Origin of the sequence: Blautia parvula, from assembly GCF_020215665.1 — a bacterium.
GTDB lineage: Bacteria > Bacillota > Clostridia > Lachnospirales > Lachnospiraceae > Blautia > Blautia celeris.
In genome coordinates, this window is the sequence record NZ_CP084061.1 from 461,371 (window position 1) to 519,041 (window position 57,671).

A 57,671-nucleotide genomic window follows, 5' to 3' on the forward strand; every position below is an offset into this window, starting at 1 on the left:
CCAGCACCATTGCCGGCATCATTGCGGATGAATGTGCCATCGGTATGGTGAACCAGAAGACAACGGCTGTCCGTTTGATTCCGGTTATCGGAAAAGGTGTGGGAGAGACTGTGGAATTCGGAGGACTTCTGGGTTATGCACCGATCATGCCGGTCAATCCGTATTCCTGTGAAGCGTTTGTAAACAGAGGCGGAAGGATTCCGGCTCCTATCCACAGCTTTAAAAATTAGAGAAATAGTCAGGCCGTGTTCCGGTTGTGGAATGCGGTCTTTTTTTGTTTCTAAGCGGACGTCACCCGGTCCCTGGCATCTCTCACGCAAACACCCGCAACGCTCAGCCGAGCTAACCGTTAACTACAACTAAGAGCACTCGGGAGAGCCCTCGTGTCTAAGTTTCCGTAAACGGTGGATCTCGTCTTCGCTAAAGACGCGGGTAAATGTTTGCGTGAGAGATGCCAGGGACCGGGTGACTGTGTACTGGAGGAACTTGTAGAAAAAAGAACTTGTGCAAATAGGAAAAATAAGTAAAAAAATATATTGACAAAATGTGTTAGTGTGTGCTAACTTATAGTTAGTTAGAAAAAGCTAACTGTAAGGATGATGGAAAATTAAGGAGTGATGAAAATGCCTTTGACTATGGCTTCAGCAGGAGAAACAAAGCAGATCAAAAAAGTGGGCGGCAAAGAAGAAGTGAGACGCCATCTGGAGAATCTCGGCTTTGTGACAGGAACAGACGTAACGGTGGTTTCCCGGTTAGGCGGAAACGTGATCGTCAGTGTAAAGGATTCCAGAGTTGCCATCAGCAGTGAGATGGCCAACAGGATCCTGGTTTGATAGAAATAGATGTAAGCCGTACCTTATAACGGGCGTGGTGATGTAGAAAGAGGAGGATATGCAGACATGGAAACACTGCGGAATGTAAAATGCGGACAGAGCGTCAGGGTGGTTAAACTGCACGGGGAAGGCGCTGTAAAACGCCGGATCATGGATATGGGGATCACCAAGGGCACAGATGTCTATGTGAGAAAAGTAGCGCCCTTCGGCGATCCGGTAGAAGTGACGGTGAGAGGCTATGAACTTTCCCTGCGGAAAGCAGACGCAGAGATGATCGAGATTCAGTAGATAAGCTGCCCGCCAAAACGGCCGCAGCATTTTTTTAGGATTTATGGTTAGAGGCTTCTAACCGTATTTTTTGGAAATAGAGGAGGAAGAGAGAATGTCAGTAAAAATTGCGCTTGCCGGCAACCCAAACTGTGGCAAGACCACACTGTTCAATGCGTTGACAGGGTCCAATCAGTTTGTGGGAAACTGGCCCGGTGTTACAGTAGAGAAGAAGGAAGGAAAACTGAAGGGAAACAAGGATGTAGTCATCATGGACCTTCCGGGAATTTATTCCCTGTCCCCTTACACACTGGAGGAAGTGGTAGCCAGAAATTATCTGATCACAGAACGCCCTGACGCCATACTGAATATTGTGGATGGCACGAACCTGGAGAGAAACCTGTATTTGTCCACCCAGCTTATGGAGCTTGGCATCCCTGTCATTATGGCAGTGAACATGATGGATGTGGTGGCGAAAAACGGAGACATCATTCAGATCGGTGAACTGTCCGGACAGCTCGGCTGTGAAGTGGTAGAAATCTCTGCTCTGAAGGGAACCGGTATCCGGGAAGCCGCAGACAAGGCTGTGCGCATTGCCGAAAAGAAAAGCGCAGGCGCCCCGGTCCACAGATTCCAGAAGCGTGTGGAAGAAGCCCTGGATGAGATCGAGTCTTTGCTGGACGGCAATATCCCGGAAGAACAGAGACGTTTTTACGCGGTAAAGCTGTTTGAGAGAGATCATAAGATCGGCGAGACCATATCCGGCCTGCCGGACGTGGAAACCATCGTCGCTTCCGTGGAAAAAGATTTGGACGATGATTCCGAGAGCATTATCACCAATGAGAGATACACGTACATAGGAGCTGTTGTAAAAAAAGCGTATATCAAAAAGAGCAGGGGAAAAATGACCACCTCAGATAAGATTGACGGAATTGTCACAAACCGTTTCCTCGGCCTTCCCATCTTCTTTCTCGTCATGGCACTGGTGTATTATGTGTCCGTCTCCACTGTGGGCGGATGGGCCACAGACTGGGTGAACGACGGGGTATTCGCTGACGGGTGGAATTTCCTGGGATTCTCCTCCCTGCATGTTCCTGCCATACCCGAACTGCTGAATAACGGACTGGAAGCTGTTCACTGCGCGGCATGGCTTCAGAGCCTGATCGTGGACGGCATTGTTGCCGGTGTAGGCGCCGTACTGGGATTCGTGCCGCAGATGCTGGTGCTGTTTCTCTTCCTGGCATTCCTGGAGGGATGCGGATATATGGCACGTGTGGCTTTTATCATGGACCGTATTTTCCGTAAATTCGGTCTTTCCGGGAAATCCTTCATTCCCATGCTGATTGGCACAGGATGCGGGGTTCCGGGAATCATGGCATCAAGGACCATTGAAAATGACAGAGACCGGAAGATGACCATTATGACCACCACATTCATTCCGTGCAGCGCGAAACTGCCTATTATCGCGCTTATCGCAGGTGCTATCTTCGGCGGGGCCTGGTGGGTGGCGCCCAGTGCGTATATTGCAGGTGTTCTGGCTGTCATCTGCTCCGGCATCATTCTGAAAAAGACCAGAAAATTCTCCGGAGATCCGGCGCCTTTCGTTATGGAGCTTCCTACATACCATATGCCCACTGTGGGAAATGTCCTGCGCAGCATGTGGGAGAGAGGCTGGTCCTTCATTAAAAAAGCAGGCACGGTGATTCTTCTCTCTACTATCTTTATCTGGTTCACACAGGGATTTGGTTTCGAGAATGGTTCTTTCGGTATGGTGGAGGATATGGAGAACTCCCTGCTGGCAGGTATCGGAAGAGGCATCTCCTGGCTGTTCATCCCCCTTGGATGGGGAGACTGGAAAGCCGCAGTGGCAGCAGTTTCCGGACTGGTGGCAAAAGAGAATGTGGTCGGCACTTTTGGTATCCTCTATGGCTTTGCCGAGGTGGCAGAAGACGGTGCTGAGATATGGGGGACACTGGCAGGCAGCTTCACAGCAGCTGCAGCTTACTCTTTCCTGGTATTTAACCTTCTGTGCGCGCCCTGCTTTGCGGCGATGGGAGCGATCAAACGGGAGATGAACAATGGAGGCTGGTTCTGGTTTGCCATTGGATACCAGACACTGCTGGCTTACTGCTCCTCCCTGGTTGTTTACCAGATCGGACATCTGCTGGAGGGCGGAGCCTTCGGTATAGGTACTGCGGCGGCGATCCTGGTTGTGGTATTCTTCCTGTATATGCTGTTCAGACCGTATAAGGAAAAAGGAGATACATGGAACATAAAAATGAAAACAGGGAAGGCAGTGAAGGCATAAGTGCCTCCTGTCCCGCCCGGAAAGGTAAGATGAATATGAATGCTGGAACAATCCTGGTTCTGCTGGTCCTGCTCTGTATAGTGGGGCTGGTCGTGAGAAAAATCGTGAAAGACAAAAAGGCCGGCAAAACATGCGGAAGCTGCAGTGGAAACTGCAGCTGCTGCCATGGGGCAGCAGAGCAGAAAATAAAATAGAAGTGCGGATGCAGATTGCAGATCAAAGGATAACGGGAGACTTTTGTATATCATTTACAAAGGCTGTCCCGTTTTTCTGTGCGCGCACGGTGCTGTACAGATTGGAGGCAAACAGATCCTGTTCAAATCTTTTTGCAGACTGCGGGGCAAGAAGTTTTCCGTAATCCGCGGCCTTGGTGACAAGGGGCATATCCGCATTTGCCTTAATCTCTTTTAAGAGTCCTCCGGCGTTCTTACGGAACCCCAGAATCCGTGCGTAGGAGGCTTTCGGGGGACAGCCCTTTTCTGCCTTTATGCCCAGAAGCACATGGAGAAGCGCGCGGTTTATGCGGGTGTAAGTCAGCTCACGCGTCTTAAGAAGTGCGGAAAACTGAGAATAACTGTGAAATTCGTTTAGGTGCGCGTGTATGCGCCTTGCAAGCTCCGGGGACATATCGGAATATGCGGCCAGCTCTTTCGGGGAAAGCCGCATAAGCTGATAGCAGAGCAGCAGGGAAAAATCATCCTCCCACACAGGAGCCTCCGCGGACAGGCGCCTGGCTGTAAGAAGGGCGGAGGACTCCGGCATGGCCCCTGCAAGGAGTTTGGACCAGTGGACGGATTCTGTCCTTTTTTCCGTATCGTTATCCCGTATAAGCTTCCGCACTGCAGTGGCGCTGGAATAGGAATCGGTGAGAGCGTCGTCGTGATACCCGGCCCCGGCACGTTTCAGGGCAGTCGGCTGTATGCTGCTGCCGGCCCTTTTGAGAGCCTTGATATACTCCAGGCCCAGAATATTGTTGGGGAAATCCAAAAGCTCCGGCAGAAGTCCCGGATGGTTCAGGGCACCCACTGCTTCCCTGCGCGCTGCGGGAAAAGAGTACCCCTTTTTTAAGAGGGAGCGAAGCTGCTCCCGGTAGGCATCACTTTCCTGTAAAAGCACTTCGGCGCAGGAAAGGAGCGCCTGCGTATCCCCGGTTTCACTGCCAAAAGAGAGCGCATTTACACATCCAAGCTGCTCCAGAATCGAGACAGCACCCCAGGCAAAAGATTCCGCGCTGGCACATGCATTTGCGGCGGGAAGCTCCAGCACCAGATCAGCGCCCCCAAGAAGCGCCGCCTCTGTGCGCAGATACTTGTCAAACAGGGCGGGAGCGCCCCTTTGGACAAAGTCTCCGCTCATGACCACAACAAGATAGTCCGCATCTGTAAGTTCTCTGGCTTTTTCCAAGTGATAGGCATGGCCTTTATGAAAAGGATTGTATTCAGCTACTATGCCGGTGATTCTGCTCATATGATTTTTCGTTTCCCTTCTGGTGATTGCTGCATTGGTCCGTTCAGGTCTGCGTCTTTTTGACCGTGCGATGCCTATAATATAACAAAATCATCCGCTGCAGACAACTGTTTACATGCATATTATGAAAAAATGTTTTGAAAAGAATACAAAATTTCTCCGTAAATTTCCCAGGTACCCTTGTACCATTTTTTGAAAAGATGTATAATGATACCAAACGTGGTCATTTTGGCCGCGAAGATGTATGATAACGGAGGAAAAAACATGAACGTATTAGTAGTAAACTGCGGAAGTTCATCCCTGAAATTCCAGTTAATCAATTCTGACACAGAAGAAGTGGCCGCAAAAGGCTTATGCGAACGTATCGGTATCGACGGAAGACTGGTTTACCAGCCCACAGGCGGTGAGAAAGAGACAACAGAAGCAGCAATGCCAACACATACAGAGGCCATCAAAATGGTTTTGGACGCTTTGGTCAATCCGAAAACAGGCGTATTAAAGAGTCTGGATGAAGTGGAAGCCATCGGACACCGTGTCCTGCACGGCGGCGCCAAAATCTCTGACTCCTGTATTATCAATGACGAGGTGATCTCTGTTATTGAAGAGTGCTGTGACCTTGGACCTCTGCACAACCCTGCAAACTTAATGGGTATCCGTGCATGTATGGAGCTGATGCCGGGCAAACCAAACGTAGCTGTATTCGACACCGCTTTCCATCAGACTATGCCGGAAAAAGCATACATGTATGCGATTCCGTACAAATATTATGACAAATACAAAGTCCGCAAATACGGTTTCCACGGAACCTCTCATCGTTTCGTATCCAAAGAGACCATTAAATTCCTGGGACTTGACCCGGACAACTCCAAAGTGATCGTAGCTCATTTAGGAAACGGTTCCTCCATCAGCGCTGTTGTGAACGGCAAATGTGTGGATACCAGCATGGGCCTGACTCCTCTGGAAGGTCTTGTTATGGGTACACGTTCCGGAGACCTGGACCCGGCTGTTTTAGAGTTCATCTGCGGAAAAGAAAACATTGATGTAAAAGAGATGGTACGCATCCTGAACAAAGAATCCGGTCTGTTAGGTCTGTCAAAAGGCCTGTCCAGCGACTTCCGTGACTTAAACGAAGCCAGAGAGCAGGGCAACCCGGATGCCAAGAGAGCTGTTGACTGCCTGTGCTACCGCATTGTAAAATACATCGGTTCCTACGTTGCAGCCATGAACGGCGTGGACGCCATCGCTTTCACCGGCGGTATCGGCGAGAACGCTATTCCGGTTCGTGAGACAGTTGTGAAGAGCCTTTCCTACCTGGGAATCACTCTGGACGAGGAAGCAAACCAGAAACGCGGTGAGAACATGATTATCTCCACAGCAGATTCCAAAGTGAAAGTTGCCGTAGTTCCCACCAACGAAGAGCTTGCAATCTGTCAGGAAACAGCAGAATTAGTTAAGAATCAGAAATAATAGTTGACAAATAGAAAATCCCTATGTATAATTTACTAGGTGTGATTAGGAGACTATTATGCTAATTGATTTATCAGAAATTTTATCCCTGGAAGGAAAGACACAGGTCATAGAAGCACCTGTTTCCATGGATTCCTTTCAATCGAAACTGGGCAGCTTTCCTGTGAAGGACAAAGAGCCAGTGATTCTTACAATTACGAATACCGGCAAAAAGGTTCTGCACCTGGAAGCAAGAGGCAGTGTGACTCTGTCCATTCCCTGTGACCGCTGTTTAAAAGAGGTCCCGGTGGACTTTCCCTTTGCACTGGAAAGAGATATGGATATGAAGGTTTCGGAGGAAGACAGGATAAAAGACTTAGATGAAATTAATTATGTCACAGGTTGTAGCCTGGATGTTGAGCAGTTAGTGCATAATGAGATTTTAATCCGTTGGCCTTTACGGGTCCTGTGTCAAGAGGACTGCAAGGGAATCTGCAGCCATTGCGGCAAAGATTTAAATGACGGCCCCTGTTCCTGTGAGCAGGAAAGCCTCGATCCGAGAATGGCAGCAATCCGTGATATATTTAGCAAATTTAAGGAGGTGTAACTATGTCCATCTGTCCAAAAAATAAAACTTCAAAAGCAAGAAGAGATAAAAGAAGAGCAAACTGGAAAATGAGCGCTCCGAACTTAGTAAAATGCAGCAAATGTGGAGCTTTAATGATGCCACACAGAGTGTGCAAAGCTTGCGGAAGTTACAACAAAAAAGAAATCATCAAAATGGGTGAAGAATAATTCATGCATGAGAAAGGCCTTCTGGACAACCAGGAGGCCTTTTTTGTAATATTTTTGTAATAAATTTATAAAAAACCTTGCGATTTATGTAAAAACAAGTTAATATAGAACTGGTATGACGTAGATTAGATGAAAACATTACATTTCTATTAAAGGAGGAAGATGGATGAATAAATGGTTAAAGAAAGGGATTCTGCTTCTTGCAGTCGGATGCCTTACTTTTGCCGTGACAGGCTGCAGCGGGGAAAAGGTGATGGACAAGGTGCTGGAGAAGACAGACCCCAAGCCGGACAATACAGAGAAGAGCAGTGAAGAGGAAGACGAGAACAAAACCCAGGAGCCGGAGGTTGAGGTTGCCAAACCGGAGCTGACCACAAACTTAAGCGGTTCCGTTACCTATAAGACAGGAGACAAGGCCGAGGCCCTGAAAGTGGAGGCCAAGACATCGGACAAGGGCGTTATCACATACCAGTGGTATCAGAGCCAGACCAACACCAACGGAGGCGGCACCCCTGTGGAGGGCGAGACAAAGAACACCTTTACACCGCCCACCGGTGAAGCCAAGACCATGTATTACTATGTGGTAGCGACCAGCACCATCGGTTCCTCCACAAACGGGATCACCAGCGACACGGCAGAGGTCATAGTCTCAGACGACGCAGAGAGCAAGAACGCCGAGAAGAAGAAATCCGAGGAAAAAAAGAAAGAGAAGAAGGAGAAAAAGACCTCCGGAACCTGGAAAGAATCGGATAAAGGCTGGTGGTATGATTACGGGGACGGCACATTTCCCAAGAGCCAGTGGCTGGAAATCGACGGCAAATGGTATGCCTTTGATGACCATGGGTATATGAGGAAAGGCTGGTACCAGGAAGGCAGCACCTGGTATTATCTGAAGGATGACGGTTCCATGGCAGTGGATACGGATGTGGAAGGCTATCATCTGGGCAGCGACGGAAAGATGCAGTAAAAGACAGGTATATAAAAATGGCAGGCGGCTGCTGTAAAAGATGTTTCTTTTACAGCAGCCCTCTTGCGGTTTTAAAGGATGTCTGGTAAAATTATCTGCAGAATACAGGAGGCAGAATATGGAGAATATGACAATTGTGGCAGTGGATGCCATGGGAGGCGACAATGCACCGGCAGAGATTGTCAAAGGTGCAGTGGACGCTGTGAAAGAAAAAGCAAACCTGAAGGTGCTTCTGGTAGGTCTGGAAGAGGCCGTAAAAAAAGAACTGGAGGCCTGCGGCAATCCGGGGGAGAGGATTGAGATCGTCCCCGCATCCCAGGTGATCGAGACAGGAGAACCGCCGGTTGCCGCGATCCGGGGCAAAAAGGATTCCTCTATCGTAATGGGGATGAAGCTGGTGAAGAAAGGGGAAGCAGACGCTTTCGTATCCGCAGGAAGCTCCGGAGCCATCCTGGTGGGAGGGACAACCATTGTGGGCAGGATCAAAGGTGTGGAGCGAGCGCCTCTGGCCCCGCTGATTCCCACAAGAGACGGTGTGTCTCTCTTAATAGACTGCGGTGCAAACGTGGATGCCCGCTCTTCCCATCTGATACAGTTTGCCCGTATGGGTTCCATCTATATGGAGCATGTCATGGGCGTCAAAAAGCCCCGTGTGGGAATTGTGAACATAGGCGTTGAGGAAGAAAAGGGAAATGCCCTGGTGAAAGAAACATATCCGCTGCTGAAAGCGTGTGAAGACATTAACTTTGTAGGCAGCATTGAAGCCAGAGAAATCCCGAACGGTGCGGCGGATGTGATCGTGACAGAAGCCTTTGTGGGAAATGTCATTCTGAAGCTTTATGAGGGCGTGGGGGCCACTCTGATCTCCAAGGTGAAACAGGGCATGATGACAAGCCTGCGCAGCAAAATAGGCGCGCTTTTGGTAAAGCCGGCCCTCAAATCCACATTAAAAAGCTTTGACGCCAGCGAGTACGGCGGAGCACCGCTTTTGGGACTCAAGGGACTTGTGGTAAAATGCCACGGAAGTTCCAAGTCTGCGGAGGTAAAAAACTCCATCATCCAGTGTATTTCGTTCAAAGAGCAGAATATCAGCGAACGGATCCGGGAGAATATCATTTCGTCAGATAAAAAGGAAGAAGCGTAAGGAGGAAAAGAGATGGAACTGGAAAAATTACAGAAGATTATAGCAGAGGTTTTAAATGTGGATACACAGGAGGTTTCCATGGACACCACATTTGTTGAAGACCTGGGAGCCGACTCTCTGGACATTTTTCAAATCATCATGGGTATCGAGGAGGAATTTGATATCGAGATCCCCACAGAACAGGTGGAGAAGATCGTATCCGTAGGCGATGCGGTGGAAGAGATTAAAAACCTGATTGGTTAATGACATATCGGATGCCCCAAATCCGGCTGCCGGATTCAATCTGAATCTTCCGGGGGTTTGGCGGCATCCTCTTTTGCTTATCAAAACAGAAAATGCGGGACATGTCCCGGAAAGGAAAAATATGAAAAACTTGAAAAAACTCATGGAACTGGAGGCAAAGACAGGATATAAATTCCAGAATTTCGATCTGCTCATTAATGCCATGACCCACAGCTCCTACGCCAATGAGCATCGAATTTCCTATGTGGGAAACAACGAGCGCCTGGAATTTTTAGGAGACGCCGTGCTGGAATTGACCTCCAGTGAATTTTTGTTTGAAAAATATTCCCAGATGCCTGAGGGAGAACTGACAAAGAAGCGTGCCAGCATGGTCTGCGAGCCAACTCTGGCGCTCTGTGCAAGAGAGCTGTCACTGGGTGAGTATCTGCTTTTAGGTAAAGGCGAGGAGGCCACAGGAGGCCGCAGGAGAGATTCCATTGTGTCAGATGCCATGGAAGCGCTGATCGGCGCCATTTACCTGGATGGCGGTTTTGCTAATGCAAAAGAGTTCGTTCAGAGGTTTATCCTGAATGATATTGAGAATAAACAGCTCTTTTATGATAGCAAGACTACACTTCAGGAGATCGTACAGGGCAGGTATGAGGAGGATGTGCGGTATGTGCTCCTTAGGGAAGAAGGACCTGACCACAACAAATCCTTCTATATGCAGGCACTTCTGGGAGAAAAGGTGCTGGGTGAGGGCTGCGGCCACACCAAGAAGGCAGCCGAACAGCAGGCAGCCTACTGCGCCATCAAAAAACTGAAAAATGACAAAGGTGATTTATGTATCTAAAGAGTATTGAAGTGCAGGGGTTTAAATCCTTTGCCAATAAGATAACATTTGAATTTCATAACGGCATTACCGGCATTGTGGGGCCAAACGGCAGCGGCAAGAGCAATGTAGGCGATGCGGTCCGCTGGGTACTTGGTGAGCAGAGCGCCAAACAGCTCCGAGGGGGCAATATGCAGGATGTTATCTTCTCCGGCACGGAGACGAGAAAACCCCTGGGATTTGCCTACGTTGCCATTACCCTTGACAACAGCGACCACCAGCTCCCCATTGACTATGAGGAGGTCACCATAGCCAGGAGGCTGTACCGTTCCGGTGAGAGTGAGTATCTCATGAACGGCACCTCCTGCCGGTTAAAGGATGTCAATGAGCTGTTCTACGATACCGGTATCGGCAAAGAGGGCTATTCCATTATCGGACAGGGCCAGATCGACAAGATCTTAAGCGGTAAGCCGGAGGAGAGAAGAGAGCTCTTCGACGAGGCGGCCGGAATCGTGAAATTCAAGCGGAGAAAGGCTTCCGCCCTTAAAAAGCTGGAGGAGGAGCAGCAGAACCTGACCCGTGTCAGTGATATCCTCTCAGAGCTGACAAGACAGCTTGCGCCTTTGGAGCGCCAGTCCGAGACAGCCAGGGTGTATTTAAAGAAAAGGGAGGAATTAAAGGGCCTGGACACCCAGATGTTCCTCTCCGAGATGGAGCGGATCAAAGAGCAGCTTCGCGAGGTGGAGGGCAAGTATACCATTGCCCAAAATGACCTGGAGGAGACCACCAAAAGCTTTGAGACCACCAAGACCGAGTACGAGCAGCTTGAAAAGGAGCTGGAGGAACTGGAGGAGAAGATTCAGCAGTTCCGGGAAGAATCCACCGGGAAGGCCCTTCTCAAGCAGCAGCTGGAAGGTCAGATCAATGTTTTAAACGAGCAGATCCACGCGGCAAGACAGAGTGATGAGCAGTACCGGGAGCGGGTAAAGCACCTGGAAGGCGAGATCGCCAGACGCCGGGAAGATACGGAGAAATACACCCGGGAAAAAAGTGAGCTGGATGCCGGGCTTGCAAAAGCAGAGGCAGCCCAGGAAGCGGCAAAAAAAGAATTCCGGGATCTGGCTATTGAGATCCACAAACTGGAAGGGAAGATTGAGGAGGATAAGAATGAGATCATAGAAATCCTCAATATGCGGGCCTCTACCAAGGGAAAGATGCAGCGTTATGATGCCATGATGGAGCAGATATCCCTGAGAAAGACAGAGCTAAACCAGAAACTCCTGCGCCTGAAAAGCGAGGCAAGCCAGCAAAGAGAGGCAAAAGAGCGCTACGAGAAGGAACAGCAGGAGATAGAGGAGAACATAGAAAAGCTCACCAGACAGAGTAATGACAGCGAGGATGAGATCAAGCGCTGCCAGGCACAGATCTCCAAAGCCAGCCGGGAGCTGGACATCGGACAGACCGCCTATCACAGGGAGGCATCCCGCCTGGAATCCCTGCAGAATATCACAGAGCGCTATGACGGCTACGGCAACAGTATCCGCCGGGTCATGGAGCAGAAAAAAAATGTTCCGGGCATCCGGGGTGTTGTGGCGGATCTGATCAAAGTCCAGAAAAATTATGAGACTGCCATTGAGACCGCTCTCGGCGGCAGCATCCAGAACATAGTCACAGACAATGAGGGCACAGCCAAGGAACTGATCACCTTTTTAAAGCGCAACAAGTACGGCCGGGCAACCTTCCTTCCCCTCACCAGTATGAAAAACAAAAAGCCGTTTGCCAATGCAGCGGCATTAAAAGAGCCGGGTGTTATCGGAGTGGCCAGTGAGCTGGTGACTGTGGACAAGGAGTACGAGGGGCTGACGAACTATCTGCTGGGCAGGACCCTGGTGGTGGACCACATTGACCACGGTATTGCCATTGCCAGGAAATACCAGTATACCATCCGTATGGTAACCATTGAGGGTGAGTCTTTAAACCCCGGCGGTTCCCTGACCGGCGGTGCCTTTAAGAATAACAGCAATCTGCTGGGGCGCCGAAGAGAGATCGATGAGCTGCAGAACAGTGTGGAGCTGCTCAAAAAAGATCTGGAAAAGAAGCAGGCCGAGCTGGACGGATTCCGGGAAAAGAGAAACCATTTCCGTGATGAGGTGGCACGCCTTTCGGAACTTCTGCAGGAGCAGTATCTGCGCGACAACACCGTGCGCATGAATCTGCAGTCTATGTCAGCCAAAAAGCAGGAGATCGCAGACGGATATGAAAGCCTGAAAAAAGAGAATGCAGAGCTTGAAAAACAGGTGGCCGAGATATCCGAGAACAGCGATTCTATCCGTCTGGAGCTGGAGACCAGCGCGGCTCAGGAAAAAGCCCTGGAGGATGCCATCACCAGGAACCAGGAGACTCTGGATGAGAAGAAGAAGCTGGAATCAGAACGTTCCAGAAGTCTGGAACAGGCCCATCTGGAGACTGCCAACCTGACATCAAAACGGGGATTCCTGGAGGAGAACCTGTCAAGGCTGAAAGAGGAGAATGACAATTTACAGTCCCAGATGGAAGCTCTGCAGGGCAGCCTTAAAAACGGTAAGGCCGATATGGAGAAAAAAGTCAGGGACATTGAAGAAATTCGGCAGACTATCAGACAGGCAGAGAAGGAAGCGGTGGAGGACGAGGCAAAAATGCAGGAGTACCTTCAGCGCAAAGAGGAGATGAACCGCACCCACAAGTCCTTCTTTGACAAGCGGGATGAGCTGTCCGCCAGAATGAACCTTCTGGACAAGGAGTGCTACCGTCTCACCAGCCAGAAAGAAAAGCTGGAGGAAAACCAAGAGAATCAGGTCAACTATATGTGGGAAGAATATGAGATGACCTATGGCCAGGCACTTGGCCAGGCTCCTGCCAAGCTTTTGGAGCGCACAGAGATCAAGAAAGCACTGGGAGTCGTGAGGGATGAGATCAAAAAGCTGGGCAATGTGAACGTAAATGCCATTGAGGAGTATAAGGAGCTGTCAGAGCGCCATACCTTCTTAAGCACACAGCATGCGGATCTGGTACAGGCGGAGCAGACCCTTCTCCAGATCATAGATGAGCTGGATACAGGTATGCGGAATCAGTTTGAGGAGAAATTTTCACAGATCCGCATGGAGTTTGACAAAGCGTTCAAGGAGCTGTTCGGCGGAGGAAAGGGTACGCTGGAACTGGATGAGGACGCGGATATTCTGGAGGCAGGCATCCGCATCATATCCCAGCCCCCGGGCAAAAAGCTGCAGAATATGATGCAGCTCTCCGGTGGGGAGAAGGCGCTGACAGCCATTGCCCTGCTGTTCGCCATCCAGAACCTGAAGCCGTCCCCCTTCTGTCTGCTGGATGAGATTGAGGCAGCGCTGGACGATTCCAATGTTACCCGCTACGCAAAATATCTTCATAAGTTGACAAAAAATACGCAATTTATTATTATAACACATAGAAGAGGAACCATGACGGCTGCTGACCGCCTGTACGGTATCACGATGCAGGAAAAGGGCGTGTCCACACTTGTTTCCGTCAACCTCATAGAAAACGATTTGGACAAATAGGAGGGCATATGGCAGAGGAGAAAGAAAAGAAAGGCTTTTTTCAGCGCCTGGTTGCGGGACTTTCCAAGACCAGGGCGAATATTGTATCCGGCATAGATTCCATTTTCAGCGGATACTCCAGTATTGACGATGATTTTTATGAAGAAATAGAAGAAATCCTTGTTATGGGAGATCTGGGGATCAATGCCACCACCCATATTGTGGAGGACTTAAAGGCCCAGGTGGCTGAGAAGAAGATAAAAGACCCGCAGGAGTGCAAGCAGCTTCTCATGGACAGCATCAAATCCCAGATGGCTGTGGGGGAGACCGCATATGAGTTCGAGCACCGCAAGTCTGTGGTCCTTGTCATCGGTGTCAACGGTGTGGGCAAGACCACATCTGTGGGCAAGCTGGCAGGCAAGTTAAAGGACCAGGGGAAAAAAGTCATTTTGGCGGCAGCAGACACCTTCCGCGCAGCGGCAGGGGAACAGCTTACCCAGTGGGCAAAAAGGGCCGGTGTGGAGCTGATCGGCGGACAGTCAGGGGCAGACCCCGCAAGTGTGGTCTATGACGCCATCGCGGCGGCAAAAGCCAGGGACGCGGATGTCCTTCTCTGCGACACGGCAGGACGCCTTCACAATAAGAAGAACCTCATGGAGGAGCTGAGAAAGATCTACCGCATTATTGAGCGGGAATATCCGGAGGCATACCTGGAGACACTGGTAGTCCTGGACGGCACCACAGGCCAGAACGCGCTTCTGCAGGCCAGACAATTCAATGAGGTTGCCAATGTGACAGGCATTATTTTAACGAAACTGGACGGAACAGCAAAAGGCGGAATTGCGGTGGCAATCGAATCTGAGCTTGACATTCCGGTGAAATATATAGGGGTAGGAGAGAGCATTGACGATTTGCAGAAATTTAATTCCGATGAATTCGTAAACGCGCTTTTCGACATCAAGGAGTAAAGGAGAAAAATTATGCTGACCCTGGAAAAATTTGAAGAAGCGTCGGAAACAGTAAAAAAAGTGACGCAGGACACCAAGCTGGTCTACAGCGACTATTTCAGCGCACAGACCGGCAACAAAGTTTACCTGAAACCGGAAAATATGCAGGTGACAGGAGCTTACAAGCTCCGCGGCGCCTACTATAAGATCAGTACCCTGTCTGAGGAGGAGCGCGGCAAAGGCCTGATCACCGCCTCTGCAGGCAACCATGCACAGGGCGTTGCCTACGCGGCAAAAGCCTTCGGCGCAAAAGCTGTGATTGTCATGCCGACCACGACACCTCTCATCAAAGTGGAGCGCACCAAAAGCTATGGCGCGGAGGTGGTCCTGTACGGAAATGTTTACGATGAAGCCTGCGAGTATGCCTACAAACTGGCGGAGGAGCACGGATACACTTTTATCCACCCCTTCGATGATCCTGCAGTAGCCACCGGACAGGGAACCATTGCCATGGAGATCATCAAGGAACTGCCCCTGGTGGATTACATTCTGGTGCCCATCGGCGGCGGCGGTCTGGCGACAGGCGTTTCCACCCTTGTAAAACTGCTGAATCCCAACATCAAAGTCATCGGTGTGGAGCCGGCGGGTGCAAACTGTATGCAGGCATCCCTAAAAGAAGGGGAGGTGGTGACCTTAGACGGGGTCAACACCATCGCAGACGGTACTGCAGTAAAACGCCCGGGCGACCATATCTTCCCATATATCCAGAAAAATGTGGATGAGATCATCACGGTTGAGGATTCCGAACTGATCGTGGCATTTTTGGATATGGTGGAGAACCACAAAATGATCGTGGAGAATTCCGGACTTCTCACGGTGGCTGCCCTGAAACATTTAAAATTCACCGGAAAAAAGGTGGTATCCATCTTAAGCGGCGGCAATATGGATGTCATCACCATGGCCTCTGTGGTACAGCTTGGTCTGATCGCCCGTGACAGAATCTTTACAGTTTCTGTTCTTCTGCCTGATAAGCCCGGTGAGCTGGTGCGTGTGGCAACTGTTATCGCCCAGCAGCAGGGCAATGTAGTCAAACTGGACCATAACCAGTTTATCAGCGCCAACCGTTCCGCGGCTGTGGAGCTGAAGATCACCATTGAGGCATTCGGTACGGACCACAAGAACCAGATCATCAAAGCGCTGGAGGATGAGGGATACCGCCCGAAACAGATTACAGCGAATCTCTGATCACCATGAGGCGGTACATAAACAAAATTGCGGCTGCCGGTCTGATTTTAGCATCCCTTCTGCTTCTGGGAGGATGCCGCAGGACAGAGGATGTGAGCGGTTATGTTCAGGCATGTCTGGACTACCGGTATCAGAAGAGTGCGGAGAAATATTGTGAACTGACAGGCATCTCCGCTTCCCAGGCAGAAAAAGAGTCAGAAGCGCTTCTGGAAAAAAGCATTTCCGGGGTAAAAGAACTGCATTTTTCCTCTGATGAGAAGTACAGCAGTTTTACGGATATATGCAGGAAAATACTGAAAAAGGCCGATTACCAGGTGGGAGAGGCACAGAAAAAGCATGGGGAGCAAAGCGGCTATCTGGTAACGGTCACCTACCGCCCCCTGCCTGTGGAGGAAACCATCAGCGCGGAATATGATTCCTATCTGGAGACAGAGAGCATTCCCTCAGACGGGGAAACGCTCTATCTGGGGGATGTGCTCACAGAGGTGCTGGACAGCTCCCTGGAGATCGTGGAGTACAGAGAAGAAAAGTCCCTGGAGATATCTGTGGAGGAACAGGACGGCAGGCTGGCAATTGAAGAGGAAGAGCTTGGAAGGCTGGATGACGCGTTGTTTGGAATCGCGGAAGTGAGAGATACAGAGTGACATGAAAAGAGCGACAGCATAAAAAGAGACGGCTGCTGCCGGAAGTAATCCGGACAGCAGCCGTCTCGTCGTTCTTTTTGTGGCTCTTGTCTGCAATTATGCAGACAGGGAAATTCCTTTTTATTTCACAGTGATCAATTCGTATTCTTTCTGTCCAAGTCCGATCCTCACTGCATGCTCAATAGAGGATTCCCAGTTAGTCTCCGGGAAAATGGTGTGGAAATGGTCGTGGTGATGTTCTTCTTCCGTCATCTCTCCCAGAAGACTGTTCTTGATCTCCGGCTGTGCATTGACCGCGTCAGCGCAGGCCATATCCAGGGCTACCGGGTCAAAGGAAGCGAACATACCGATGTTTGGCACAATGGCCGCGTCATTTTCCGCATGGCAGTCGCAGTACGGGGACACATCGATCACAAGGCTGATGTGGAAATTGGGGCGTCCGTCCACAACGGCTTTTGTGTACTCTGCAATCTTGCAGTTTAAGATATCATTGGACTCATCGGAAGCCGGCTGTACGGCATCTTTTGGACAGACACCGATACATCTGCCGCAGCCCACACATTTGTCGTGGTCAATATAGGCCTTTTTGTTCTCGAACTGCGGGGCATCATGAGCACAGACCTTTGCACACTGTCTGCATCCGATACACAGATCCTGATCTACATGAGGCTTTCCGGCACTGTGCATCTCCATCTTGCCTGCACGGGAACCACAGCCCATACCGATGTTTTTCAGGGTACCGCCGAATCCGGTAGCCTCATGGCCTTTGAAATGAGTCAGGGAAATAAATACATCTGCGTCCATGACTGCACGTCCAATTTTTGCCTCTTTTACATACTGGCCGCCCTCTACGGGTACCAGCTCCTCATCTGTTCCCTTCAGGCCGTCTGCAATCAAAACCTGGCAGCCTGTTGTGAGAGGATGGAAACCGTTTAAGTTTGCGCTGTCCAGATGATCCAGCGCATTTTTCCTGCCTCCTACATATAATGTGTTGCAGTCGGTGAGGAATGGTTTTCCTCCCAGCTCTTTTACCACGTCTGCAACAGCCTTTGCATAATTCGGGCGAAGAAAGGCCAGATTTCCGGGCTCTCCGAAATGCATTTTGATGGCAGCGTATTTGTCCTCAAAATCAATTTCGCCGATGCCGGCCGTTTTAATCAAACGCTGAAGCTTTGTCAGCAGGTTGTCTCCATTTTTTACACGAAGGTCTGAGTAGTACACTTTAGATGCTGTCATTCGTTAATCCTCCAATCTATGTATTCTGGAGATAATTTTAGCATTTAACTATATAAGATACAAGACAAAATGGAAAAAAAAGCAATATTTGGATAGTATCCGGCATATATATCAATTTCTGACATTTTCAGTCCATGGAAAGTGTGATAGAATAAGTAACAGCGCAAAAAATATACCCACACGTTTGGCAAACAGTGAATTGCAGTTGTGGCAGAGTCTGTGATAGACTAAAAAGAGAAAACAGAAAAATCAGGATACCGGTTTACAGGGAAAAACCTGCGCCGTATCGTAAAATACACAGAAGACAGGAGCAAAAGATGAGATGAGCAGAAAATTATATCTGGAATGTTATTCGGGAATCAGCGGTGATATGACAGTGGCCGCGCTTACGGACCTGGGAGTGGAAGAGGCGTTTCTGAGGCAGGAGCTTGCCAAGCTGCATCTGGACGGATACGAGATCAAAATATCCAGGACAAAGAAAAACCAGATCACAGCGGCAGACTTTGATGTGATACTGAAAGAGGATGGAGAAATGCACGGCCATAGTCATGACCATTCCCATCCCGGGGAAGGACACGAACACAGTCACAGCCATTCCCACAACAGTTACAAAGAGATCAGTGAACTGATCAGCCAGTCAGAGCTGAATTCCCGTGTCAAAGAAATGAGTCTGAAAATCTTTCACGTCATTGCAGAAGCGGAGGCGAAGGTCCATGGAATGCCTGTGGACCAGGTGCATTTCCATGAGGTGGGGGCTGTGGATTCCATAGTGGATATAACAGCCGCAGCCATATGTCTGGACAAGCTGGGATTTGACAGCATCCTGACTTCTGAACTCTGGGAAGGAAAGGGAACCACCTGGTGTCAGCACGGCAGGATCCCCGTACCGGCTCCCGCTGTGCTGGAGATGATGGCTGACCACAGGATACCCGTAAAATTTACGCCGGTGGAAGGGGAGATGATCACACCCACAGGCGCGGGAATTGCAGCCGCTCTCACTGCGGAAAGAAAACTCCCTGAGCGTTTTGTGGTTGAAAAGGTCGGTGTGGGAGCAGGGAAAAAGGATTTTCCCCATGCCAATATTCTGCGTGCCATGATCCTGAACACGGATACAGATGCTGTATCCGAAAAAAAGGAAAAAGCGGCCGGCAGTACAGAGAACAGGAAAAATGGGGCAGATAATGCTGTGAAGACAAATCAGGGAATTGCCGCAGGTTCGCTGAATACTGTTACCGTGCTGGAGACAAATGTGGATGACTGTTCCGGTGAACAATTGGGGTATGCCATGGAATGCCTGTTACGGGAAGGGGCACTTGACACCTCCTGCATACCCGTATACATGAAGAAAAACCGTCCTGCCTACATGCTCCAGGTCATCTGCAGGCCGAAGGATGAGGAGAAAATGGAAACTGTCATTTTCCGTGAGACCACCAGTATCGGTCTCAGAAAATACAGGGAGGAGCGGAGCATCCTTCCAAGAGAGATCATCACAGTCACACTTCCGGACGGACAGGAAGTGAGGGTTAAGAAATGCAGCCATCACGGACAGGAATTTTTTTATCCCGAATATGAAGATATGAAAGCCGCCTGCAGAACAGCAGACCGCAGTTTCCCGGAAATCTGTAAAGAGGCTGTGGACGCGGCGGATAAGAGAATGAACGGAGACGGAAAATGAATCAGAATTTTACAGAGAAAGAAGAAGCATTATATTCTATTATGAAGAAATACACAGACCGGGATGTGTGCATCGCTTTTTCCGGCGGTGCGGACAGCAGCCTGCTGCTGAAACTGGCTGTGGATTGTGCCGCAGAGGGCACTAAAATATATGCAGTGACTTTTGACACGGTGCTTCACCCGTCCTGCGATTTAGATATCGCAAAAAAGGTGGCAAAAGAGATGGGGGCCATCCATCAGGTGATCTTTATCAATGAGCTGGATAATTCTGCCATTCAACACAATCCGGTGGACAGATGCTACCAATGCAAGAAAATGCTGTTCCAAAACCTCATAACATTTGCCGGGAAGGTCCATGCGGCGTCAGTCCTGGAGGGAACCAATGAGGATGACCTCCATGTATACCGGCCGGGCCTTAGGGCAGTACGTGAGCTGGGGGTAAAAAGTCCTCTTGCCGAAGCGGGTCTTACAAAAAAAGAGGTGAGAAGCCTTGCAGAGAAGCTGGGAATCTCCGTGGCAAACCGCCCCGCAGCCCCCTGCCTTGCCACCCGCCTTCCCTATGGGGCTGATCTGCAGCCGGATACCTTAAGGAAGATCGAGGACGGTGAGACATATCTGAAGCAGGCAGGGTTTCCGGTGGTGAGACTGCGCCTGCACGGCAATATTGCAAGGATTGAGATTCCTGTATCTGATTTTTCTGCATTTATAGAAAAGAGGCAGGAGATAACAGACAGATTGAAACAGACAGGATTTTCTTATATTACATTGGATATGGAAGGATTCCGAAGCGGAAGTATGGATGAGACGCTTTCTTGACTGGCTTGATCTGTGAAAAGCAGCAGCCCGAGACAAGAGTCGAAAAATAATATACGTTTCTGCTTGCAGGCCGTGAAGAAATAGTATATGATATAGGCAATGGAAAAGAAAATATAAATATCAAAAAACGAGGGCACTGTGATATCTCACAGTACCCTCGTTGTGCGTCCGGCAGCAGGGAACGTCATCCTGCTTTGTTTCAGGGAAGCATAAGAATCCCGGAATAGTCAAGCCCAGCAAAGACCCGGTTGGCCTTTTCCTGGTTCTTCTGAATGATCGCGGGGCTTAATCCTGCGATCCGGACTGCTATGGTGGGCAGCAGATCCAACAGCCGCCGGAAATCACTGCTGTTGATATCCACATCTTTGTTCTGCAGGATCAGTTCACGTCTGGCACCGTACTCTGCGGCTGCGCACCAGTAATAAGATTCCGGTGTGATATCCACATGAAAATAGTTCAGTATTTCCACCTGTTTTTTTCTGACAGCCCCGTGGAAGGCAGGGGGAACCAGATCACTCTCATTGACCTCCAGGTGAAAAGAGAGGATATGGGAATCGCGAAAAATCTGTGTCATCATAATGTTGGACTGCAGCATATGAGCCTGCAGCTCATTGTCGAGAAGTCCCTCTGCCTGTGCGGCAATAAAATCCTGGATTTGACAGAGATAATCCATATATATTTTATCCAGCAGTTCCTGTTTTTTAAAATGATAATTGACCAGTCCCACCGGTACATTTGCTTTCTGGGCAATCATCTGGTATGTGGTCTTCTTATATCCATTCTCGTACATCAGCCGGCGAGCGGTCTGGTAAATCAATTCCTTTGTCAATATTCCGTTGGCATACTGCATGAAATCCCCCCTTATTTTTCTACATCCATTTTTTACATAATATCACAGATTACGTGGACATGACAACGGAAACCTGCTACAATGAATATTATATAAAATGAAAAATATTCAAAATTGAAAGGAGGGAAAATAAGTAACTGCCAATCACACGGAGAAGGAGGATGAAATGGAAAAGAGAAAAGAAAAACTGGGGGGATATCTGAAGGTATCCTATGGTCTTGCGGATTTGGGGTTTATCTTTATGGTCACCATGTCGAATACATATCTGCTCATGTTTTATACAGATGTGGCGGGAATCACGGCAGCGGCAGCCGGAACACTGATGATGGTGGGAAGGATCATTGACAGCTGCAGCCCGCCGGTCATCGGTGCGGTGATAGAAAAGAGTCATATGAAATGGGGCAAATACAGGTCCTGGCTGATCATCGGCGCGCCACTTATTTTCGTCACCAATGCACTTATGTTTTTGAATAATCGTATTTCCATGCCGGCAAAGGCGGTTCTGGCCTGTATCGTCTATGCAGTGTTCTGTATCTCCACAAACATTGCCTACACGGGATATACATCCATGAATTCATCCCTTACCAATGACCAGAAAGAGCGTGTACAGCTCTCCACGTTCCGCGGACAGGGAAATGCCCTGGGAAAATGTCTGGCCGGATTTCTGCTGATTCCCCTGATCACCATATTAGGCGGAGGAAAAGAGATGAATGCCGGAGGTTTTTTCCTGGCTTCCATAGTGGCGGGGATTGTGTGTGTGCTCCTATATGGCAATCTGCTCTGGGCTTCCAAAGGAAAAGATATTCAGAGTATGCCGGGAGATTCAGGAAAAAAAGACAGTCTGAAAGCGGGGGAAATGCTGGGGCTTGTCTTAAAGAACAGGAATCTGATGCTGCTGTTTCTGACAGATGTGACCCGCATCTTAAGTATGCTGGTCATGTACGCCATGTTCCCTTATTTTTTCAAATATGTGGTGCATGATATCAACGGCGCGGCTCCGTTTTTCGGGGTGGTCAATATTCTGGCTTTTGTGGGGGCAAGCAGCGTGCCCTTTGTCACAAGATTTTTATCGAAACGAAACGCTTATATCACCGGAAATCTTGTACTGGCAGCGGGAATGATTCTGGCCATTCTGTTCAGCAGCAGCGTCACCGCGATCATTGCCTTGATTTCCGTGGGATACATCGGATATTCCTGGGGAAATGTGGTGAATACCTCCATGTACGCGGACACTGTGGATTACGGGGAATGGAAGACCGGGAAGAATGCCAGGGGCCTTTACTTTTCCATGTTCCAGCTCTCCATCAAGATTGCTGCGGTATTCAGCACCGCCATAGCCGGTTTCGGACTTTCCATGGTGGGATATGTGGCAAATACAGAACCCACCGAACAGGTCATACGCGGAATCCGTGTCATCTCCATGGGACTTCCGGCAGGTCTTTTGATCCTGGGGGCAGTGCTGCTTGTGTTTTATGATCTGAGTCAGAAGAAAATGGAAAAGATCCATGAGGAGCTGTCACAGCGCAAGGCGGAAAATAAACAACAGATGGAATAGAGAAAAAACAGACAGGTACAGCGTAAAACTGCTGCCATAATCGGACAATGATCAAAGCCTGATATCTGAAAAGTTAATCCACAGATCATCATATATATTTGCTTTTATTTTATCGTGGAATGTGTGAGTACCTACTTGGAAGTGGGTTTCTTCAAGGTTATACACGAGGATTGTCTGCGTGATCGGATCCACGATCCAATATTCCCTAACTCCTGCGTCGGCGTACAGGTTTAGCTTCCGGATGTAGTCATGACTGGAATTACCAGGCGAAACAATTTCAATAATCCAATCCGGCGCCCCGGTACAACCCCGGTCTGTAAGCTTGTCACGGTTATATATGACGCTTATATCAGGTTCAACGATGGTTTTCTTATCCTCATATAATTTAACAGCGAATGGGGCAGGGTAGACCTCACAGAAACCGGCTTTTGATTTGATATAATTATTTATGGCAGTGTGTAGTTTATCTAAAATTCTTTGGTGTACCCGGCAGGGTGCGGCCTGGTAATAGATTTGACCGTCAACCAGTTCAGCCCGGACAAGATAAAAGCGGGAGAACAAAAGTTTGTAAAGAAAAAACACTTGACACCTTAAGAAAGATGTTGTATGATACACAAGGTGATGATGAGTGGAAAAAATTGTAGAACAGACTTTACTGTACGATTTCTACGGTGAACTCTTAACAGAGCATCAGCGCAGAATATACGAGGATGTAGTGCTGAATGACTATTCTTTGAGCGAAGTAGCCGAAGAGCTGGGAATCAGCCGGCAGGGTGTTCATGACAACGTGAAGCGCTGCGGCAGGATCCTGCAGGATTATGAGGACAAACTGCATCTGGTGGAGAAGTTTGTGAACATCAAGGAAAAGATCCACCGCATCCGGGAATTGACCGGACATTGTGAGGCCATGAGTAAACAGGAGCTGGTCACAGAAGTGGAACACATTTCCCAGGAAATATTAGAGGAGTTATAGCAGATGGCATTTGAGAGCTTAACCGATAAACTTCAGAATGTATTTAAAAACTTGAGAAAAAAAGGCCGTCTGACCGAAGCCGATGTAAAAGCAGCGCTGAAAGAAGTGAAAATGGCACTTCTGGAGGCTGATGTAAGCTTCAAGGTGGTAAAACAGTTCATGAAATCCGTCCAGGAGCGGGCAGTAGGTGCTGACGTCATGTCAGGATTGAATCCGGGCCAGATGGTGATCAAGATTGTAAATGAAGAGCTGGTCAATCTGATGGGCAGCGAAACTGCAGAGCTTTTGTTAAAGCCGGGAAGTGAGATAACTGTTATCATGATGGTTGGTCTCCAGGGTGCAGGTAAAACAACCACAACCGCGAAGCTGGCCGGCAAGCTGAAGTCAAAAGGACGTAAACCTCTCCTCGCAGCATGTGACGTATACCGTCCGGCAGCTATCACGCAGTTACAGGTGAACGGAGAAAAGCAGGGCGTGGAAGTATTTTCCATGGGCGATAAGCAGAACCCTGTGAATATTGCCAAGGCAGCATACGAGCATGCAAAAAAAGAAAAATTCAATGTTTTGATTCTGGATACCGCAGGCCGTCTTCACATTGATGAAGATATGATGAAAGAGCTTGCAGACATCAAGGAAGCCCTTGAAGTGGACCAGACTGTTCTGGTAGTTGATGCCATGACCGGTCAGGACGCAGTAAATGTGGCAGAGACCTTTGGAGAGAAAGTCGGCATTGACGGCGTAGTTCTTACAAAATTGGACGGCGATGCCAGAGGCGGTGCGGCATTATCCATCAGGGCGATCACCGGTAAACCCATTTTATTCGTGGGTATGGGAGAGAAACTTTCAGATCTGGAACAGTTCTATCCGGACCGTATGGCATCCCGTATTCTGGGAATGGGCGATGTGATGAGTCTGATCGAGAAGGCGCAGGCCAATCTGGATGAAGAAAAAGCCAAGGAGATGGAGCAGAAGTTCCGGAAGAATTCCTTTGGTTTTGACGATTATCTGGAGAGCATGAACCAGATGAAAAACATGGGCGGCTTATCCAGTGTACTGAACATGATACCGGGTATGGGCAGTCAGATAAAAGATATCGACAGCATGGTAGATGAGAAAGATATGGCAAGAAAAGAAGCCATGATCTTATCCATGACACCCAGAGAGCGCTCTCATCCGGAGATCCTGAACCCATCCAGAAAAGCGAGAATCGCCAAAGGGGCAGGAGTGGATATGGCGGAAGTCAACCGTCTGGTCAAACAGTTTGAACAGGCCAAGAAAATGATGAAACAGATGCCCGGACTTATGGGCGGCAAAGGTGGTAAAAGAGGAAAATTCAAACTTCCCTTTTAACATATAGAAGAAAAAAACCAGGAGGTGAATGAGATGGCAGTAAAAATCAGATTAAGAAGAATGGGACAGAAAAAGGCTCCTTTCTATAGAATCATCGTTGCAGATTCCAAATCCCCGAGAGATGGTAAATTCATCGAAGAGATTGGAACATATGATCCGAACCAGGACCCAAGCGTTTACAAAGTAGACGAGGAAGCAGCAAAGAAATGGCTTGCTAACGGTGCACAGCCGACAGAAGTTGTTGCTAAAATCTTAAAAGCGGCTGGTATCGAAAAATAGGATTCCGGGAGGTAGCTTGTAATGAAAGAATTAGTAGAAGTAATTGCAAAGTCTCTTGTAGATTATCCGGATGAAGTTGCGGTAACGGAAACAGAAGAGGACAATGCCGTTCTGGTAGAGCTGAAAGTGGCTCCGGCAGATATGGGCAAAGTCATCGGCCGTCAGGGAAGAATTGCCAAGGCAATCCGTACCGTAGTGAAAGCTGCATCTTCCAAAAGCGACAAAAAAGTAGTCGTAGATATTTTACAATAACTGGACCGGCTGCCTTTCGGGGCGGCTTTCGGTACAGGCGAGGAATACGGCGGATGATATCCGTTCTGTGTAAGCGGGAGCTGTCGCGGTAAATTTTACTGCATCAGCCCCCTTTTTTCATTACAAAGAGGACCGCAATAACGTGATGTTTTATAATAGGAAGGAATTTGATCATGGAAGATTTATTACAGGCAGGTGTGATCACCACCACCCACGGAATCCGCGGGGAGGTCAAGGTATATCCCACCACTGATGATGTGCATAGATTTGAAGACCTGGACAGCGTATTGCTGGATACAGGCAGGGAGTATATAGAACTGGAAATTGAGAATGTCAAATATTTTAAACAGTACGCGATCCTGAAATTCAAAGGAATCAACAACATCAATGACATAGAGAAATACAAAGGCAGAAGTCTTTATGTGACCAGAGACCAGGCCATTCCCCTGGATGAGGACGAGTATTACATTGCAGATCTTATCGGACTTGATGTTTACCTGGAAAACGGAGAGAAATTCGGTGTCCTGAAGGATGTGATGGAGACCGGAGCCAATGACGTTTATATTGTAGAGACAGGGGAAGGGAAAGAAGTGCTGCTCCCTGCCATACACGAGTGTATTCTGGATGTGGATATTGAAGAAAACAGGATGGAGATACATCTGATGGACGGACTTCTGGATTAAACAGGTGACTGCTTTGGCGGCTGATTAGATACAGATATTATTTGTGCTGCTTTTGGGCAGCGGAATGGAGATTACAATGAATTTTCATGTGTTGACCCTATTTCCGGATATGGTGCGGCAGGGGCTGGATACCAGCATCATCGGCCGGGCCATGAAGGAGAAACATATATCTCTGGAGACAGTCAATATCCGGGATTTTTCCGATAATAAACATAACAGGGTGGATGACTACCCATATGGCGGAGGCGCCGGTATGGTCATGCAGGCAGAGCCGGTTTACCGGGCCTATTGTTCCGTTGCCGGGAAATCCCTGGCGGCAGAAAAGGGCAGAAAACCCCGCTGTATTTATCTGACACCACAGGGAAAGGTATTTAACCAGACAATGGTGGAGGATTTTGCCCAGGAGGAGGAGCTTATCTTTCTCTGCGGGCATTATGAAGGCATAGATGAGCGTGTCCTGGAGGAAATCGTGACGGATTATGTTTCCATTGGAGATTATGTGCTCACCGGCGGGGAACTGGCTTCTATGGTTATGATCGATGCCATTTCACGTTTTGTACCGGGCGTTTTGAGCAACGAGGAATCTGCCCAGTTTGAATCCATGCAGGACAACTTGCTGGAATATCCTCATTTTACGCGGCCTGAGACCTGGCATGATAAAAAGGTGCCAAAGGTTCTGCTGACCGGTGACCATAATAAAATTGAAGCCTGGAGATGGGAGCAGTCCCTCAGGCGCACAAAAGAGAGGAGACCGGATCTTATGGAGAAAAACAAGACCCTGACCGTGGCGTATTTCAGCCCCACAGAAGGCACAAAACATGCAGCGGAGATGCTGGCCGGCATGCTGTCACAAAATCCACAGTATCTGGATTTGACAAGAAGAAAATTGAGAAAACAGAAACACAGCTTTACAGAGAAGGACCTGCTGCTTGCCGCAGCGCCTGTCTATGGCGGACAGCTACCCAGATTGCATGAGGCGCTGTTTACAAACCTGCAGGGGTCCCATACGCCGTGTATTTTAATGGCAGCATACGGCAACCGCCATTATGACCATACACTGGCGCAGATGAAGAAAATACTGGAGGACAGGGGATTTTACTGCATTGGGGCAGTGGCGCCTGTAATTCCTCATATTTATTCCGATAAACTGGGAACCGGACGCCCGGATGAGGAAGATATGCAGATTTTCCGCAAGTTTGCGGTGACAGTAAAGAAACGGCTGGAGGAGGAGTTCCATGGCCCCGTCGAGCTTCCCGGAGAAGCTGAACCGGAACCAAAGCAGATGAAACCGGTGGCAAAATTCTGGGATGGGGATAAGTGCAATGGCTGCCAGGCCTGTGTGCAGAAATGTCCGGCTGCCGCCATTGATAAGGAGACCTATGAGGTGGATGAAAGTCTGTGCATCAACTGTATGAGATGTGCGAGAGTCTGTCCTGCCAAAGCCAGAAGCTATGACTGTAGGGAGGTTCAGAAATATCTGGAATCCAATTATATGGAGAGACGTGAAATAGAGTGGTTTTAATTCAGTGAAAGCACTGGAGGCATAGTATTAAACTCTGCTTCCGGTGCTTTTTTTGTGAAGCTTGTCTGTTGTTTTCACTTGCGTCACATATTAGCGTCAGAATAGTCATCCGGAAGGCTGCTGCCAGGTTCCGGGTCCCCGTGAAGCCGGTTGATTTGAACCAGGCACATTAACAGAATTCCGAACATGGAGCCGACCAGGAATGATACAGCGATAAATACGATCATAGGATAAACCCAGCCCTTCTTTTATAATATTTGTGAACAGGTATTCTAATATATATTATATTGCAAATATGGGATGTTTATTCAGTAATAAGAATATTAGATGGATAATCTGACAGATTTATATTTACAATAAATTATCTGGAACCAGTGAAGGGGAAAGTTTTGAAGTTATTTTACTGCCTTTAAATATGAGGTGATGATGTCGATCAAAAAGGTGCGTTTATCCGAGGGGCAGGTTTCAATCAGTATTTTGATAGAGTTTAAATCATTCAGAGCCTTCTGTTCTCCAAAGAGCAGGTAGTCAATATTAATATGCAGTGCGGATTTCAGCTTACACAGAGTGTCCACGGACATCCCCTTTTGTCCCAGTTCCAAATCATAACAGAAGCGTGGTGTGATATCCGCCTTTTCAGCCAGTTCCTCCCGGGTATATCCCAGTAATTCCCGTTGCTGCTGTATCCTTTTTCCTACATAAACTTTGTCAATTTCCTTCATTTTTTGTCCTCCGTATATTTTATTTATGGAAAAATATCCCTTTGACTACGATACCAGAAATAAAACGGTAAAAAATGAACTGTAAGGAGATAAAAAATGTGCTCAAGGTTCGTTTTCATTACTGCTATAAGAAGATAAAATCTAAGTTACAATAAAATGTAATTTTTTTACAGGCACTTTTTAACTGGTTATTATAGATAGTATTCTGAAAGTGCTGTTTTTTATGCAAATGGGACGTCGAAAAAAATTGCTTTATGAAGTGCTGTGTCGTTCGTGAGGCTGCCGCAGATGCGTGTGCTGCGTTCTGCCCCCGGCAGAATGGGATTTTCATTACGTGAGAAAGAAAAATGGCGTAGCGGTTCAGTTATGTTAATATGACGAATGGAAGGGGAATGATTCATGGATTATTTTTTAAAAAGCCGGATAACATAAGGAAATATGCCGGCTTTTGTGTTTATTTAAAGAGAAAACGGAACCTGTTGGAAATATTTTAGATTAATCCGAAAACAGATGTATAACAAAAGATGCATCCTGTTGCTTGACATAATATGTCAAACGCGTTAGAATGTACAGGAACAAAGGAATAAATAAGTGATTATTGGCTGGCGCTCCGTGTCGATACAGCCCTAGAATTACAGGGTGGAGTGGTCAGCTTTTCCTATACGGCTGGGATGAATGTACAAAGTTTTCGTATGATCGTATAAAATAATTCTGCCGATTGCTGCGAAACGCGGCAAAATCATTGAGGGATTTGGGAGTTAGTTATGTATCAGAAAAATGGAAGTAGTTGGTTAAAGCATTTGGATTTCATCATACTGGATTTGATCTGTATGGAAGTTTCATTTCTGCTGAGTTATGTCTTTAGAAACGGGAAAATGTTCCGACTGTCCGATGATAATTATCGTGATGTGGAGATTATCCTGCTTTTTATCTTTTTTGTCGTTGTGTTTTTCAATGAAAGTTACAGCGGTATTTTGAGGAGAGGCTATTTTAAAGAGTTTGTGGCTGTATTTAAACATGTGACTTATATTATAGCTACTATGCTGGTGTATTTGTTTTTTGTGAAGCAGTCCTCTACATATTCCCGCGTTATTTTTATCAGCATGTGGGGCATTTATATTGTGTTGTCCTATGTTACAAGACTGGCGTGGAAACAGAATATTAAGAGAAGAGTGGATAAGCAGGAAGGGAAGCGTTCTCTGCTGCTGGTGACGTCTGCGGATGTGGCATCTGAAGTGGTGAAGACTATCCTGAGGAATAATTTTGAGAATTTATACCTGGATGGGATTGCTATTATAGATGTGCATATGACCGGCAAGAAGATTCTGGGTGTGCCTGTTGTGGCGGATAAGGACAGTATGGTTTCTTATATCCAGAAGAACTGGGTGGATGAAGTGTTTTTCAATCCTTCAGAGGAGACGGTTATACCGAATGAGATGATAAAGAGCTGCGCCAGCATGGGCGTGACGATACATATGAAGCTGGCTAAGCTGGAAGTGCTGGGCAATAACCAGATCGTGGAGAAAATGGCAGGATATACTGTGCTTTCCAGCAGTATTAAGATGGCTTCACCCAGAGATATGTTTTTGAAAAGGGCTATGGATATTGTCGGGGGATTTGTCGGTGTTCTGATGACAGGGATACTGACTGTATTTATTGCGCCCATTATTAAGATAAAATCACCGGGACCCGTGTTCTTTTCCCAGATTCGGGTTGGAAAGAATGGGAAGAAGTTTAAGATTTATAAATTCCGTTCTATGTATATGGATGCCGAGGAGCGGAAAAAAGAGCTGATGGAGAAGAATAAGATTCAGGATGGCCTGATGTTTAAGATGGATAATGATCCCAGAATCATTAAAGGAATCGGGAATTTTATCAGGAAGACTTCTCTGGATGAGTTTCCGCAGTTCTGGAATGTGCTGAAAGGTGATATGAGCCTGGTTGGGACAAGACCGCCTACTGTGGATGAATGGGAGAAGTATGAGGTGCATCATAGGAAGAGACTGGCAATCAAGCCGGGGATTACCGGGATGTGGCAGGTTAGTGGGAGAAGTGGGATCACGGATTTTGAGAAGGTTGTGGAGTTGGATACGGAATATATTACTAATTGGAACTTGGGGTTGGATTTGAAATTGTTGTGGAGGACTGTTGTGGTTGTTTTTAGAGGGGAGGGGTCGATGTAATATTGATTCATATTAGATAAGTAATAATTATAATAAATTATAAAATTCAATAATATCAGTTTCATCACTTAAAAATTTGTACATAGAGAGAGTGGAGAAGGTAGGCATTAGGATGGAAGCCAGAGAATGAATATGATGAATAAGTGAAGCAACAGCGAGTAGCTATTGTATAAGGCAAAAGGTGGATAGTAAGAATATCATCTTTAGGCTGGAGTTTTTCAGAGAATTGAAGGTGTTTTATGACAATGTTTATGCCACAAAAGTAGTGAGGGAAAATGACAGGGATTATCATGAACACAGGGACAGAGAATAATGTTCTCATCCTACAAAATCAGTGAAAAAGAACATACAACAGTCCGGAGCAACACTCTAGAGCATAGCCATGGCACGCTGTATCAACAAACAGCCTCTTGTGTGTATCCAACAACGGTATAGTAAGTGGAAAATCGGTATTTGGGATGGGCATAGAGTGAGGAGTGCTATCGTTGAATGTGGGGATGAAGAAGAGTGAAGATGTGTGTAAAACTGGAAAAAGGCTGATAAATAAATGGTTTCGGAGGATTGTGGATGTTTGAATTTAGCGATTGTAATGTGAATAGGTCTTTAGAAGACAGAGTCATTATAAGTATTTGGCATAATAAGACTGTGTCATAATAAGCCTGTGTCATAATAGGAACAACGGATGTAGAGGGCTTAAGGTTCTCATCTGTAGTTCATAATTTCTTACCCGAGAAAGTGAGCGAAAACCTTGTAAAATCAAGGGATTTAGGTGATGAAGGAGGGTGGGTGTGACGCGGTGGATGGGGTGAAAACCAGCCGCTGTTTGTCGTGTCTGGAGATGAAAAAAGTTTCAAAACAGCCTGCAAATAAAAAGTCAATAGGAAAATGAAAAATTTTTAAGATTTATTATTGACTGAATTTCAGGTACACCAAATAGACCACCGTTACCCGCTGGTTTGAAAGGATGTGGTTATTCATTATTCTGGAAGAGACATAAGATATTCTTTTACTCTTCCAGAATAGATTCGCAGAAACTTATTAGCGCCTGCGGTCATGTAAACATAGTAAGGCTTTCCCTGGGCATGCTTTTTATCAATAAACGCATATACAGGGTCATCCTGCGGTTTTGTCTTAATGAGACAGTCCATGACCTGGAATAAGGTTTTTCTAAGGGATGATGAGCCACGTTTGGAAGTTGGAACGCTTTTTTGCTCATAGGTTCCGGATTCGTTGACACCTGGATCTACACCGGCAAATGCAGTGATAGCACCTTTGTGAGTGAAACGTGTGACATCTCCAATCTCAGCCGTAAGCTGAGGTCCGAGAGACGGGCCGACACCCTTCATTCCCATAACAACGGGATATTCAGGCAGCTTGGCGGCTGTTTCATTCATCAGGGTACGGAGTTCTTCCACGGTCTTGGAAGCAGTGTTTAATTGTTCTACGGCCTGTTTCACGATTAGCTTGGTTAGGTCATCTTTTGGAAGCACAGGAACGAGTTCCCTGGCAGCTCCATAGATTTCTTCAGCCTTGTCTTTGCTGAAGTTGTACTTCCTGCGTTTGCACCATTTCTGATAATGGTCGACAAATGCGTTTAATGACATTTTACGAACACAGTCCACATGCCAGTATGTAGTGGAAAAATCAACCCACTTCTGGCTGCCGTCCTCACGGGCAGGGCTATCAAAGTAAGTATTCACACCAGGGTAAGTCTGATCGAGGATGCCGATGAGGTTATTCTTCATAGCTGTTTTGTGTTTCATGTAGAAGCCAAACTGACGGTTCATGGTCTTTAACTGGTTGCGTATTTCATCCATAAGACTATACTGTTTCAATTCAATCCAATTGTCAAGTGTATAACGGGCTATTTTTACAGCATCAGCTTTATCCGATTTTACTTTACGGAGAGAGTTATCTCCGAAATCTTTAATGAGCTTTGGATTTATGGCAGATACGAAAAAACCTGCCTGTGAAAGCTCACGAGCCAGCGGCTCGTAATAACGACCGGTGTGCTCCATAACTATGCGGGATTCACCTTCGGTAGATTTGATTTGTTCAATCAAAGACAGAATATCACCTGTGGTGTGTTTGATTACAAAAGGTGAAGAAACAATTTCACAAAAAGGGCGGAGGATAGCAACCATGCTCTTACCCTTGGATACATCACTACCTACTGCGTTCATGTTCATAAATTTGTCACTCCTTAATAATACTGCAATGGATAAGTACCAGTTTTACACATTGCCTATTCAATCTACTGTGGTGTGACACGAACGTACCAAAGGCAGTTCAACCTGCATAAAACGAACGCTGCAAATGAGGAGCTGGTTATCAGTCTGTTTTACGGACGCGAAGTCCAAGAAAGGAAGCCGATATACGATTGCTCCATCATTATAACAGCTTAAGCAACAAGATGGATAATTCCCTACTGGCTGTAAGGGATATTAACCATAAATATATTGTAGTAGAAATAGAGATTTACAATGAAAAATGCGGATAATAGATTATAGGGAGATAAAAAGATGCGTAAAACAATCTTAGTTACCGGTGGAACCGGATTTATTGGAAATTGCTTCTGCAAATTATTGTTGGCGGAGAGACCGGAATATAAAGTGATTAATGTGGATGTGTGTACATATGCCGCAAACCCAGCCACAATTGAAGAAGAATTAAAGAATGAGAACTATAAGTTTTATAAGACGGATATCATAGATCGGGAATCTGTCGAGAAGATTTTTGAAACAGAAAAACCGGATGTTGTAGTCAATTTTGCTGCAGAATCTCACGTAGACCGTTCCATCACAAATCCACAAATCTTTCTGGAAACTAATATCTTGGGTACTGCTGTACTCATGGATGCATGTCGTAAATATGGTATTGAAAGATACCATCAGGTTTCCACAGACGAGGTTTATGGAGATCTTCCGCTGGATAGACCGGATCTGTTCTTCCATGAGGATACTCCTCTGCATACCAGCAGCCCTTATTCAACTTCTAAGGCATCTGCGGATCTCTTGGTTCTCGCATACCACAGAACCTACGGCTTGCCTGTGACCATCAGCCGCTGCAGCAATAACTACGGTCCATACCAGTTCCCGGAGAAGCTGATTCCACTGATGATCCACAATGCTACTCATGACAAGCTTCTGCCTGTCTACGGTGAAGGAGTGAATGTTCGTGACTGGCTGTATGTAAAGGATCACTGTTATGGAATTCTTGCTGTTATCGAAAAGGGTAGAGTTGGTGAGGTCTACAATCTTGGTGGACACAACGAGAAAACAAACATTGAGATTGTTAAGATTATTCTCGACAAGCTCAGAAAGCCTGAGAGCCTGATCACACACGTTGGTGATCGTCATGGTCATGATCAACGCTATGCAATTGATCCTGCGAAGGCTATGGCAGAGTTGGGATGGGAACCTACCACTATGTTCAAAGATGGTATCGTCTTGACCATTGATTGGTATCTGTCTGAAGAGGGAAAGAAGTGGACTGAAGAATGTACTTCCGGTGAATATTTGAACTGGATTGAAAAAAACTACAAGGAGAGAATTTAAAATGAGAATTCTTATAACAGGCGCTAATGGATATCTAGGTCAAGGTGTTGTAAATGCGATTTTAGATAATGGACATGAAGTAGTTGCAACAGATTTTGCAGTAGATCATGTGGATGATAGAGCTACAAGGATTGTTGGCAATATATTTGAAATTGAAAATCCATATGAGTATTTTGGAAAACCAGATGTATTGCTGCATTTGGCATGGAGAGATGGTTTTGTTCATTATTCAAATGCGCATATTGACGATTTGCCTAATCATTTTACCTTTATTAAGAAGATGGCAGAAGAGGGAGTTAAGCAGATTGCAGTAATGGGAAGTATGCATGAGATTGGTTTCTTCGAAGGAAGTATCAATGAGAACACTCCATGCCATCCTACAACTCCTTACGGAATTGGAAAGAATGCCCTTCGTGATTTGACACAGATGGTTTGTAAACAGAAGAACATTGTTTTTCAATGGATGAGAGGTTATTACATTGTTGGAAACTCTAAGTACGGAAGTTCTATTTTTTCTAAAATCACAGTTGCTGCCGAAGAAGGAAAAACTGAGTTTCCGTTTACGTTAGGCCAGAATCAGTATGATTTTATTGATTATCCGGATTTCTGTGCCCAAGTTGCAGCAGTAGCCGGTCAGCAGAAGGAGCAGGGGATTATTAATATCTGTTCTGGAAGACCTGAGAAACTTGCGGATCGAGTTGAACGTTTTATTAAAGAGAATGGCTATAAAATCAAGCTTCAGTATGGAGCATTTCCTGATAGACCTTACGATTCCAAGGCAATTTGGGGGGATAGTAACAAGATTGAAAAGATTATGCGTAAGTGAGGAAAAAAGTAATGAAGAAATTGCTCTTAATAATGCCTAGGTTTTTTAACTATCCAGAATTAATAAAAGATGAATTGAATAACTTGGGCTATGAAGTGGATTTCTTTGACGACCGTCCAAGTACAAATGCCTGGATTAAGGCGGCTATAAGAATAAATAAGAATATAATCTCTAAATATATCGAACGTTACTTTGATGAAGTAATGAACATAGTTCAATCAAAGAGATATGATATTGTGTTTCTTATTTCTGGACAATCACTTTCTTTCGGTGAAAATATGATTGCAGAGATTAAAGCATGTCAACCACAGGCGAAATTTGTGTTATATCAATGGGATTCACAAACGAATTTTCCATATATAAAGAATGTACAGAGATTCTTTGACAAATGTTATTCCTTTGATAGAAGAGACATAGAAGAAACGCCCTCATTGAAGTTCCTTCCATTATTCTATTCCAGGACTTATGAAGAAATTGGTAAAAGAAATAATAAAAAATACAAATACGATTTCTGTTTTGTAGGAACTGCTCATCCTAAGAAATACAAGTTAATCAACATGATGAGTGCACAGTTAAAAGAGGTTTACCCAAATCAGTTTATTTATTATTTCTTCCCGTCTCCAATTGTGTACTTTTATAGAAAACTAATGAATAAGGAGCTAAGAAGCGCTAAGTATAGTGAATTTCATTATGTCCCATTAAAGGGAAAAGAGATGAATGATATCTATGAAGGGTCAAAATGCGTATTAGATTCTGCACAAGCTGGTCAGCTTGGTTTAACTATTAGAGTTCTTGAAGCATTAGGAGCCAAGAAAAAGATAATTACAACAAATGAAGATATCGTAAATTATGATTTTTATCGTCCGGAGAATATATACGTGTATGACGGTAATATCGATTTGAATAATGTTTTCTTTAAGTCAGAGTGCGTTGAAGTAGAAGAATGTATTTATAAGAAGTACTCTTTAAGATGTTGGCTTACTGAAATAATAGATGGGGAATAGAGATGAAAGTAGTCCAGATAAATCATTTTTCATACAAAGCAGCCGGTAATATTATGATAGGGTTACATGCGAGTATGATGGCGGAGAACATTGAATCATATGTTGTATGGGGAAGAGGCCGAGCTGCTACTACAAATAACGAATATTATATGGAAGACAAGGCAGGAGTGTATCTGCATGCATTGTATACTCGTTTTTCGGATAGAACAGGCTTTGCGTCAGTTCATTCCACGAAGCGTCTGATAACTTGGTTAGAACAGATTAAACCAGATATTATTCATTTGCATTGTGTTCATGGCTATTACATAAATCTTCCGATTTTGTTTGATTACATCCGCAGAAAACACATAAAAGTATTTTGGACCCAGCATGATTGCTGGAGCTTTACTGGGCATTGTGCATATTTCGAATTGGTTGGATGTGAGAAATGGAAAGATGGTTGCCATCATTGTGAGCAGATTGTTACCTATCCTACAGCGTATGTTGACGCATCAAAGCGAAATTGGCATGACAAAAAGAACATGTTTTCTGGATTAAACATTACAATTATTACTCCATGTGAATGGTTAAAAAATGTAATGGAAAAGTCCTTCCTAAATCAGTATGAAATAAAGGTGATCCATAACGGTATAGATACTGATGTATTTAGGTTTAGAGAGAACAGTGTTAAGGAAATTTATCAGATTGGAAAAAAAGATATCTTATTAGGCGTAGCTAGTGAATGGTCGGAAAGAAAAGGATTAAAAGATTTTCTAGGTTTAGACAAACTTATAGATCATGAAAAATATCAAATAGTGATTGTGGGTGTAACTGCAAAACAAAAAGCAACTCTGCCATCCACTATTATTGGCATTGAAAGAACGAACAATGTGCAAGAATTAGTAGAATTGTACTCTGCAGCAAGTTGTTTTATTAACCCGACTTATGAGGATAATTTCCCAACTACAAATTTGGAAGCCTTAGCTTGTGGAACACCAGTTATTACGTATAAGACAGGAGGAAGTCCGGAATCAGTATGTAGCGGTGTTGGTTATGTTCTGGAAAAGGGAGATGTCGTTGGGATTCTTGAAAAAATACCTACAATGTATAGATCGAAGGCATCATTATTAGATAACAATAGGTTTTCAAAGGAAGCTATGAATAGTAAATATTTGGAGTTGTATAAAAATGCACAAAATAATTAAGGTGTTTTATGTTGTATTAAGAAATTTAATTAAAGTAGTTGATGGCTTTTCGCCTAGAAGATACATGAAACTATACAATTGGTATTTGAAAAAAATAGGGGTGGACTTATATGGATACCCTAGATTCATACACCCGACTGTGTATTTTGATGGAAAAGGATATAAGAATACACATATTGGCGAAAATGTTGTGTTGTCAAAAAATGTTTTAATTCTAAACCACGATTATTCAATAACCTGTGGATTGCGTAGTATTGGTAAAAAAGTAGTTGACAACGAAGCATATTGGTTGAGAGATATTTATATTGGAAATAATGTTTTCGTTGGAGCTAATGTTTCGATTTTGCCAGGAACTACTATAGGGGATAATTGTATCGTAGGAACTGGAGCAGTAATAAAAGGTATTATACCTGAAAATTCAATTGTTATTGGTAACCCGGCTAAGATAGTTGGAAAAACAACAGAATGGGCCACAAAAAAGGAAGAGAAAGCAGATTATCTGTTTGAATAAATAGTTGCTGAATTTGGCGTGAGGATGATATAGATGGGTAAAAAGAGTTCAAATTATATTTTTGAAAAGATTGGTATATTCGGATATGTGGCTGTTCTTCTGTTTAATGGAATTATTAAGCATATAGGGTTATCGATTTCCATCTTAGAACGAATTCGACCATTTCTTCCAGAAGTATTTATGGTGTTGATTCTTGTTGGGTGGATTGTTTCAAAGAAATATATTAAAAAGATTGATTTTTTCTTCATGTTTTGGGTTGTCTCTGTAATGTTGTTTAGCACATCAAATATACCTTCGGCAAATAGCGTGTTATCAGCAATAAGGGATTTGGTAGAACCGTTTGTTCTGTTATTTGTTATATCAAGTAGAAGAATAACAACTGTTCAAAAAAAGGACATTGATTTAATGTTGGAGCGCTTGTTTGCAGTTTTTATTTTGATTGGAATTACGTATGCAGTTGTGCAAAGAATCAATGGTTCGGTATGGACTTCTATTTATTTTGCGGGACATCAAGTATGGGGCGTAGATACAATAAGCGGAATTAGAGTTACATCAGGTTCCTTTGGATTTAAAGTGCTAGGAACGACGGCTAGTGCTGAAACATTCGGCTTTTACAATATGTTAGCTATGATAGTTGTTATCTTTTCAAATAATTTCAAAAAATTCACGAAGATAGTATTTGTGAGTACCGCATTTATTAATATTTTTTTTTCTGGAATGAAAACGGCCTTCATAGTGGCCATTTTAATAGTCTATATCTGCTTTATGAGTAGATTTGGAAAGCAAATTAAGTTGTTTGCAAAATTAGGTTCAGCGATCCTATTGCTTGCATTGTTCTACTATATGACCTTTGTCTTGAGTGACTGGGAAGATTCGTCCGTTTTGCAAAGATTAATTCTATGGAAGTCATTGGGTGATAGTGGTTATGGAATGAATATTTTAATTCCTACGAATTTGTTCTTCTTTTCAGCAAAAGCTGGTAACACAGGAATTATTAGTTTTTGGGATAATTCTTATCTATATCTTATTTTTTCTTCAGGAATTGTTGGTTTGATTTTATCAATCAATATGATTTATCAAAAAGTAAAGATGATTGCGTATAAAAATAGAAGCTGGTTAAATGTGGACGGAATTATTGCACTAAGTCTTGCATTATGTAGTATTAGCACCTGTTTGTTCCTGGGAAGAAATTACGTTGCAGTTGCATTGGTGATTATTGGCTATCATTATGCTGAGCAAAACCTAATAATGACTGAGCAATAAGCTCGACGGATATCCGTTTGGGAGGATATAGTGTGAAAGAATGTAAATTAAGCGGAAAACATGGTACAGACACAAAAAGAAAGCTCACGTAGTGAAACGCATTAAGAGTATTTTCACCTTAATAAAGCGGGGCGCACCTGCACATCAACAGCTAACGGATGGGTGCATCAGATATTGATGCTGGGGGTGCCTAATAATTTGAATAAAGTGTATCAAGAAAGTTTGAAGGTGTAAACCACATTCATTATTATTTGTGTTGCCAACTGAAAGGCGGCGGAATGGAGATTAAAATGAAAAAGTTTATACTACTGTCCTATACCATCTCTCGAATGGGAGGGGGACAGATGTATCAATATAATAAACTTAAGTACATGAAAAAAATGGGATACGATACATATGTTCTTTATGCAATTCCAGGAAAGATTGTAATTACGGACTATGAGAACGTATCAAGTCAAATGTGCATAGAAGATATTAATGTATTTCCTGGGGTGTTAACACACAATCAGGTTAATAAAGTTTTGAAGAAAATCAAGGTTTTTGTTGGTGAAGGTGACTCTGAAACTGTTATAGAAGCCTGTAATAAACCTACTGCATTATGGGGAGAGTTGCTTGCGGCTAGGTTTGGTTGTACTTGCTTTAATTTTATTATTGATGAAAGAATTGGCTCCCTTGACCAAAGTATTGTTGATTTTTTTAAACATAAACGAAAAGTACATGAGTTGCGAGGAATCAAAAAAGAAACTTATGAAATGATATTTGGGAACACTCCGGCTGTTGACGATTATGAATACTGTTTATCTATCCCTGGAAATAATGTCGTTCAAGACTGCAGCACAAAATTGCTGGAAGATATTGGTTTTGAAAGATTTGATTATTCAATAGCAACTATTGGAAATTTAAATAAAGACTATGTGCCAACGCTTATAAGTGAAGTTAAGAAAAGCGCAGCCCAAAATAATGAAAAGACTTATTTTTATTGTATGATTGGGGATTCCCCAAATTTGGATGATATGGAAAGAATAAAAGCTTCATTTTCAGCTATATCCAATATTACAGTAAAACTTTTGGGTTCAGTGTACCCGATTCCTGAAAAATTACTTTACAAATTTGATTTATTTATTTCCTCAGCAGGCAGTGCACGCGTATCTGGAGATAGAGCTATTCCTACGATTACAATTGATGCACGAGATTTCCAGTCAATTGGTATCTACCAATACGAAACAAATAATACTGTATTTAGGGATAGCGAAGCTGTAATTCCGATTTCTGAGAAAATGGAATACGTGTTTGAGCATTATGATGAAATCAAATCTGCGTTATATGAGAAAACAAAAGATGATTTCGATAAATTGTTTGAGTTACATCTTGATTACTATTTAAATCATGTTCATACGGGTATGTATTACGATGTTATGTCCATGAAACTAGATAAGAAAAAGAAAGTAGAGAAAATAATATACCAGTGTCTTGGAAAGAAAATGTATGACAAGATAAGAACATTTGTTTTCTCAAAAATGTAGGTGATATTATGATTTCAAAGCAAGGAGTTATATCAAACTTTATATGGCGATTTGCTGAGCGTGTTGGCGCACAGGTAGTAGCCTTTATTGTATCCATTGTTCTAGCAAGAATATTGGAGCCGGATGCATATGGAACAGTAGCACTCATTACTGTTATTACAACAATCTTGCAAGTGTTTGTAGACAGTGGTTTGGGAAATGCACTGGTACAGAAAAAGGATGCAGATAACTTAGACTTTTCTACAGTTTTTTTTACAAATTTGATTTTTTGCTCATTCATTTATATCTGTTTGTTTTTTGCATCACCTTATATTGCAGTATTTTACGAAGATGCTGCTCTAACTCCATATATCAGAGTATTAGGATTAACGGTACTGATTTCGGGAATTAAAAATGTTCAACAAGCATATGTTTCGAGGAACATGCTATTTAAAAAGTTCTTCTATTCAACCTTGGGAGGAACAATTCTCGCTGGTGTCATCGGTGTGGTAATGGCTTTTGGCGGAGCTGGGGTCTGGGCGCTTATTGCGCAGCAGGTAATAAATCTTACCGTTGATACAATCATTTTGTGGATTACAGTTAAGTGGAGACCGGAACTTAAATTCTCTTTTGAGCGATTAAAAGGATTATTTAATTTTGGATGGAAGCTTTTGGTGTCATCATTAATAGATAGTGTATATACAAATATAAGACAATTGATTATAGGAAAAGTATACTCATCTGCGGATCTTGCTCAATATAACAGAGGTAGACAATTTCCTAATCTTATTGTTCAGAATGTTAATACATCTATTGATAGTGTACTCTTACCCGCAATGTCAAATGTGCAGGACGATAAAGAGCGGGTTAAGTCTATGACACGGAGATCAATTAAAGTTAGTACATACATAATGGCTCCACTAATGATGGGGCTTGCGTTTGTCGGAGAACCGCTGGTCCGATTAGTTTTAACAGAGAAGTGGCTTCCAAGTGTTTTCTTTATGAGAGTTTTTTGCATATCCTTTATGTTTTATCCTATCCATACAGCTAATTTGAACGCTATTAAAGCTATGGGAAGAAGCGACTTGTTTTTGAAACTCGAAATAGTAAAGAAAACACTAGGCATGATAGCTTTGCTTTCGACAATCTGGATTAGTGTTGAAGCAATGGCGTATAGCTTACTTGCCACTTCCTTTGTAAACCAAGTCGTAAATAGTTGGCCCAATAAGAAGTTGTTGGACTATGGATATAGACAGCAAATGAAGGACTTGATACCTGGGGTAATCTTAGCACTATTTATGGGATTTTGTATCTATCCAATTCAGTGGCTCGGCTTACCGGATATTCTAACGTTGCTTTTACAGGCTATTGCCGGTGTTGTGATTTATCTGGTAGGTTCTATTGTTTTTAAGCTTGATTCGTTTATCTATCTTTGGAATATAATAAAGCCCTATATCAATAGGAGGAAGGAACATTAAATGGGAATTTTAGTTACACGTTCATCTATGCCTTCATACGAAGAGTATTGTGAAGCGATTAAAGATTTATGGGATAGCCACTGGCTTACCAACATGGGCGCAAAGCACAAAGAACTACAGAGAGTACTGGAGGGGTACCTAGATGTTCCGCATGTCACCCTATATACTAATGGACATCTTGCACTTGAAAATGCGATTGCAGCTTTGAATCTGCCGAAGGGTGGAGAGGTTATTACCACTCCTTTTACATTTGCATCTACTACACATGCAATTGTTAGAAATGGATTAGTTCCTGTATTTTGCGATATTAAAGAGGATGATTATACAATTGACACATCAAAGATTGAAGCACTGATTACTGATCAGACAGTTGCAATTGTTCCAGTTCATGTTTATGGTAACATCTGTGATGTAGAAGAAATCGGGAGAATCGCTAATAAATATGGTTTGAAAGTAATCTATGATGCAGCACATGCTTTTGCAGTAAAATACAAGGGTATTTCTTCAGCATGTTTTGGGGATGTATCCATGTTTAGCTTCCATGCAACCAAAGTATTTAATACCATTGAGGGTGGTTGTGTGTGCTTTAAGAACGACTCATGGGTTCAGCTTTTAAATGACCAGAAAAATTTCGGTATTCATGGGCCAGATGAAGTAGCTTATGTTGGCGGCAATGCAAAGATGAATGAGTTCCAGGCTGCTATGGGGATCTGTAACATGAGACATCTTGACGAGGAGATTGCAAAACGTAAGATTATCGTTGAACGTTATAGAGAAAGACTAGGTGGAAAAGAAGGAATTATCCTGAGCAAAATCCAGAAAAATGTAGAATCCAACTATGCATATTTCCCTGTAGTATTTGATGGCTATAAATATACTAGAAATGAAGTGTTCAGCCGATTGGCAGAACAGGGTATTGGGGCAAGAAAGTATTTCTATCCATTGACAAACAGCTTTGAATGCTATAGAAACTATCCGACTGCTGGAACCGAAAAGACACCTGCTGCACAACACATGGCACTCAGAGTATTAACACTTCCTCTGTATGCAGATCTTAGCTTGGAAGACGTTGATAGAATTTGTGATGTTATTTTAGGATGATTTAAATTATGAAAAAAATACTTTTACTGGGTGGATCAGCCCAACAAATAGTCGCTATTAAGACAGCAAAACGACATGGTTACTATACTGTTCTTTGTGATTTTCTTCCAGATAATCCGGGACAATATGAAGCCGATAAATTCTACCTTGTTTCTACTACAGATAAAGAAGCAGTTCTTAAAGTAGCAATTGAAGAAAAAATAGATGGAGTGCTTGCGTATGCTTCTGACCCAGCAGCTCCAACAGCAGCATATGTTGCTGAAAAACTAGGGTTACCAACCAATCCATTTGAGTCAGTTGAGACATTATGTAATAAGGATAAGTTTAGATTATTCTTAAAAGAAAATGGCTTTAACACACCGACTGCAATGGGATATGCAGATAAAAATGTTGATACGAGGATGTTCAACCTTCCAGTTATCATTAAGCCGGTAGATTCTTCTGGGTCCAAAGGTGCAACGGTTCTGCGCTCATGGGATGGACTTAATAAGGCATTGGACTTTGCATTTTCCTTCTCAAGATCTCACCGCATTATTATAGAAGAGTTCATTGAGAAAAAGCATGAGTATCTTATCGGTGGAGATATCTTTGTTTTTAATGGTAAGGTAATTCTTTGGGGCTTACTAAATTGCCATAGAGATAACAATGTTAATTCTCTTGTGCCTGTAGGTAAGAGTTATCCGTTGATGCTTGAAGATAGTGATGTTCAATCGGTCGAGGACACACTCCAGAAAATGGTAGATGATCTTGGACTGAGATTTGGTTCTGCCAATGTTGAACTTGTTGTAGACAGAAACAATAAGGTGTGGCCGATTGATGTAGGTCCTAGAGCTGGCGGAAATATGATACCGGATCTTCTTGGAATGATATTTGGAGTCGATGTTGTGGAGATGGCGGTTCTCACAGCAATGGGAAAAGAAATTGATGCTCAGGTCAAAAGAGGAATTCCTTTCTTTGCAACTCACAATCTTCATTCTTCCCAAAATGGATATTATAAGACGATTGAGTTTTCAGCGGAACTAGAGAAGTACATAATAAAGAAGTGTTTTTATAAAAAAGAGGGTGATGTGGTGGAGTATTTTGACAATGCAGCAAAGGCTCTGGGTATCATCTTTATGAAGTTTGAGGATAAAGAAACAGCGAAAAATGTGCTGGTAAGAATAAATGATATGTATAAAGTGATTTTGGATTGAGGAGTAATATGAGAGAGATAGGTGGCTATATAGAATTTGAATATTATAATAGACCGATGCTTCACGGTGATGGAATTAAGCTAAACTGCGGAAGAAATGCACTTTCGTATTTTGTGAAGTCAAAGAAAATAAAGAAAATTGCTATGCCTATCTTTATGTGCGATTCTTGCGATGGAGTTTTGAAGGATAATAGTGTATCAGTTCGATATTATTCTATTGGTCTCGACTTTAAGCCTGTGGATACAGTTTTGGCAGAGGACGAGTGGTTATATGTCGTGAATTTTTATGGTCAGCTTTCAAAAGAGTATATTCTCAAATTGAAAGAGCAATATGAGAGAGTAATCGTAGATAATGCACAGGCCTACTTCGATGAACCTATTGAAGGAGTTCCCACATTATATACATGCAGAAAATTTTTTGGTGTTGCTGATGGAGCAATTCTCTACTCGGATGAGAAAATTGAAGTAGAAGAACAGGATGAATCCTTCGATAGGATGAGATTTCTGATGGGACGATTTGAAAGAACGGCGTCAGAATTCTATTCGGACTATGTTGCAAATAATCATATCTTTGCAACTGAGCCAATTAAGAAAATGTCGAAGCTGACAGAAAACCTTCTTTGTGGTATCGATTATGAAGCTGTGTTTAAGAGACGAACAGACAATTTTTCATATCTGTATGAGAAGCTCGGTGCGATTAACAGACTGAAGTTGATCATTCCTGAAGGTCCATTTATGTATCCTCTTTATAATGAGAATGGAGCGAAAATTAGAAAAAAACTTCAGGCTGAGAAGCTTTTTATTCCGACACTTTGGCCCGCAGTTTTTGAACGATGTGATGAAGGTACATTGGAGTATGACATGGCTAAGAACATCCTTCCGATTCCTGTTGATCAGAGATATGGGATTCAGGATATGGAATATATCGTTAATGAAATAAAGCAGTTATAAACATAAGCTCTATTGGTAGTTAAGTAAACCACGGGTCGGTTGTTGGAACTAACGATAGAGCTTATACTTTTATATATAAGAGGAGGATGTCGTCGATGGATGCTAAAAAGGTCGGGAAGGCGATTAAGGTTCTTAGAAGTAGAATTGGATATACGCAACATGATTTAGCCGATGTTTTAGGGGTGACAGATAAGGCTGTTTCTAAATGGGAGAGAGGTCTTAGTGTTCCTGACATTGCTATTATTACACAACTTTCTCTGATCTTGAATTGTGATGTCGACAATCTCCTTGAAGGAAATATTACGTTTTTGGAAAAATCATGGCAAGGACTGCTAGTTATAGATGAAAATAACCAGAATATTTTTTCGGGAATGATGGTTTATAGTAAACCGCTAGTTTACTTTCTTCTAAGCTATTTTATGCTTGCCGGGATATGTAGCATCTATGTTAAGTGTTCTGAAAAGGATAAAAAGTTTATCAATATGGAAATAGGTGATGGATCCAAATTTGGTCTCTCTATTTTATACATACAGGATATATGTGAATTAAATCCAAGTAATACTATGATTGTGTTTGATAATCCGTTCATTTATGGACCCAATCTTACAAAGTACTTTCAAAGAGCAATGGGGCAGCAAAATAAAATAACGGTGTTGACTGTCTACAAAGGGAAAGGCGGAAACCGGTGCTCTGTTGATTTTGATAATCATAAACTTCTGAAGATAAATCAAGAAGGAAAATGGTATTGTGTTCCAGTATATTTTGTGACGGATTATTGTTTGGGGGATTTACATAAGCTTCAGAGCCTAGATGAGATGCTTATGGGGCACAGGGTTTATGCAGAACCAATGGGTAACGGGATGATTGAATATTCTGTTAATACGGAAGAAGATGTATATCAAACTGCAGGATTTATTCGCTATCTCGAAAATATGATGGGGAATAAAATCTATGATTTGAAAGAAATAGCAAAAAAGAGAAATTTGATAAGAGGATAAATACATGACGAAGCAATTGGAAGGAAAAAAATTACTACTGTTAGGTGGCGTGCAACCGGCATGTCAAATTGTTGAAGAAGCACACAAAATGGGTGTCACGGTTTATGTAACAGATTATTTGGCAAATTCTCCAGCAAAAGCTATCGCTGATAAATCTTTCATGGTTAATGCCATGGATGTTGATGCGGTAGTCGATTTGTGCAAAGCAGAAGGGATTGATGGTCTTATTACAGGATATGTTGATTCATTACTTCCTTATGCGGAAATGATCTGTAATAAACTTGGCTTCCCGTTTTGGGGCAATGCACTGAATATCGAAATGTGCATAAACAAAGAAACTTTCAAAGAAGCTTGTGAAAAATCTGGACTTCCTGTTGTTCCTTGGAGGAAGATAAACAGAGATAATTATCTTTGTGTAGGAGAAAAGATAGAGTTCCCTGTCGTTATAAAACCCGTAGATAATAGCGGATCAAGAGGAGTTTTCAAATGCTACGATAAAGAGAGTTATGCGGAATTCTGTTTAAAAGCATTTGAATTCAGCAAATGTGGGGTACTGTTGGTAGAAAGATTAATGAATGTTCATAATGAGTTTAGTGCTTACTACATGATCAATCATGGAAAAGCAATACTAACTGGTATGGGTGATCGTTTTGTTAACATTATTGATGAGAGTATTGCACCGGTTGGACAGGGTATGCAGTTCCCTTCAAAAAAACTCACTCTTTGGTGTGAGAAAGTTGATAATGCAGTACAAAGATTCTTTTCTGATAATCTAATGAATGAAGGGTTCATTTTTATTCAAGGTTTTCATGAGGAAGAGAATTTTTATATCCATGAAATTGGATACAGATTAAATGGAGGATTTTCATATAAAATAATTGAGCATTTTTCAGAGTATAATCAGGTACAAGAATTAATACGATTCTCACTTACAGGATCGGTTGATGCTAATGAGGTGAATAAAAGTAATCCCGCTTTTGATGGGTATGGATTTATTCTTACCTTCGCATTGCAACCGGGAGAAATCAAAGAAATCTGTGGCGTAGATGATGCTGCGAAAGTCAAAGGTGTTATTGATTTTTGTCAGTTACACAATGTGGGCGATCGATTAGTGGCAAAAGGAACTACAGCACAAGTATTTGCATATGTGCTTTGCGCAGGTAAAACATTGGAAGATCTAAAGTTAACTATTAAGACTGTAAAAGATCTTGTGTCTGTGAAAGATATTGAAGGCAATGAACTTTTATATACTTCAATCGATATTGAGCGCATTAAATAATAGGGAAAGAGGATAAAATATGAGCTTAGAGTTTAGATATTTAAATGAGGAAGAAATGATTCAAGCTGGCGTCAAGGATATGGCTAGATGCATTACAGCAATGGAAGATATGTTTATTCTTCTTAATAAAGAAGACTATAGAATGGGTGGTGAAAATGCAAACGAACATGGGATTCGAGTTTCTTTCCCTAAGACAACTACTATTGAGGGAATGCCAACTCACAAGCCTGATTTTAGATTTATGGCTATGCCTGCATATTTAGGCGGACGATTTAAGATGTTCGGAATTAAAAGCTATGGTTCTAATCCAGATAATATTAAGAAGGAGTTACCAAGATCCATTCTTATGATGTCTCTTATGGATGCAACTACAGGTGCTCCTATCGCATATATGTCAGCAAACATTCTGAGTGCAATGAGAACAGGTGCAACATGTGGACTTGGTGCAAAGCATCTCAGTGTTAAGACCTCTAAAGTTGTTGCTATCATCGGACCTGGTACCATGAGCAGATATACAATGGAGGCATTTGTTGAAGCTCAGCCTACTATTGAAACTGTTAAGATTAAAGGAAGAGGACAGGCAAATATTGAGAGATTTATTGATTTCTGCAAATCTGAGTTTCCTGGAATTAAGAACTATGTAGTTTGCGACACTCTTGAAGATGTATGTAATGATGCTGACATCGTGTTCTATGGAACAACGAATGCTGCAAAATATGAAGATAATCCTACAGTAAAGAAAGCATGGCTTAAGAAAGGGGCATTAGTAGTTGCTGCATCGGCGCTCCTTGTCGATACTGAATTCTTATCAGATTCAGGAGTAAAGCTCATCTCTGATAATTACAAAATGTATGATGGTTGGGGAAGTGGTCAGCCATTACCTACTCAGAAGAATGTATCTACACTCCTTGGTATGGGATTCTATGATGCAGTTACTGAAGGAAGAATTTCTAGAGATTCTATCACAGAAATCGGTGAAATCCTCTGCAATGAAAAGCCTGGTAGAGATTCTGAAGATCAGATTATCCTCTATGCAGTTGGAGGTATGCCAATCGAAGACGTTGCATGGGCTAACGATGTTTATGATGTAGCCGTTGAAAAAGGAATCGGAACAGTATTAAAAGTTTGGAATCAGCCTGAATTATAATTCTAATCAATATGCGTATGAATGATTGGAGCAATGGCGCTCATGCGTTCATACGCATATGTTGTATCAGCGCTATTTCAACCAAGGAAGGTTGATAGAATTTATGAAAGAAAATAAACGTGAGCTAAATAAAGTTCTAAATACGGGTGATGTTCTGGTTACAGCATTCGGAGCAATGATAGGCTGGGGATGGGTAGTCTCTTCAGGTGGTTGGATTGAAGCATCTGGGGCATTGGGAACGGCACTTGGATTTATTATTGGCGGTATTATGATCTACTTTGTTGGTATGGTATATGCGGAGTTAACTACAGCCATCCCAGAAACTGGAGGACCAAAAGTGTTCTCTGCTAAAGCATTTGGGCCGAATGTTTCATTCGTGTGTTCATGGGCGATGTTTTTTAGTTATATAGGAGTTGTTTGCTTTGAAGCATGTTCACTCCCGACTATTATACAGTACATATTCCCTGAATTCTTAAAAGGTTATTTATACACAGTTGCAGGATTTGATATCTACGCTACTTGGCTGATTGTAGCAGTGATTGCAACTGCACTTATTACTGGAATCAATATTTTAGGTGTAAAGGCAGCAGCTACTTTACAGAAGATTCTCACAATTACAATTGCAACGGTTGGTATAATTCTCGTAGCTGTATCTGCGGTAAAGGGTAATTTTAATAATCTTGCTGGACAGCTCATTGCTGGTTCAGACGGTGTTTCAGTAATCAAAAACATAATGAGTATAGCGGTAGTAGCACCTTTCTTCCTATTTGGGTTTGATGTTATTCCGCAGGCAGCGGAGGAAATTAACGTCCCATTAAAGAAAGTGGGAAAGTTGTTGGTATTTTCGATTATTTTGGCAGTAGCATTCTATGCTTTGGTTGTATTTGCAATTGGATATGGATTAAATTCAGAAGGTATTGAAAAATCAATGAGTTCAACTGGATTGGTTGCGGCTGATACAATGGCTAAGTTATTCAACAGTGCTGTAATGGCCAAAGTACTTATCATAGGTGGCATGTGTGGTATTATTACAAGTTGGAATTCTTTTCTTATGGGTGGTAGTAGAGTATTATTCTCAATGGCTGAATCTAATATGGTTCCTAAAAGATTTGCAGTTTTACATTCTAAATATAGAACACCGGTTACTTCTCTTTTATTAATTGGAGCACTTTCGATTGTGTCATTATTTTGTGGAAGAGTGATGCTTGTATGGATTTCTGATGTTGCAAGTTTTGCATGTTGTTTTTCGTATTGTATAGTTGCGTTGTCCTTCTTAAAACTTAGAAAAATTGCTCCCAATATGTCTAGACCATTCAAAATAAAGAGTGCAAGATTTGTTGGTATCATGGCAATTCTTATGTCTGGATTGATGTGTGTGTTATATATAATACCTAATTCCGGATGCACATTTACAGTCCAAGAATGGGTAATCGGCATAGTTTGGATAGTGTTGGGATTAGTCTTTGCGATTGTTTGTAAGACGAAATATAAAGATAATTTTGGAAAGACGACTAAAAGGTGCCAAAATGACTAAAAGGTGTAAAAGGTTCCAGGTACCGCGAACACAATACGAAATCAATTTCGTTTAATAATTTATGATGACAGGGGACAATGTGGTAAAGTTAACGTCAACTTAAGCAACAGCGTAGATTGATCAGCGGTTGAAACACGGAAAGTGAAGTAATAAAATACGAGAAACACTTGTTAACTAAACTGAAAGTTCAATTAGAAGGTGAACTATTAAAAAAGGGCGCACCGAATAAAGCTATTTGAAGATGATTACGAAAAAATTTAGAATGCGACTTTCTTGTTATTGAAATGAGTCCTACCAATGGCTTTGTTTTTCTTTCGGCTGAAGGAACGGCCTGGCTGTATTTGAGACCGTGTTTGCAATGCAGCCTCGATTAGATCATTTATAGAGACTATGAAGAAAAGTCTGTAAATAAGATTCTTCTATGATAATGAGTGGTGAAAAGTCTTAAGAATAGGCTTTTCACCCTTACTTTATATATAACAGTTACAAAAAGGCATGTCAACAGCAGGCGGTAAATCCGCCTGTTATTTGCTCATGTTCGATCACTCCGGAAGCCGTCCTTCGTACATGATACTTAATTCTCCATACACCTGAGCCCAGTTCCGGATGGTTGTGGTCCATTTCTTTGTGGCCTCAAAGGTTGCTAAATATAACGCTTTGAGCAACGCTGTGTCGCTTGGAAATACGCTTCTCTGGCGGTTCAGCTTTCGATAAGTGGAATTCAGCGATTCAATGGCATTTGTCGTACTATCACGAAATCGGCATAGTACGACTTATGCCGACAAAAAAACTATACCGACATTTTTAACAAATCCCTCATTCACTGGCTCTTTCGAAAAAATATCGGTATAGTTTTTGACCTTTTCTTAAATATCCCTCATGATGGAACAAAAAGAAGGAGGTTTCCTATGATGAGGGAAAAACAAAAGGAACTTAATGGATCGATCCGGGAAGTAATGGATCAGATGGCCGAAAGAAGGTATGGAAAAAAGACACTTATACATTACCAGTCCAGTTACCAGCTTCTGATATCTCTGGCACAGCATATGGGAGAGGGAAGGCTTTCGGAGGAACTCATAAAAACTTTTCTGGACAGTCCGGCCACATGCAGTGAAAAATGGATCCAGAAGGAACTGACCCACCGAAAACGCTGTATCCGGCTGCTCCTGTCGCTTATACAAACAGGGACTGTTGACTGGAGAAGGCAGGATACAGAAGGTATATCCGAAAAACTTGTGAATGAAGGATTCCGATTGGAAATAAAAAGCTTTGTCAAAGTTCTGGAACAGGAGGGACTCAGCCCCAATACCATAGCCGGATATCAGCGTATCGTTACCTATTTTTTGTTGTTCTGCCAAAAAAACGGGTATGGGAAGTTATCCGATATCAGGACAGATGATGTGAGCACTTTTATCGTATCTCTTTACAAAGATGGACGGTACCAGCCGTCCACGATCGGAAGCGGCCTGGCAGGATTGCGCAGGTTCCTTTCCAGTAATGGCCACACGGCACAGTTTCTTCTGGAGATACCGGTGCATCTGCCAAAGGAAATAAAGATCATAGAGATCTATCAGGAGGAGGAGCTTGCGGCTCTCAGAACAACGCTCTCATCAGGGCTTTTGACAAAAAGAGATACTGCTGTCTGTAAGCTTCTTTTAGAGACAGGGCTCCGGGGGACCGATGTCTGTTCTTTGAAGCTGAAAGATATCGACTGGGAGAAGGACTGCATTTCCATCATTCAGGATAAGACAGGGAAACCGCTCATCCTTCCCTTGAGGGCGTCTTACGGGAATGCTATCGCTGATTACATCCTGAAGGAACGCCCTAAGAGCGGATCAGACAATGTTTTTTTGAAAACTTTTGCACCGTTTGGGCCCCTGGGTACGGGGAGCATTTATGAGATCCTGAAAAAACTGGAGGGGCTTGCCGGGATCAAAAACGAAGGACGGCCTGTGGGGAGCCGGATGACAAGGCACCACGCCGCATCCTCCATGCTGCGGGCGGGCATCCCCATGCCAGATATCTCAGCAGTTCTCGGGCACAGAGATCCAAACACGGTATCCGTATATCTTTCAACGGATGCCATCAGTCTGGCTGCTTGTACACTCCCGCTCCCTCCTGTTTGGAAAGGGGGTATCGCCCATGTACAGTAAATCTCTTCCGGAACTTGCCAGCCAGTTTGTTTCTTATAAAAAGGCTAATGGGTATCAATACGAGACTGGAGCTTATTATCTAAAGAAGTATGTCCGGTTTGCCATGGAGACAGCTCCTGAAACCGCAGTTCCGGACAAAGCAAGCGTTGAGGGGTTTCTTGAAAGGCTCCAGGATACCCCGGGAGGCCTTTATAATGCGGCCGCATTCCTGCGTGAGTTCAGCAGATACCTTCATGCACGGGGCCTCAAAGCATATCTTATCCCGTCCGGAAGGCTGCATCCCCCCACACCGGCCCAACCGTATTTTTTTACGGAGGATGAGATCATCGCGTTCTTCATGGAATGCGACCGAATGCCGGATACACCCTATTTAAAGGGAAGGCATCTGATCCTCCCCGCGATCTTCCGGCTTATGTACTGCTGTGGGCTCCGCTGTAAAGAGGCACGCACACTTGCCAGGCAAAACGTACATCTGGATCAGGGTTATCTCGATGTCCTCCAGTCCAAGGGGCCCAAGAGCCGGAGAGTCTATATTTCCCAAGAACTTACGGAATATCTGGCTGGCTATGACAGCCGGATCAGCCGCCTGTTCCCGGACCGCACGTTCTTTTTCCCAAACAGGAAAGGCCGTCCATACGGTGCCTGCTGGCTGGAACGGAACTTCCTGCGTTTCTGGTATACCGCTTTCCCGGAAAAGAAGGATTCGGGCATCAGCATCCGTGCATATGATCTCCGACATCACTTTGTCTATGCCAACATGAACCGCTGGCTGCGGGAGGAGAAGGACGTAAACGCCATGCTCCCTTACCTTATGCGGTATATGGGGCATTCCGAGATCAAAAATACCCTGTATTATTTCCATCTTGTGCCGGATATTTATGGCGGGATCCTGGAGATGTCCGGGCATTCGGAAGGGCTGATACTGGAGGTGGATGATGGCAGGGAGGAATGATAAAAACACCCCCAAAAGGTTTGACAGCGTTTTCTTCTGGGAGACGGCCAGACGCTTTCTGGACCACGAGCTTCCAAAGATCAGGAAAAAGAGCGGGAATACAGTTGCTTCTTACCGCTCCTCGCTCAACACCTGTATTGACTTTCTGGAGGAGATGAAAGGTATCTGCCGTGAACGTGTATGTTTCAATGACCTGGACAGAAAAAGCCTGAAAGATTATCTTGTATGGATGGCTGATATCAAGAGCTGGAGTCCAAAGACCTGTAATCTCCGGCTGACCGCAGCGAGAGCCCTGCTGTCGTATGCATCGGAAGAATGCATCGATATTACCCCGCTCTTTGTTTCAAGCCAGACGATACATAGTTTGAATGTCCCCGGAGGCGAGATCAGGTATTTTGAAGATCATCAGATAAAGGCACTTCTTGACCCGCCTGGTAGGGAGAAACGGTCTGAACGCCGGAACCGGGTGCTCCTGGTCCTTGGATATGATGCCGCCATGCGGGTAGGGGAACTGACAGGGGTGAAGGTCCATGACCTGCATCTTAATGCGGAAACACCTTATATCCGGATACTTGGAAAAGGCGAAAAATACAGGAGTGTCCCACTGATGAAAAAGACTGTGCAGCACCTGAGGGGATACCTCGGGGAATTTCATGGGGATCTCCCTGAACCGGACGCGCCTCTCTTTTATACGGCCACACATGGGGTGAGGCATGGGCTGTCAGATGACTGCATCCAGAAAGTCTTGAAAAAGTATGCGGAAAAATGCCGGAATGAAGGGGTCCCAATGCCGGAGGACATCCATTTCCACATGGTAAGAAAGACCAGGGCGATGAGCTTATACCAGGAGGGATGTCCTTTATCCTATATCCAGCAGATGCTTGGACATGAAAATATCTCAACCACCTCCGGATTCTACGCCTTTGTGACCCTGGATACATTAGCAAAGGTATTGGAACAGACAAATCCGGATGGAGGAGATGCAGAAAAGAACTGGAAGGATAAAAAAATATCGGAAGCTTTATACCGGCTATAAAAACTATACCGACATTTTTTTAGAAAGACCTTGTAAATACGGGATTTCTTAGAAATGTCGGTATAGTTTCTTTGTCGGCATAAGTCGTATATATGACCTTCCTGACCATTGCTGAAAACTTGAAAATTGGGGATATGGCATCCCAGTTATCCTTCCAGCGCTTCATGGAATTCGGATATTTGGGCGTCCATTTTTCTGTTACCCGGTCAAGTGCTGCCAGCGCCTTTTTTTCATCAGCTGCCTGGTAGATGGTCTTTAGATCTGCGGCAAATGCCTTCCTGTCTTTATCCGGAACATATTTTAATGTGTTTCTTACCTGATGGACAATGCATCTCTGATATTCTGTTTTGGGGAATGCGGCAGCAATGGCTTCCTTTATTCCCGTAAGGCCGTCCGCACAGATGATGAGGATGTCTTTTACCCCCCGGTTCTTCAGTTCATTTAAAACAGACAGCCAGTATTTTGAACTTTCATTCTCTCCCACATGGATTGTCAGTACCTCTTTCTTTCCTTCTGTATTGATCCCAAGGATGACATAGGCGGCAAGCTTGCGGATCACACCATTGTCACGGACAGAATAGTGGATGGCGTCAATGTAAAGGATGGGATAGACATTATCCAGAGGACGGTTCTGCCAGTCTTCGATCTGAGGAAGGATCTTGTCTGTAACATCAGAAATAAATCCTTCCGAGGTCTCAAATCCGTAGATATCTTCAATAGTTTCAGATATCTGCCGGGTAGTCATTCCCTTCGCATACATGGAAATGATCTTCTGGTCAATATCAGAAATGTCTTTCTGGCGTTTTTTGACCACCTGTGGTTCAAAGGTAGATTTTCGGTCTTGCGGCACATCGATTTCCATGGAACCGAAACTACTGTTGACCCGTTTTCGTTTGTAACCGTTCCGGTAATCATCATTGTCTGAGCGTTCCGATTTTTGATATCCCAGGTGATCATCCAGCTCAGCCTCCATCATTTCCCTGATGGTTCCGCCAAGAAGATCTTTCAGGGCATCCTGAATGTCTTCAGCTGTCTGAATATCGTATTCTTCCAAAAGCTGATGGATAATGCTGCGCTTTCCTTCCGTCATTTGTACTCTGTGTACTGGTTTCTTTTGTCTTGCCATAATAAAAGGCCCTCCTATGATTTTTATTTTATCATAGAAGAACCTTATAAATCCTATTTTACAGAAAAAGTTTCACACTCTCGCGGAAGAACCCCATTTAGAGCACACTGCACAGCGCTATAGGGTTCTTCCGCAATTATCCGTAAATAGGCTTCACTGCGTACATTAATTTTGCTGCCAACAGGAGCTTGCTACACCTTCCGTACATCGTACGTTTTACCATTTTAAGTTTGCTGTTAGTTCCTTCTACAAATCCATTCGATAATGTACTGGCCACTGAATTTTCAACAGCATCAAGGTCTTTTTCCAAACCTGTGGCGAAACGGGCAAGCTCTTTTAATTCTGATGTTTTATATTTCCCGATATACAAATACAGTAGTGCCATATTTTTCTTCTCGTATATTTCACGAAATTCCCGGATGCACGCCATAAGCTCCCTAAGTTTTGGGTATGTCTGCAATAAACATGCTTTATGGTTGCCTGTAAGTTCTGCCCCCATCCACAAGAAGCGGAACACACCGCTTCTGGATATACGGTCATACTTTTGCAATTTTTTCTTTTTTTGCACTGCTTCAGCAGAAGAACTCTTGTAAACAGCTATATCAATCTGAAACCGTTCTATAATTTTGTTCATAAAGTCGTAAGCCGCAGTCTGTCCGCCTTTATAGCCTTTTGCAAGGATGCTGCGGTATACGTCTTTCCGGCACAAGGCCTCATAATCCCCATTTAGATACTTTGTCACTGTGTTCCTGCTGCAATGCAGCATCTTAGAAATTTGCCTTTTACTGTACCCGGCAGAATCGTATTCGTAGATTGCCTTATAAAGCTGTACACTTTTTTCATTATATTCAATGACATTATCCACACAGCATGGCGTTTTTTTTACCAGTTTCATCCTCACTGGTGTTTTCTCTGCTGTCATAATCAGAAGGAATCCTGATGTCAACAGGCAGTTCGGAATTCACTGTATTTTTTATTGCTTCCAAAAGATTCTGGTGGAGATGGAATCTGTCTGCGATCTGCATGGCATCCGGCAATATCTCGGTTATTGCAGAAGAATAGGCACTTGCCCGGTCTCTGGTCACCGCTTTTACATGCTTGTTCTTACTGAGCCATTCCTTCAGGGTATTGCCGTCACGTCCATCCAGAATTGCAACCGGATGATGTGTGGCTTCATCTACAATGATTGTCCCATAGGTGTGCCTCTTCTTAAACGCAAAGTCATCCACTCCGATGATGATCCCGCATTCTGCTTCCGGCTGCATGGAATATCTCTTAACCAGTAAACGGATCACACTGTCGCCGCTGGTTCTCAGATTCATGGCACGGCAGATTCGCGCACAGCCCTCGCAGCTTGTCTCCAGGGCCAGTGTGCATATAAAATCTGCGCAGCGATCTGTCATACGACTGTAATAGTTTAAGAATCCATTAATATTTTCAGCAAAGGTAGTCACATCACAGGCTGGGTTATCACATTGATACTCATATGTATTTACCAAAAGGTATGTGCTCTTCCCTAAAATTGGAAGGTCTTGTATCTTTCTTTCATATGTCCCGTGCCTATGTTTGGAAACAGTACTGCATTTTGGGCATTTACAGCTCTTGGAACGGGCAAACATTTTAACAAAGATTTCCTTGTCTCCCTGGCAAATCTGGGCGATTTCCATTTCTTTCGGATAAAATTTCTGTAGGTCCAACGTGGTTGTTATAGGCATAGGCTTTCCCCCCTGATAAAAATCTATGTCTAAATATTACCATGGTAAGGGGATTATATCAATGCCGTGTACGGACAATTGCGGAAGAACCCCATACAGTGCACTCCTTCCGGTCATTAGAGCATTACTGTTAATCCGGAATCTTTATTCCGTTTTCTTTTAGCAATGATTCAAGTAACTTCACACGACCTAGCAGGTAATTGATTTCGCTCCAATTGGAGGAACATAATTCCGCGGCTTGAATATTCTGCTTCAAAAACATCACATGTCCGGAAATATGGAAAGCATTTATCTGGTTATCGGAAATCACCTTAAATCAGCTTAACTATATATCATTCTATGAGGATTGTTTTGTCAAGGACTTGCCGCCATTGGCGGTGCTTGCACCCTTGATAAATC

At 43.9% G+C, this 57,671-nt stretch carries 55 protein-coding genes and 3 pseudogenes (1 of these 58 running past the window's edge); 46 read left to right on the plus strand and 12 right to left on the minus strand.

Annotated features, from left to right (window positions below; all coding sequences use genetic code 11):
- The 5 genes from LC508_RS02240 to LC508_RS02260 form a co-directional block, all read left to right on the plus strand.
- Nucleotides 1-230, plus strand: partial view of a PFL family protein gene (locus LC508_RS02240; protein ID WP_033143376.1) — the end only. Its footprint begins 1,135 nt before the window's first position; 230 of the gene's 1,365 nt are visible here — the last part of the coding sequence; its start codon lies off the left edge, out of view; the stop codon is at nucleotides 228-230.
- A gap of 393 nt (nucleotides 231-623) precedes the next feature.
- A complete protein-coding gene (locus LC508_RS02245; protein ID WP_054352457.1) occupies nucleotides 624-833 on the plus strand; it encodes a FeoA family protein in 210 nt (69 codons plus the stop codon).
- 66 nt (nucleotides 834-899) lie between these two features.
- Nucleotides 900-1,121 carry a FeoA family protein gene (locus LC508_RS02250; protein ID WP_033143378.1) on the plus strand — a complete coding sequence of 74 codons (222 nt, stop codon included), beginning with the start codon at nucleotides 900-902 and terminating at the stop codon, nucleotides 1,119-1,121.
- A 94-nt stretch (nucleotides 1,122-1,215) separates the two neighbouring features.
- Nucleotides 1,216-3,408: a ferrous iron transport protein B gene (gene feoB, locus LC508_RS02255; protein ID WP_103732640.1), complete on the plus strand. Its 2,193-nt coding sequence runs from the start codon at nucleotides 1,216-1,218 to the stop codon at nucleotides 3,406-3,408.
- Between the two features lie 29 nt (nucleotides 3,409-3,437).
- Nucleotides 3,438-3,602, plus strand: a complete 165-nt coding sequence (locus tag LC508_RS02260) for a FeoB-associated Cys-rich membrane protein (protein ID WP_225305300.1) — start codon at nucleotides 3,438-3,440, stop codon at nucleotides 3,600-3,602.
- A 22-nt stretch (nucleotides 3,603-3,624) separates the two neighbouring features.
- Here LC508_RS02260 and LC508_RS02265 read toward each other — a convergent pair whose 3' ends face one another.
- Entirely contained in the window at nucleotides 3,625-4,875 is a 1,251-nt protein-coding gene (locus LC508_RS02265) for a nucleotidyltransferase (protein WP_103732641.1), read from the minus strand.
- A gap of 264 nt (nucleotides 4,876-5,139) precedes the next feature.
- Between LC508_RS02265 and LC508_RS02270 the strand changes: the two genes are divergently transcribed.
- From LC508_RS02270 to LC508_RS02320, 11 genes are all read left to right on the plus strand, one after another.
- Nucleotides 5,140-6,342 (plus strand): acetate/propionate family kinase, encoded by a 1,203-nt coding sequence (locus tag LC508_RS02270; RefSeq protein ID WP_033143381.1) that lies wholly within the window; start codon nucleotides 5,140-5,142, stop codon nucleotides 6,340-6,342.
- A gap of 58 nt (nucleotides 6,343-6,400) precedes the next feature.
- On the plus strand, nucleotides 6,401-6,928 hold the full coding sequence (locus LC508_RS02275; protein ID WP_054352460.1) for a YceD family protein: 528 nt from the start codon (nucleotides 6,401-6,403) through the stop codon (nucleotides 6,926-6,928).
- Between the two features lie 2 nt (nucleotides 6,929-6,930).
- Nucleotides 6,931-7,116, plus strand: coding sequence for a 50S ribosomal protein L32 (rpmF, locus tag LC508_RS02280; protein WP_018597460.1), 186 nt, complete (start codon nucleotides 6,931-6,933; stop codon nucleotides 7,114-7,116).
- A 166-nt stretch (nucleotides 7,117-7,282) separates the two neighbouring features.
- A complete protein-coding gene (locus LC508_RS02285) occupies nucleotides 7,283-8,083 on the plus strand; it encodes a hypothetical protein (RefSeq protein WP_052099689.1) in 801 nt (266 codons plus the stop codon).
- A 118-nt stretch (nucleotides 8,084-8,201) separates the two neighbouring features.
- Entirely contained in the window at nucleotides 8,202-9,227 is a 1,026-nt protein-coding gene (plsX, locus tag LC508_RS02290) for a phosphate acyltransferase PlsX (RefSeq protein ID WP_103731950.1), read from the plus strand.
- A 12-nt stretch (nucleotides 9,228-9,239) separates the two neighbouring features.
- Complete coding sequence (gene acpP, locus LC508_RS02295) at nucleotides 9,240-9,470, plus strand: acyl carrier protein (protein ID WP_033143383.1); 231 nt, start codon at nucleotides 9,240-9,242, stop codon at nucleotides 9,468-9,470.
- 121 nt (nucleotides 9,471-9,591) lie between these two features.
- Nucleotides 9,592-10,302 carry a ribonuclease III gene (gene rnc, locus LC508_RS02300; RefSeq protein ID WP_033143394.1) on the plus strand — a complete coding sequence of 237 codons (711 nt, stop codon included), beginning with the start codon at nucleotides 9,592-9,594 and terminating at the stop codon, nucleotides 10,300-10,302.
- Entirely contained in the window at nucleotides 10,293-13,853 is a 3,561-nt protein-coding gene (gene smc, locus LC508_RS02305; protein ID WP_033143384.1) for a chromosome segregation protein SMC, read from the plus strand. Before rnc ends, smc begins: the two co-directional genes overlap by 10 nt.
- Nucleotides 13,854-13,861: 8 nt before the next feature.
- Nucleotides 13,862-14,800 carry a signal recognition particle-docking protein FtsY gene (ftsY, locus tag LC508_RS02310; RefSeq protein ID WP_033143385.1) on the plus strand — a complete coding sequence of 313 codons (939 nt, stop codon included), beginning with the start codon at nucleotides 13,862-13,864 and terminating at the stop codon, nucleotides 14,798-14,800.
- A 12-nt stretch (nucleotides 14,801-14,812) separates the two neighbouring features.
- A complete protein-coding gene (gene ilvA, locus LC508_RS02315; protein WP_103731949.1) occupies nucleotides 14,813-16,024 on the plus strand; it encodes a threonine ammonia-lyase in 1,212 nt (403 codons plus the stop codon).
- 5 nt (nucleotides 16,025-16,029) lie between these two features.
- Nucleotides 16,030-16,668, plus strand: coding sequence for a hypothetical protein (locus LC508_RS02320; RefSeq protein WP_103731948.1), 639 nt, complete (start codon nucleotides 16,030-16,032; stop codon nucleotides 16,666-16,668).
- 120 nt (nucleotides 16,669-16,788) lie between these two features.
- On the opposite strand, the gene LC508_RS02325 is transcribed toward LC508_RS02320, so the two are convergent.
- Nucleotides 16,789-17,904, minus strand: a complete 1,116-nt coding sequence (locus LC508_RS02325) for a DUF362 domain-containing protein (protein WP_054352464.1) — start codon at nucleotides 17,902-17,904, stop codon at nucleotides 16,789-16,791.
- Nucleotides 17,905-18,226: 322 nt separating this feature from the next.
- On the opposite strand from LC508_RS02325, the gene larC reads away from it, so the two are divergent.
- Together larC and larE are read left to right on the plus strand one after the other, a co-directional pair.
- On the plus strand, nucleotides 18,227-19,579 hold the full coding sequence (larC, locus tag LC508_RS02330) for a nickel pincer cofactor biosynthesis protein LarC (RefSeq protein ID WP_054352465.1): 1,353 nt from the start codon (nucleotides 18,227-18,229) through the stop codon (nucleotides 19,577-19,579).
- A complete protein-coding gene (gene larE / locus LC508_RS02335; protein WP_054352466.1) occupies nucleotides 19,576-20,394 on the plus strand; it encodes an ATP-dependent sacrificial sulfur transferase LarE in 819 nt (272 codons plus the stop codon). The genes larC and larE overlap by 4 nt, the downstream gene beginning before the upstream one ends.
- A 199-nt stretch (nucleotides 20,395-20,593) precedes the next feature.
- Here larE and LC508_RS02340 read toward each other — a convergent pair whose 3' ends face one another.
- Nucleotides 20,594-21,244: a TetR/AcrR family transcriptional regulator gene (locus LC508_RS02340; protein WP_054352467.1), complete on the minus strand. Its 651-nt coding sequence runs from the start codon at nucleotides 21,242-21,244 to the stop codon at nucleotides 20,594-20,596.
- Nucleotides 21,245-21,410: 166 nt separating this feature from the next.
- Between LC508_RS02340 and LC508_RS02345 the strand changes: the two genes are divergently transcribed.
- The gene (locus tag LC508_RS02345) at nucleotides 21,411-22,799 is read left to right on the plus strand and encodes an MFS transporter (protein ID WP_103732435.1); all 1,389 of its coding nucleotides are present in this window, start codon (nucleotides 21,411-21,413) and stop codon (nucleotides 22,797-22,799) included.
- Nucleotides 22,800-22,850: 51 nt separating this feature from the next.
- On the opposite strand, the gene LC508_RS02350 is transcribed toward LC508_RS02345, so the two are convergent.
- Nucleotides 22,851-23,381, minus strand: a complete 531-nt coding sequence (locus tag LC508_RS02350; protein ID WP_103732436.1) for a Uma2 family endonuclease — start codon at nucleotides 23,379-23,381, stop codon at nucleotides 22,851-22,853.
- A 46-nt stretch (nucleotides 23,382-23,427) separates the two neighbouring features.
- Between LC508_RS02350 and ylxM the strand changes: the two genes are divergently transcribed.
- The 7 genes and pseudogenes from ylxM (at nucleotide 23,428) to LC508_RS28475 (ending at nucleotide 27,858) form a co-directional block, all read left to right on the plus strand.
- Nucleotides 23,428-23,772, plus strand: a complete 345-nt coding sequence (gene ylxM / locus LC508_RS02355) for a YlxM family DNA-binding protein (protein ID WP_033142798.1) — start codon at nucleotides 23,428-23,430, stop codon at nucleotides 23,770-23,772.
- Between the two features lie 3 nt (nucleotides 23,773-23,775).
- Nucleotides 23,776-25,122 carry a signal recognition particle protein gene (ffh, locus tag LC508_RS02360; RefSeq protein ID WP_033142799.1) on the plus strand — a complete coding sequence of 449 codons (1,347 nt, stop codon included), beginning with the start codon at nucleotides 23,776-23,778 and terminating at the stop codon, nucleotides 25,120-25,122.
- Nucleotides 25,123-25,155: 33 nt separating this feature from the next.
- A complete protein-coding gene (gene rpsP / locus LC508_RS02365; protein WP_033142800.1) occupies nucleotides 25,156-25,401 on the plus strand; it encodes a 30S ribosomal protein S16 in 246 nt (81 codons plus the stop codon).
- A gap of 21 nt (nucleotides 25,402-25,422) precedes the next feature.
- Nucleotides 25,423-25,653, plus strand: a complete 231-nt coding sequence (locus LC508_RS02370; RefSeq protein WP_018597481.1) for a KH domain-containing protein — start codon at nucleotides 25,423-25,425, stop codon at nucleotides 25,651-25,653.
- Nucleotides 25,654-25,826: 173 nt separating this feature from the next.
- Complete coding sequence (rimM, locus tag LC508_RS02375; RefSeq protein ID WP_033142801.1) at nucleotides 25,827-26,336, plus strand: ribosome maturation factor RimM; 510 nt, start codon at nucleotides 25,827-25,829, stop codon at nucleotides 26,334-26,336.
- Nucleotides 26,337-26,412: 76 nt separating this feature from the next.
- Nucleotides 26,413-27,105: pseudogene (gene trmD, locus LC508_RS28470) on the plus strand (tRNA (guanosine(37)-N1)-methyltransferase TrmD); the annotation flags it as partial.
- Nucleotides 27,106-27,618: 513 nt separating this feature from the next.
- Entirely contained in the window at nucleotides 27,619-27,858 is a 240-nt protein-coding gene (locus tag LC508_RS28475) for a 4Fe-4S binding protein (RefSeq protein WP_334295358.1), read from the plus strand.
- Nucleotides 27,859-27,941: 83 nt separating this feature from the next.
- On the opposite strand, the gene LC508_RS02385 is transcribed toward LC508_RS28475, so the two are convergent.
- Complete coding sequence (locus tag LC508_RS02385; protein ID WP_118594115.1) at nucleotides 27,942-28,085, minus strand: DUF3789 domain-containing protein; 144 nt, start codon at nucleotides 28,083-28,085, stop codon at nucleotides 27,942-27,944.
- Nucleotides 28,086-28,253: 168 nt separating this feature from the next.
- Nucleotides 28,254-28,580 carry a helix-turn-helix domain-containing protein gene (locus LC508_RS02390; RefSeq protein WP_033142803.1) on the minus strand — a complete coding sequence of 109 codons (327 nt, stop codon included), beginning with the start codon at nucleotides 28,578-28,580 and terminating at the stop codon, nucleotides 28,254-28,256.
- Between the two features lie 764 nt (nucleotides 28,581-29,344).
- Between LC508_RS02390 and LC508_RS02395 the strand changes: the two genes are divergently transcribed.
- Nucleotides 29,345-30,763, plus strand: coding sequence for a sugar transferase (locus tag LC508_RS02395; RefSeq protein ID WP_103732438.1), 1,419 nt, complete (start codon nucleotides 29,345-29,347; stop codon nucleotides 30,761-30,763).
- A 181-nt stretch (nucleotides 30,764-30,944) separates the two neighbouring features.
- On the plus strand, nucleotides 30,945-31,076 hold the full coding sequence (locus tag LC508_RS28205) for a hypothetical protein (RefSeq protein ID WP_255611228.1): 132 nt from the start codon (nucleotides 30,945-30,947) through the stop codon (nucleotides 31,074-31,076).
- Between the two features lie 664 nt (nucleotides 31,077-31,740).
- Here LC508_RS28205 and LC508_RS02400 read toward each other — a convergent pair.
- Nucleotides 31,741-32,946 carry an IS110 family RNA-guided transposase gene (locus LC508_RS02400; RefSeq protein ID WP_181014596.1) on the minus strand — a complete coding sequence of 402 codons (1,206 nt, stop codon included), beginning with the start codon at nucleotides 32,944-32,946 and terminating at the stop codon, nucleotides 31,741-31,743.
- A gap of 339 nt (nucleotides 32,947-33,285) precedes the next feature.
- Between LC508_RS02400 and rfbB the strand changes: the two genes are divergently transcribed.
- From rfbB to LC508_RS02475, 15 genes are all read left to right on the plus strand, one after another.
- Complete coding sequence (gene rfbB, locus LC508_RS02405) at nucleotides 33,286-34,320, plus strand: dTDP-glucose 4,6-dehydratase (RefSeq protein WP_103733165.1); 1,035 nt, start codon at nucleotides 33,286-33,288, stop codon at nucleotides 34,318-34,320.
- Between the two features lies 1 nt (nucleotide 34,321).
- On the plus strand, nucleotides 34,322-35,146 hold the full coding sequence (locus LC508_RS02410; RefSeq protein ID WP_103733166.1) for an NAD-dependent epimerase/dehydratase family protein: 825 nt from the start codon (nucleotides 34,322-34,324) through the stop codon (nucleotides 35,144-35,146).
- A gap of 11 nt (nucleotides 35,147-35,157) precedes the next feature.
- Entirely contained in the window at nucleotides 35,158-36,150 is a 993-nt protein-coding gene (locus LC508_RS02415; protein ID WP_118594116.1) for a CgeB family protein, read from the plus strand.
- A gap of 2 nt (nucleotides 36,151-36,152) precedes the next feature.
- Nucleotides 36,153-37,334 (plus strand): glycosyltransferase, encoded by a 1,182-nt coding sequence (locus LC508_RS02420; protein ID WP_103733182.1) that lies wholly within the window; start codon nucleotides 36,153-36,155, stop codon nucleotides 37,332-37,334.
- The gene (locus LC508_RS02425; protein ID WP_103733181.1) at nucleotides 37,318-37,845 is read left to right on the plus strand and encodes an acyltransferase; all 528 of its coding nucleotides are present in this window, start codon (nucleotides 37,318-37,320) and stop codon (nucleotides 37,843-37,845) included. Before LC508_RS02420 ends, LC508_RS02425 begins: the two co-directional genes overlap by 17 nt.
- Before the next feature lie 33 nt (nucleotides 37,846-37,878).
- Nucleotides 37,879-39,108 (plus strand): hypothetical protein, encoded by a 1,230-nt coding sequence (locus LC508_RS02430; RefSeq protein WP_054352476.1) that lies wholly within the window; start codon nucleotides 37,879-37,881, stop codon nucleotides 39,106-39,108.
- Between the two features lie 278 nt (nucleotides 39,109-39,386).
- A complete protein-coding gene (locus LC508_RS02435; protein ID WP_103732708.1) occupies nucleotides 39,387-40,631 on the plus strand; it encodes a hypothetical protein in 1,245 nt (414 codons plus the stop codon).
- Between the two features lie 8 nt (nucleotides 40,632-40,639).
- Nucleotides 40,640-42,088 (plus strand): lipopolysaccharide biosynthesis protein, encoded by a 1,449-nt coding sequence (locus LC508_RS02440; protein WP_054352479.1) that lies wholly within the window; start codon nucleotides 40,640-40,642, stop codon nucleotides 42,086-42,088.
- Nucleotides 42,089-43,189, plus strand: a complete 1,101-nt coding sequence (locus tag LC508_RS02445) for a DegT/DnrJ/EryC1/StrS family aminotransferase (RefSeq protein WP_054352480.1) — start codon at nucleotides 42,089-42,091, stop codon at nucleotides 43,187-43,189.
- A gap of 8 nt (nucleotides 43,190-43,197) precedes the next feature.
- Nucleotides 43,198-44,382 (plus strand): ATP-grasp domain-containing protein, encoded by a 1,185-nt coding sequence (locus LC508_RS02450; protein WP_103732709.1) that lies wholly within the window; start codon nucleotides 43,198-43,200, stop codon nucleotides 44,380-44,382.
- A gap of 8 nt (nucleotides 44,383-44,390) precedes the next feature.
- Nucleotides 44,391-45,332, plus strand: a complete 942-nt coding sequence (locus LC508_RS02455; protein WP_118594117.1) for a hypothetical protein — start codon at nucleotides 44,391-44,393, stop codon at nucleotides 45,330-45,332.
- 95 nt (nucleotides 45,333-45,427) lie between these two features.
- Nucleotides 45,428-46,330 (plus strand): XRE family transcriptional regulator, encoded by a 903-nt coding sequence (locus LC508_RS02460; protein ID WP_158587344.1) that lies wholly within the window; start codon nucleotides 45,428-45,430, stop codon nucleotides 46,328-46,330.
- Between the two features lie 4 nt (nucleotides 46,331-46,334).
- Entirely contained in the window at nucleotides 46,335-47,609 is a 1,275-nt protein-coding gene (locus tag LC508_RS02465; RefSeq protein ID WP_054352485.1) for an ATP-binding protein, read from the plus strand.
- 19 nt (nucleotides 47,610-47,628) lie between these two features.
- The gene (locus tag LC508_RS02470) at nucleotides 47,629-48,756 is read left to right on the plus strand and encodes a tyramine oxidase subunit B (RefSeq protein WP_054352486.1); all 1,128 of its coding nucleotides are present in this window, start codon (nucleotides 47,629-47,631) and stop codon (nucleotides 48,754-48,756) included.
- A 103-nt stretch (nucleotides 48,757-48,859) separates the two neighbouring features.
- Entirely contained in the window at nucleotides 48,860-50,290 is a 1,431-nt protein-coding gene (locus LC508_RS02475; RefSeq protein ID WP_103732907.1) for an APC family permease, read from the plus strand.
- A gap of 542 nt (nucleotides 50,291-50,832) precedes the next feature.
- On the opposite strand, the pseudogene LC508_RS28480 reads toward LC508_RS02475, so the two are convergent.
- Nucleotides 50,833-51,036 (minus strand): annotated as a pseudogene (locus LC508_RS28480) (transposase); the annotation flags it as partial.
- Nucleotides 51,037-51,198: 162 nt separating this feature from the next.
- On the opposite strand from LC508_RS28480, the gene LC508_RS02485 reads away from it, so the two are divergent.
- Genes LC508_RS02485 through LC508_RS02495 form a run of 3 tightly spaced genes read left to right on the plus strand, consistent with a single transcriptional unit; the run spans nucleotide 51,199 to nucleotide 54,431 of the window.
- Nucleotides 51,199-52,443, plus strand: a complete 1,245-nt coding sequence (locus tag LC508_RS02485) for a tyrosine-type recombinase/integrase (protein ID WP_103733047.1) — start codon at nucleotides 51,199-51,201, stop codon at nucleotides 52,441-52,443.
- Entirely contained in the window at nucleotides 52,433-53,395 is a 963-nt protein-coding gene (locus tag LC508_RS02490; protein WP_225305301.1) for a tyrosine-type recombinase/integrase, read from the plus strand. The genes LC508_RS02485 and LC508_RS02490 overlap by 11 nt, the downstream gene beginning before the upstream one ends.
- Entirely contained in the window at nucleotides 53,376-54,431 is a 1,056-nt protein-coding gene (locus tag LC508_RS02495; RefSeq protein WP_225305302.1) for a tyrosine-type recombinase/integrase, read from the plus strand. Before LC508_RS02490 ends, LC508_RS02495 begins: the two co-directional genes overlap by 20 nt.
- 82 nt (nucleotides 54,432-54,513) lie before the next feature.
- Here the strand turns inward: LC508_RS02495 and LC508_RS02500 are convergent.
- The 4 genes and pseudogenes from LC508_RS02500 to LC508_RS28685 all read right to left on the minus strand — a co-directional run.
- Nucleotides 54,514-55,557, minus strand: a pseudogene (locus tag LC508_RS02500) (IS256 family transposase); the annotation flags it as partial.
- 136 nt (nucleotides 55,558-55,693) lie between these two features.
- The gene (locus LC508_RS02505) at nucleotides 55,694-56,479 is read right to left on the minus strand and encodes a transposase (protein ID WP_118594152.1); all 786 of its coding nucleotides are present in this window, start codon (nucleotides 56,477-56,479) and stop codon (nucleotides 55,694-55,696) included.
- Nucleotides 56,415-57,272: a transposase gene (locus LC508_RS02510; protein WP_207727966.1), complete on the minus strand. Its 858-nt coding sequence runs from the start codon at nucleotides 57,270-57,272 to the stop codon at nucleotides 56,415-56,417. The genes LC508_RS02505 and LC508_RS02510 overlap by 65 nt, the downstream gene beginning before the upstream one ends.
- A gap of 130 nt (nucleotides 57,273-57,402) precedes the next feature.
- Nucleotides 57,403-57,534, minus strand: coding sequence for a mobility-associated LCxxNW protein (locus LC508_RS28685; protein ID WP_181014547.1), 132 nt, complete (start codon nucleotides 57,532-57,534; stop codon nucleotides 57,403-57,405).
- Nucleotides 57,535-57,671: the final 137 nt, after the last annotated feature.

What these genes read in the sequence shown, in the direction of transcription:
- LC508_RS02245 (WP_054352457.1), top strand. Translation starts at nt 624, where the DNA reads ATGCCTTTGACTATGGCTTCAGCAGGAGAAACAAAGCAGATCAAAAAA.
- LC508_RS02250 (WP_033143378.1), top strand. Translation starts at nt 900, where the DNA reads ATGGAAACACTGCGGAATGTAAAATGCGGACAGAGCGTCAGGGTGGTT.
- feoB (WP_103732640.1), top strand. Translation starts at nt 1,216, where the DNA reads ATGTCAGTAAAAATTGCGCTTGCCGGCAACCCAAACTGTGGCAAGACC.
- LC508_RS02260 (WP_225305300.1), top strand. Translation starts at nt 3,438, where the DNA reads ATGAATATGAATGCTGGAACAATCCTGGTTCTGCTGGTCCTGCTCTGT.
- LC508_RS02265 (WP_103732641.1), bottom strand. Translation starts at nt 4,875, where the DNA reads ATGAGCAGAATCACCGGCATAGTAGCTGAATACAATCCTTTTCATAAA.
- LC508_RS02270 (WP_033143381.1), top strand. Translation starts at nt 5,140, where the DNA reads ATGAACGTATTAGTAGTAAACTGCGGAAGTTCATCCCTGAAATTCCAG.
- LC508_RS02275 (WP_054352460.1), top strand. Translation starts at nt 6,401, where the DNA reads ATGCTAATTGATTTATCAGAAATTTTATCCCTGGAAGGAAAGACACAG.
- rpmF (WP_018597460.1), top strand. Translation starts at nt 6,931, where the DNA reads ATGTCCATCTGTCCAAAAAATAAAACTTCAAAAGCAAGAAGAGATAAA.
- LC508_RS02285 (WP_052099689.1), top strand. Translation starts at nt 7,283, where the DNA reads ATGAATAAATGGTTAAAGAAAGGGATTCTGCTTCTTGCAGTCGGATGC.
- plsX (WP_103731950.1), top strand. Translation starts at nt 8,202, where the DNA reads ATGGAGAATATGACAATTGTGGCAGTGGATGCCATGGGAGGCGACAAT.
- acpP (WP_033143383.1), top strand. Translation starts at nt 9,240, where the DNA reads ATGGAACTGGAAAAATTACAGAAGATTATAGCAGAGGTTTTAAATGTG.
- rnc (WP_033143394.1), top strand. Translation starts at nt 9,592, where the DNA reads ATGAAAAACTTGAAAAAACTCATGGAACTGGAGGCAAAGACAGGATAT.
- smc (WP_033143384.1), top strand. Translation starts at nt 10,293, where the DNA reads ATGTATCTAAAGAGTATTGAAGTGCAGGGGTTTAAATCCTTTGCCAAT.
- ftsY (WP_033143385.1), top strand. Translation starts at nt 13,862, where the DNA reads ATGGCAGAGGAGAAAGAAAAGAAAGGCTTTTTTCAGCGCCTGGTTGCG.
- ilvA (WP_103731949.1), top strand. Translation starts at nt 14,813, where the DNA reads ATGCTGACCCTGGAAAAATTTGAAGAAGCGTCGGAAACAGTAAAAAAA.
- LC508_RS02320 (WP_103731948.1), top strand. Translation starts at nt 16,030, where the DNA reads ATGAGGCGGTACATAAACAAAATTGCGGCTGCCGGTCTGATTTTAGCA.
- LC508_RS02325 (WP_054352464.1), bottom strand. Translation starts at nt 17,904, where the DNA reads ATGACAGCATCTAAAGTGTACTACTCAGACCTTCGTGTAAAAAATGGA.
- larC (WP_054352465.1), top strand. Translation starts at nt 18,227, where the DNA reads ATGAGCAGAAAATTATATCTGGAATGTTATTCGGGAATCAGCGGTGAT.
- larE (WP_054352466.1), top strand. Translation starts at nt 19,576, where the DNA reads ATGAATCAGAATTTTACAGAGAAAGAAGAAGCATTATATTCTATTATG.
- LC508_RS02340 (WP_054352467.1), bottom strand. Translation starts at nt 21,244, where the DNA reads ATGCAGTATGCCAACGGAATATTGACAAAGGAATTGATTTACCAGACC.
- LC508_RS02345 (WP_103732435.1), top strand. Translation starts at nt 21,411, where the DNA reads ATGGAAAAGAGAAAAGAAAAACTGGGGGGATATCTGAAGGTATCCTAT.
- ffh (WP_033142799.1), top strand. Translation starts at nt 23,776, where the DNA reads ATGGCATTTGAGAGCTTAACCGATAAACTTCAGAATGTATTTAAAAAC.
- rpsP (WP_033142800.1), top strand. Translation starts at nt 25,156, where the DNA reads ATGGCAGTAAAAATCAGATTAAGAAGAATGGGACAGAAAAAGGCTCCT.
- LC508_RS02370 (WP_018597481.1), top strand. Translation starts at nt 25,423, where the DNA reads ATGAAAGAATTAGTAGAAGTAATTGCAAAGTCTCTTGTAGATTATCCG.
- rimM (WP_033142801.1), top strand. Translation starts at nt 25,827, where the DNA reads ATGGAAGATTTATTACAGGCAGGTGTGATCACCACCACCCACGGAATC.
- LC508_RS28475 (WP_334295358.1), top strand. Translation starts at nt 27,619, where the DNA reads ATGAAACCGGTGGCAAAATTCTGGGATGGGGATAAGTGCAATGGCTGC.
- LC508_RS02385 (WP_118594115.1), bottom strand. Translation starts at nt 28,085, where the DNA reads ATGATCGTATTTATCGCTGTATCATTCCTGGTCGGCTCCATGTTCGGA.
- LC508_RS02390 (WP_033142803.1), bottom strand. Translation starts at nt 28,580, where the DNA reads ATGAAGGAAATTGACAAAGTTTATGTAGGAAAAAGGATACAGCAGCAA.
- LC508_RS02395 (WP_103732438.1), top strand. Translation starts at nt 29,345, where the DNA reads ATGTATCAGAAAAATGGAAGTAGTTGGTTAAAGCATTTGGATTTCATC.
- LC508_RS02400 (WP_181014596.1), bottom strand. Translation starts at nt 32,946, where the DNA reads ATGAACGCAGTAGGTAGTGATGTATCCAAGGGTAAGAGCATGGTTGCT.
- rfbB (WP_103733165.1), top strand. Translation starts at nt 33,286, where the DNA reads ATGCGTAAAACAATCTTAGTTACCGGTGGAACCGGATTTATTGGAAAT.
- LC508_RS02410 (WP_103733166.1), top strand. Translation starts at nt 34,322, where the DNA reads ATGAGAATTCTTATAACAGGCGCTAATGGATATCTAGGTCAAGGTGTT.
- LC508_RS02415 (WP_118594116.1), top strand. Translation starts at nt 35,158, where the DNA reads ATGAAGAAATTGCTCTTAATAATGCCTAGGTTTTTTAACTATCCAGAA.
- LC508_RS02420 (WP_103733182.1), top strand. Translation starts at nt 36,153, where the DNA reads ATGAAAGTAGTCCAGATAAATCATTTTTCATACAAAGCAGCCGGTAAT.
- LC508_RS02425 (WP_103733181.1), top strand. Translation starts at nt 37,318, where the DNA reads ATGCACAAAATAATTAAGGTGTTTTATGTTGTATTAAGAAATTTAATT.
- LC508_RS02430 (WP_054352476.1), top strand. Translation starts at nt 37,879, where the DNA reads ATGGGTAAAAAGAGTTCAAATTATATTTTTGAAAAGATTGGTATATTC.
- LC508_RS02435 (WP_103732708.1), top strand. Translation starts at nt 39,387, where the DNA reads ATGGAGATTAAAATGAAAAAGTTTATACTACTGTCCTATACCATCTCT.
- LC508_RS02440 (WP_054352479.1), top strand. Translation starts at nt 40,640, where the DNA reads ATGATTTCAAAGCAAGGAGTTATATCAAACTTTATATGGCGATTTGCT.
- LC508_RS02445 (WP_054352480.1), top strand. Translation starts at nt 42,089, where the DNA reads ATGGGAATTTTAGTTACACGTTCATCTATGCCTTCATACGAAGAGTAT.
- LC508_RS02450 (WP_103732709.1), top strand. Translation starts at nt 43,198, where the DNA reads ATGAAAAAAATACTTTTACTGGGTGGATCAGCCCAACAAATAGTCGCT.
- LC508_RS02455 (WP_118594117.1), top strand. Translation starts at nt 44,391, where the DNA reads ATGAGAGAGATAGGTGGCTATATAGAATTTGAATATTATAATAGACCG.
- LC508_RS02460 (WP_158587344.1), top strand. Translation starts at nt 45,428, where the DNA reads ATGGATGCTAAAAAGGTCGGGAAGGCGATTAAGGTTCTTAGAAGTAGA.
- LC508_RS02465 (WP_054352485.1), top strand. Translation starts at nt 46,335, where the DNA reads ATGACGAAGCAATTGGAAGGAAAAAAATTACTACTGTTAGGTGGCGTG.
- LC508_RS02470 (WP_054352486.1), top strand. Translation starts at nt 47,629, where the DNA reads ATGAGCTTAGAGTTTAGATATTTAAATGAGGAAGAAATGATTCAAGCT.
- LC508_RS02475 (WP_103732907.1), top strand. Translation starts at nt 48,860, where the DNA reads ATGAAAGAAAATAAACGTGAGCTAAATAAAGTTCTAAATACGGGTGAT.
- LC508_RS02485 (WP_103733047.1), top strand. Translation starts at nt 51,199, where the DNA reads ATGATGAGGGAAAAACAAAAGGAACTTAATGGATCGATCCGGGAAGTA.
- LC508_RS02490 (WP_225305301.1), top strand. Translation starts at nt 52,433, where the DNA reads ATGTACAGTAAATCTCTTCCGGAACTTGCCAGCCAGTTTGTTTCTTAT.
- LC508_RS02495 (WP_225305302.1), top strand. Translation starts at nt 53,376, where the DNA reads ATGATGGCAGGGAGGAATGATAAAAACACCCCCAAAAGGTTTGACAGC.
- LC508_RS02505 (WP_118594152.1), bottom strand. Translation starts at nt 56,479, where the DNA reads ATGACAGCAGAGAAAACACCAGTGAGGATGAAACTGGTAAAAAAAACG.
- LC508_RS02510 (WP_207727966.1), bottom strand. Translation starts at nt 57,272, where the DNA reads ATGCCTATAACAACCACGTTGGACCTACAGAAATTTTATCCGAAAGAA.
- LC508_RS28685 (WP_181014547.1), bottom strand. Translation starts at nt 57,534, where the DNA reads ATGTTTTTGAAGCAGAATATTCAAGCCGCGGAATTATGTTCCTCCAAT.